Raw genomic sequence first — 43949 nt, 5'->3', positions numbered from 1 at the left:
GCGCTTCGGCCACCCGCCGATGCGCCTCAGCCTTAGAGATGCGCAACAACACCGTCAACGCCCCGGCCACGCTGGGCTCCCCCAACTCCGCCAACGGGGCCTGCTGGAGCCCGGCCACCATGCTGTGGCTGACCGCGGCTTGGCGGCGGGTGAACCTCTCCCACTGCGCGGTGACCCTCAACTGCTCAGCGGTGCTCAACGTGTCGAAGGACTCGGCGATCAACCCGGACAGCTCGCGGTCCATCGCCGCGATCCGCTGGCTGACCCGTTCCACCGACATACTCGAACACTAGTTCGACCCACCGACAACCCAACCCCATCTGTGACCACAGAAACCAAAGTGACAGAAGTTTTTTGGCTGCCGGGTTGCCTGCGACAATGGCCTCATGCAGCTGCCCGTGATGCCGCCGGTGTCGCCGATGCTGGCGAAATCGGTGGTGTCGATCCCGCCGGACGCATCGTACGAACCGAAGTGGGACGGCTTCCGGTCGATCTGCTTCCGCGACGGCGACGAGGTCGAACTCGGCAGCCGCAACGAGCGGCCGATGACCCGCTACTTTCCCGAACTGGTGAAGGCCGCCGAAGCTGAGCTACCCGAACGGTGCGTCATCGACGGCGAGATCATCGTCGCCTCCGACGGTGGGCTCGACTTCGAAGCGCTGCAGCAGCGCATCCACCCCGCCGACTCACGGGTCCGGATGCTGGCCGAGAAGACGCCTGCGTCCTTCATCGCGTTTGATCTGCTCGCACTCGACGACATCGATTACACGCAAAGGCCTTTCAGCGAACGCCGCGCCGCACTCGTGGAGGCCCTCACCAATGCCGGTCCGAAATTCCACGTCACGCCGGTGACGACGGACCTCGCGACGGCGCAGCGCTGGTTCGACGAGTTCGAGGGTGCCGGCCTCGACGGCGTCATCGCCAAGCCGTTGTCGCTGACCTATCAGCCGGACAAGCGAGTGATGTTCAAGATCAAGCACCAACGGACCGCGGACTGCGTCGTCGCCGGCTACCGCCTCCACAAGTCCGGCGACGATGCCATCGGGTCGCTGCTTCTCGGGCTGTACAAGGACGGCGGCACATTGGCCTCCGTCGGCGTGATCGGCGCCTTCCCGATGGCCCGGCGCCGCGAACTCTTCACCGAATTGCAGCCGCTGGTAACCACGTTCGACAACCATCCGTGGAATTGGGCGGCGCACATGGTCGGTGAACGGACCCCGCGACGCAACGAGGGATCGCGCTGGAATGCCGGCAAGGACCTCTCGTTCGTACCGTTGCGGCCCGAGCGGGTGGTCGAGGTGCGCTACGACCACATGGAAGGTGAACGGTTCCGCCACACCGCGCAGTTCAACCGCTGGCGCCCCGACCGCGATCCCCGGTCGTGTACGTTCGACCAACTCGAGCAGCCGGTCACCTTCAAGCTGGGCGACATCGTCCCCGGCCTCGGCTGACCGAAGAACTTTCGCCAACTCGCGGATGCCCGAACGCCTGACGTGTGATGCTGCCTGGATGGCGATCACACGCGCGACGGCCGCGGCGGTGATGCTCATCGGTGCCGCGATCGCATCCGCGGGACCCGCATGGGCCGACGGGCGGCTCGAAGGCGAGTACCGGCTCGTCAACGGGGCGACCTCGAACACATGGTCGATCACCACGCAGTGCAACGCCGAAGGTTACTGCGGCGGAACGATTTCGAGCTCGACGGGACTGATCGCGCAGATCAGCAGGCAGGGCGACGGCCCGTGGACCGTCGAACGCCACGACGTGTTCAACGCACGCCCGTGCGCCGACGGCAGCACCGGGCCGGCCGATGTGACGTATGAGTTCGATCCAGCGACGTTGGCGGGCAACCTTCGCTACACCTGGAAACCCGGGACGTGCAACGACCCCAATCCCGGTCAGAGCGAACAACCGATCAGCCTTCAACCGATCTAGCCAGTCGGCGCGTCAATCCTGCGTCGCGCGTTGGAAACTCAGGGTTTCACCGCGCACACCACCCATCCAGAGGTCCTGGCAGGCCTCCGCCATCTCGTCGAGCCCTTCGATGACCGCCCCGAACACGTTGCCCGGGACCCAGCCCTGGTCGCCGTTGATCAGCAGGTTGTTGCGGCCGTAGAACAGCGCCAGGTCGACTATCGCGCCGGTGGTGCCGGTGCCGGTGGTGTTCTCGTAGCCGTAGGCGGGGTTGCCCAGTTGATCGGAGTCGAAGGAGAACCAGCACAGGTCGCCGGGGATCGGCGTGACTGTGGTGTTCTCACTGCCCGGGTCCTTCGCCGCGAATTCCGGTAGCAGCGTGTAGATCTCGTTGCGGGCGTACTTGCCGTGGAACACCTGTGACGAAAGAACGCGCCCGTCGGATAAGGCGTCCCACACCGCCGCGCAGGTGCGTGGCGCCGCGTCGTCGAGCATGCGGGCAACGCAGCTGACGCCGCGCTTGTCGAGGGACACGGTGATCAGCCTGCTCATCGAACTCCTTGTGTCGTCAACGCCGGCGTGCGCCGGTGCCAGTCGGTGGCCATCTCGTGGGCGCGGCCCACCCGCAGCACCAGCGCATCCGCGTGCCGGGGGCCGACGATCTGCAACCCGATCGGCAGGCCCGCCGCGGTGAATCCGCACGGCACGCTCAACGCCGGCTGCTGGGTCATGTTGAACGGGTAGGTGTATGGCGTCCAACTCGCCCAGTAGTGTGACCGCCAGCCATCGGGCACGTCGCGACCGACGCTGAACGCAGGCAGCGGAAGCGTCGGCGTGACCAGCACGTCATAGGTTTCGTGGAACCGGCCCATCACCTGCCCCAGTTGCATCCGCACGGCCGTCGCGTCGAGGTAGTCCGACGCCGAGAAGGACGCACCCACCGCAGCTATCCGGCGCAACCCCGCATCCACCCGATCGTCGACCGCTTCGCCGTACGCCTCCAACACCTTTGCCGCGCCGGCGAACCACAGGACGTGGAACGCCTCGATCGGATCGGCGAACCCGGGGTCGACCTCCTCGACGCTGGCACCCGCATCGGACAGCACCGTCACCGCGGCCCGCACGGCGGCGTCGACCTCCGGATCGTTGCGCACGTAGCCGAGCCGCGGTGAGAACGCCACCCGCAGGCCCGCGATGCCGTCGTCGAGCCCGGTCAGGAACGACTCACGCGGCGTCGGCATCGCCGACCAGTCCCGGGCATCGAATCCGGTGATCACATCCATCAGCGCGGCGGTGTCGACGACCGTCCGCGTCATCGGGCCCGGGTGCGCCAGCGTGCCGAACGGGCTCGGCGGATAGTGGGGTATCAGGCCGTAGGTCGGCTTGAGCGCGACGGTTCCGGTGAACGCCGCCGGAATCCGCACCGATCCCCCCGCGTCGGTGCCGACCGACCACACCCCCATGCCGAGGCCGACCGCCGCGGCGCTGCCGCCGCTCGAACCACCCGCCGTCTTGGTGGGATCCCACGGATTGCCGGTCGCGCCGTAACGGGGCGAGTCGGTGACGCCTTTCCACGAGTACTCCGGCGTCGTGGTCTTGCCGAGCAGGACGGCTCCGGTCTCCCGAAGTCGCGCCGTGCAGGGCGCGTCCTCGTTCCACGGTCCCGGCTCGTCGATGAGCCAGCTACCCCGAAGCGTCGGCCATCCCCTGGTCCACAGCGCATCCTTGATCGACGTCGGCACGCCGTCCCCGGGCCCGAGCGGCTGCCCGGCGTGCCAGCGTGCCTCCGAGGCACGGGCCGCGGCCAACGCCCCCTCGGGGTCGACGAGAACGAAGGCGTTGACCGCACCGTCGTACGCGTCGATCGCGGCCAGCGCCTCCTGGGTGGCCTCGACCGGAGAGAGGGTTTTTGCGCGGTATCCCTGGACCAGTTCGGCGGCGGTCGGGATCATCGCGGGCCCGGTACGTAGCCGAGTTTTTTGTCCACCACGTTCACCAATGGCTCGCCGGCAAGCCAGCGCTGGGCGTTGTCCACGAATTGCTCGGCAAGGGCTTCGCGCCAACCCACCACGTCCCCGGCCATGTGTGCGGTGATCGTCACGTTAGGAGCGTCCCACAACGGATGGTCGGGCGGCAGCGGTTCGGTGTCGAACACGTCCAGCGTCGCACCGCCAATCCGGTTGTCGCGCAACGCCGAAAGCAACGCCGACTCCTCCACCACTGGACCGCGGCCGATGTTGACCAGATGCGCGTCGGGCTTCATCGCCGACAGCACCGAGGCGTCCACCATGCCGCGCGTCGCGTTTGTCAGCGGCGCGGCGAGCACCAGGTGATCGCACCAGCCGACCTCGTCGGCCAAGCTCGCACTGGCCACCACGTCACCGAAGTCGGGATCGTCCGTCGTTGCGACGCGGCCCGCCCCACGCACCTGCATGCCCACCGCGCGCAGGAGCCGCGCAATCTCGCGCCCGATGCTCCCGGTGCCGACGACGAGCGCGCGGGCCCGCGCGATGGCACGGGTCTCGCGGTGTTGCCACCGGTGCTCGCGCTGCAGGGCGAAGCTGGTGCGGCTGTCCTTGGCGTGGGCCAGCACCGCGCCGAGCACGTACTCGGCGATCGGGCGGTCGAACACGCCGCGGGCGTTGGTCACCACCACGTCGGAGTCGCGCAGTTCGTCGAACAGCAGCGTGTCGACGCCCGCCGCGGTGACGTGGATCCACTCCAACTCGCCGGCGTCGTGCCACACGTCGCGCACTGCGGTCGAGAAGAAGTCCCAGAGCAGCAGCACGCGGGCGCCGCGGACCGCATCGGCGAGGTCGTCGGCGGTGCAGTAGCGCAAGTCGACATCGAGTTCGTCGAGGCCCGGTGGGCGGTCGGTGGGCTTCTTGCACAGGACCGCGACGACGGACCGGGTGAAACCACCTCTGACCTGCGACGACGGCGCGTCTTGCACGCTCTCGCGGGGGCCTGGCACGACCCGAGGCTAGGGACACGCCGTAGGATTGTCAACAATCTGTTGCTGGTTTGGTCATCTGGCCTCACACTGTGCAAATGAGGATCGGGGAATTGGTGCCGCCCCCACCATTGCAGCAGGTAGGCATAGGCGTTGTCACACCATATGACTTCGCGCTCGACCGGGAACTGTGGCGTTGGGTGCCCGACGACGTCAGCCTGTACGTGACCCGGCTCAGATACGCCCCCTTGCCGGTGACCGTCGACATGGCGGTGCACATCTCCGACCCCGAACACGTGATCGCGGGCGCGGCGAACGTGCTGGCGGTCTCCCCGATCGTCACCGCGTACGCGTGCACCGCGGGCAGCTTCGTCAAGGGAATGGCCGGAGAAGCCGCGCTGGTCGCGGCGATGCGGGCGGCCGGCGCCCCGGCGGCGGTGACCACCAGCGGCTCGATGCTCGAAGCGCTGCGCCACCTCGGTGTGGCGCGCGTCGCGACCGTCACCCCGTACACCTCGGACCTGACGATCGGGTTGACGAGCTATCTCATGGAGGCCGGTATCGAGGTCGTGGCCACCTCGGGACTGGGCCTGACCTCGCAGATCTGGTCGGTCCCGTATGCGCGGACCGCCGACTTGGTCCGCGCCACCGACGTCGCGGACGCCGAGGCCATCGTCATCAGTTGCACGAACCTGCCCACCTACGATCTGATCGCCGATCTCGAGGCCGAATTGCAGAAGCCGGTGGTCACGGCCAACCAGGTGACGATGTGGGCCGCGCTGCGCGTGGCCGGGCGCAAAGGCGTGGGAGCGGGTCAGCGCCTGTTCGAGGCGTAGTTGCCGATGCGCCGGTTGTTAACATTGTCGACAATCTGCCGATCGAAAGGGCGTCATGGCGACCGTAGGACTGCTCTATCCGGGGCACAGCGCCGAGGACGATTTTCCCGCGCTCGAGGGCAGGGCCGACGGTGTACTGCGCCTGCCGGTGGTCATCACCTCCGTCGGTGAGGACGCCCACCGCGTCGACGCGCTGCTGGATCTCGGAGGCGACGAGCGCCTGGCCGATGGTGTGCGCCAGCTTGCCGACGCACGCCCGGAGTCGGTGATGTGGGCGTGCACATCAGGCAGCTTCGTGTTCGGTCCCGAGGGGGCCCGCCGACAAGCCGCGAAAGTTGCTGCGGCTGCGGGTGTTCCGGCGTCGTCCACCTCGATCGCGTTCGTCGACGCGCTGCGCCATCTCGGCATCGGGCGCGTCGCGATCGCCGCGTCGTACCCGCACGATGTTGCCGAGCACTTCGTACGCTTCCTGGCCGCCGACGGCATCGAGGTGGTGGCGATGGGCAGCCACGGCATCATCACCGCCGCCGAAGTCGGCACGCTGGAGCCGCGGCGGGTGGAGCAGATGGTCACCGCTGCCGATCACCCGGACGCGCAAGCGGTGTTGGTTCCCGACACCGCTATGCACACGCTGGCGATCATCGACCGTCTCGAGGCCGCGGTCGGCAAACCGGTGCTGACCGCCAATCAGGTGACGGTGTGGAAGGGCCTGCAACTCGCCGGTGCAGTGCCTGCGATCGCGGGCCTGGGCCGGCTGTTCGAGGAGCGGCTGTGACCGAGTTCCTGGCGCCGGTGGAGCAGGAATCGACGCCGAGCATCGTCGCCGACAAGCTTCGGCAGGCCATCGCGCACGGTGAGCTGGCTCCGGGCACCCAGCTGATCGAGGCCGACCTGGCCCGCAGGCTCGGCGTCAGTCGCGGACCGCTGCGCGAGGGGATGCAGCGGCTGACGCAGGAGGGTCTGCTGATCGCGATCCGCAACCGCGGGGTGTTCGTGATCGACATGACGCCAGAGGTGGCCTCCGACATGTACCTCGCGCGCGAGGCCATCGAACGCGCCGCGACCCGCCGAATCCTGCAGCGCGACTACGCGTCTGCCGGCGACGAGCTGCTGGCGATCGTCGAGGAGATGGCCGCGGCCGCCGACGTCGAGGAGGGCAGCGAGGCCGACATCCGGTTCCACGAGCGTCTTGTCGAACTCGCGGGCAGCGAGCGGCTGTCGCGGATGCACCAGACGTATCTCGTGGAGACCCGGATGTGTGTGCACGCGCTGGCGGACACCTACGACAACCCCAACGATCGGATTGCCGAGCACCATGCGCTGGCCAGCGCTATCCGGGCCGGTGATGTGCAGCTGTCCGACAAGCTGCTGATCGCGCACATGGAGGATGCGGTCGACCGGCTGGTCGTGCGGGTCTCGCGCGGCGCCTGAGCCTCACGCCAGGGCGATGCCGACGTACTTGGTCTCCAGGAACTCGTCGATGCCCACCGAACCGCCTTCGCGGCCGAGGCCGGACTGCTTGACGCCGCCGAACGGCGCTGCGGGATTGGACACCACGCCCTGATTCAGACCGACCATGCCGGTCTCCAGCGCCTCGGCGACCCGCAACGCCCGGCGCAGATCATTGGTGAAAACGTAAGCCACCAACCCGTATTCGGTGTCGTTGGCGGCGGCGACGACGTCGTCCTCGGTCTCGAACGGCGTCAGCGGAGCGACCGGGCCGAAGATCTCCTCGCCCGACATCCTCGCGTCGCGTGGGACGCCGGTCAGCACGGTCGGCGAGTAGAAGTACCCGTCACCCGAAACCGCCGTGCCGCCGGTCAACACGCGGGCACCGCGACCCACCGCGTCGTCGACCAGGGCCTGCACCTTGTGCAGTGCGGCGTCGTCGACCAGCGGGCCGACGTTGACCCCCTCCTCGGTGCCCCGGCCCACGCGCAGCGCCGCCATCCGCTCGGCCAACCGGCGCCCGAACTCGTCGATCACCGACGCGTGCACGAACATTCGGTTCGCCGCCGTGCACGCCTCTCCCATGTTGCGCATCTTGGCCGCCATCGCCCCGTCGACCGCCTCGTCGAGATCGGCGTCGGCGAACACGATGAACGGTGCGTTGCCACCGAGTTCCATCGAAGTCCGCAACACCTTCTCTGCGCACTGCTCGAGCAGAATCCGGCCCACCCTGGTCGACCCGGTGAATGACAGCTTGCGCGCCAGCCCCGAGCGGATCAGCGGTTCGGTCACCGCGTTCGCGTCCATCGCGGTGATGCAGTTGACGGCGCCGGCAGGCACACCCGCTTCGTCGAGGATGCCCATCAGCGCCAACATCGTGAGCGGGGTCTGGTGTGCCGGTTTGATCACACTGGTGCAACCGGCGGCGATCGCCGGTCCCAGCTTGCGGGTACCCATCGCCATCGGGAAGTTCCACGGCGTGATCAGCAGACAGGGCCCGACGGGCTGACGGGCGATGAGGAAACGCGCACCACCCGCTGGTGCGGTTTGATAGCCGCCGTCGATCCGGGTGGCCTCTTCGGCGAAGTGGCGGAAAAACTCGGCGGCGTAGGCGATTTCGCCTCGGGCCTCGGCGAGGGGTTTGCCCATCTCCAGCGTCATCAACAAGGCCAGGTCGTCGACGCGGGCGTGCAGTAACTCGAAGGCGGCCATCAACATGTCGGCGCGGGCCCGCGGCGGGGTCGCCGCGAACTCGCGCTGGGCCGCGACCGCCGCATCGAGTGCAGCACGCGCATCGGCGGGCGTGGCGTCGGCGACCGCGCACAGCGTCTGCCCTGTCGCCGGGTCCACGACGTCGAAGGTGCGCCCTCCGCTCGCATCGATCCACTTGCCGTCGACGAACAGTCGCTTGTCCACCGTCTCGATCACGTGCCGTTCGCGATCCACCACACCTCCCTGCGTCGGATTGTTGACAATCTACAGTGCACCGCTGACGATCGTGGCATGAACTCGGCCTCCGAAGCCCCGCAGCTCTCCTCGATCCTCAAACAGGCGACCGGCGTCGTCGCCGCCCGCGGCGAAGGGGTGCTGCTCTACGACGAACAGGACCGCCGCTACCTCGACTTCACCGCAGGCATCGGGGTGACCAGCACCGGACATTGTCATCCGCGGGTGGTGGAGGCCGCGCAGCGCCAGGTCGCCACGCTGATCCACGGTCAGTACACGACGGTCATGCACCGCCCGCTGCTCACCTTGGTGGAACGGTTGGGAGAGGTGCTGCCGCCCGGGCTCGACCGGTTGTTCTTCGCCAACTCCGGAAGCGAGGCGGTGGAAGCCGCCCTGCGACTGTCCCGTCAGGCCACCGGCCGGCCTAACGTCATCGTCTTCCACGGTGGGTTCCACGGTCGCACCGTCGCGGCGGCCTCGATGACCACCTCCGGCACCAAGTTCCGCTCCGGCTTCGCGCCGTTGATGGCCGGAGTTCACGTCGCGCCGTTTCCAGACCCCGGCCACTTCGGCTGGCCGGTCGAGCAGGCCACCGATTTCGCTCTGGCACAACTGGATTACCTCCTGCAGACGATCAGCGCACCCGCCGATACCGCCGCGTTCTTCGTCGAACCCGTGCTCGGCGAAGGCGGCTACGTGCCCGCCAATGAGCGCTTCTTCGCCGGGTTGCGCGAGCGCGCCGACGCGCACGGGATCCTGCTGGTCGTCGACGAGGTGCAGACCGGCTTCGGGCGCACCGGCCGGTTCTGGGGCAGTCAACACTTCTTCGGCGATTCTGGTGTGCGCGCAGACATCCTGATCACCGCCAAGGGTCTCGCGTCGGGCTTCCCGCTGTCGGGCATCGCGGCGCCGGCGGCGTTGATGGAGCGGGCGTGGCCGGGTTCCCAAGGCGGTACATACGGCGCCAACGCGGTGGCGTGCGCGGCGGCCGTGGCCACGCTCGACGTGATCGCCGAAGAGCGACTGGTCGACAACGCCGCCGAACGCGGGGCGCAGTTGCGCGACGCGTTGCAAACCGTTGGCGACAAGTTCGACGCGATCACCGACGTGCGCGGTCTCGGGCTGATGCTCGGTACCGAATTCCGTGACGCCGCAGGAAGACCCGACGGTGCGACGGCACTGGCCGTGCAGCAGGAGGCCGCCAGGCGCGGCCTGCTGCTGTTGACCTGCGGCGCCTGGGGACAGGTCGTCAGGTTCATCCCTGCGCTCGTCGTGACCGCCGGCCAGATCGACGAGGCGGCGGGCGTCTGGTCGGACGCGGTGAACGCCGTGCTGTGACTCAGCGACTGGGCTCGAGCTCGTAGTCCAGCTGCGGCGGCGCTTCCGGCGTGCCGGGTATCTCGGTGCCGTTGATCGGGCATCGCGCCGTCTCGGGAAGCTTTGCCAGGGCGATCGCGCCGACAATGCAGGCACCCATCATGTAGTACGCGGGTACGAGGTTGTCGCCCGTCACGCCGATCAACCAGTCGTTGACCGCCGGGGCCGTGCCGCCGAAGAGCGCCGTCGACACGTTGTAGGCGATCGCAAAACCGGCGTAGCGCACCTGTGTGGGGAACATCGCCGGGAACGTCGCCGAGATGGTCGCCAACTGCGGGACGTAGAGCAACCCCAGCACGGCAAAGCCGATGACGGCGCCGATCACCCCGGTCGACATCAGCATGAACATCGGAATGCCCGCGATGAACAGTCCGATCAAGGAGATCCACCAGACCGGTTTGCGCCCGAACCGGTCCGACGCCAGGCCCGCGAACGGCAGGAAGATCATCATCGACAGCATCCCGATGATCGGCACGACCAACGACATGTCGGTGGACAGCCCGATCGACTGCTCGAGATAGGTGGGCATGTAGGTGAGCAGCGTGTAGTTGACGACGTTGAGCGCGACCACCAGTCCGCCGAGGCGCAGGATCGGTCCCCAGTACTGGGCGAGGAGGTCCTTGAACTCAGCGCCGATGTCTTGTTCCTGCCTGCCCGACTCCTCCAGTTCCTTGAACACCGGCGTCTCGTCGAGCCGCGTACGCAGGTACAACCCGATCAGGCCGAGGGGAGCGGCGATCAGGAACGGCAGCCGCCAACCCCACACGTTCATCTGGTCGTCGGACAGGATCAGCGAGAACCCCAGCATCAGCAGCGCGCCCGTCGAGAAGCCGGCCAGGGTGCCGAACTCGAGGAAGCTGCCCATCATGCCGCGACGGCGGGCGGGAGCGTATTCGGCCATAAAGGTGGCGGCGCCGCCGTACTCTCCGCCGGTCGAGAAGCCCTGGATCATCCGCAGAATCACCATCAGCACCGGAGCCCAGATCCCGATCGTGGCGTAGGTCGGCACAAGGCCCACGCACAGCGTCGCGCCGGCCATCACCAGGATCGTGATGGCCAGGATGCGACGCCGCCCGAGGCGGTCGCCCAGTGGTCCCCAGACGAAACCGCCGAGCGGGCGGACCAGGAAGGAGACGGCGAACGTCATCAGTGCCAACAGCGTCGCGGTCGCCCCGTCACCCGGGAAGATGGCCGTCGAGATGTAGGAGACCCCATAGGCGTAGAGCCCGTAGTCGAACCATTCGGTGTAGTTGCCGACGGCCGAGGCCGCGATCGCCTTCTTCACGTCACCCGAAGAGGGTGCGTCCTTGTCGGTTTCGTCCTGCGGGCTGGTGGAACCATCCGGGTCCACGTGCGGCCTCCTAGCGTCCGTCGGGCACGGCCCTGGGACGCCTGCACGGCGAGCGCCGGCGATGGGGCCGTGTTTCTCGGTGCACAGGCAAACTACCAGCGCACGCCGAGGGATACCCGCTTTGCACGAAAGATGACCGCTGTAAAGGAGTCCGAGGGTGAGCACACCGCAGCGGCGGACGCCCGCCGGTTAGATTGCGATCATGAACGCCGGCAGGTTCGCCCCGAGCCCCTCGGCGGACCTGCACATCGGTAACCTGCGCACCGCGATCCTGGCATGGTTGTTCGCCCGCTCGACCGGCCGTCGCTTCGTCATGCGCGTGGACGACCTCGACGACCGCACGTTCGCCGACGTCGGGCGGCGCCAACTTTCCGATTTGGCGGCGATCGGGTTGACGTGGGATGTCCTGGAGTGGCAATCCGAACACCGCTCGCGCTACGACGCCGCGATCGCAGAATTGGAAGGCCGCAGTCTGCTCTACGAATGCTATTGCAGCCGAAGGGATATCGCGCAGGCTCCGCGCGCGCCGCATGCGCCACAGGGGGCGTACCCGGGCACGTGTCGCGACCTCACCGACACCGAGCGCGCCACGCGGCGCGCCGAGACGAACCGCCCGCCCGCGCTTCGGCTGCGCACCGACGCGGTCGTGCACACCGTTCACGACGTGCTGCACGGCGACTACACCGGCATCGTCGACGACTTCGTGGTGCGCCGCGGTGACGGGGTGCCGGCGTATAATCTCGCGGTCGTGGTCGACGACGCGGCCCAGCGGGTCGACCAGGTGGTGCGGGGGGATGACCTGCTGCCCTCCTCACCTCGGCAGGCGTATCTGGCGCGGATGCTCGGTTACACAGAACCGGTGTACGCCCACGTTGCGCTGGTGCTTAACGAGGACGGCGCCCGGTTGGCCAAACGCGACGGGGCAGTGACGCTGGCCGAGATCGGCGTGCCACGGGCGCTCGCCCAGATCAGCGGGTCGCTGGGCTGGCGGGCTCGCGACGTCGAGGCCATGCTCGCCGAGTTCGATCCGGCCGCGCTTCCGCGGACACCGTGGATTTATCGGCCCGACTAGATCCTGTGCGAGCGACCGCTTTTGGTACGCCGCTGCGCGGCGTGTCGGGGGCAGACACGGTCGGTCGCGGGAGGAAACGCCGTCAGACGACAGGCGAGCGTCCCTTGGACGCACGTTCGGCCGCCGCGAGAAGGCCGTCGCGGAATTGCGGATGCGCGATCGCGGCGAGCGCCTCACCGCGTTCGCGGACGGTCGCGCCCTCCAGCTCCGCGGCGCCGTACTCGGTGACGATCACGTCGACATGGTGTCGCGGCGTGGTGATCACCGCGCCAGGCCCGAACCACGGCACGATCCGCGAATGCAGTTGCCCGTCCTTCTCATACGTCGAGGGCAGACAGATCAGCGAGCGGTCCGACAACTCGAGACCGGCGCCTGCGACGAAATCCTCTGCACCGCCGACGCCGCTGAACTGGTTACCGTCGATGGTGTCGGCGACGACCTGGCCGCCGATGTCGATCGCGAGCGCGCCGTTGATGGACACCATCTCGTGGTTGGCGGCGATCACCTCGGGTGCGTTGACGATCTCCACCGGCAGGAACGCGACGTCGTGGTTGCCGTCGAGCCAGGTGTACAGATCCGCCGAGCCGAAAGCGAACGTCGTCACGCTCACACCGTCGTAGATGCCCTTGCCGCTGTTGGTGACCTTGCCCGCCCGATGCAGTTGCATACAGCCGTCAGTGAACATCTCGCTGTGCAAACCGTATTCGCCGCCGTCGCCCTCGGCCAGCAGCGCCGCGATCTGGCTGGGGATCGAACCGATTCCGGTCTGCAACGTCGCGCCGGGCCGGATGAAGGCGACGGCGTGCTGCGCGATCGCGACATCGGCCTCGGTGGGGGCCGCGCCCGGAAGTGCGAGCGGCGCCTCTGTCGAGTGCACGAGGATGTCGATCTCGTCGACGTGCAACGCATTACGGTGCTCGTCGCCGAACCCGAACGTGCGCGGGTAGGCCTCGGATGCCTCGACGATCAGTATGCGATCGGGATCGGCTCCGGCGCGGTGTAATTCGTTGACCGTGCCGCCGGCGTGCAGGGCCAGCGAGCACCAGCCGTCGGCGTCCGGCGGTGTGGCTACGGTCGTCATCACACGCGGAGACTGGCGTTCGAGCAGCGGGCCGAAGCGGCGAAAGTCGGCCGGCGCGAACTCGACATCGGCGCCTGAGTCCCGCAGGGCGCGTTCGAGCGGACCGTAGAAACCCGACAGATAGCGCACGCCGGGGCGGGCGAACAGTTCGGTGCCGACGGCGAGCAGCGCGCCGTAGACACGAAGGTTCGTCCAGTCGTCGCGTTCACCCAGCGCGCGCAGGAACGCCGGCGGTTGGCCCGGACCGAGCGGTATGCCCAAGGTGTCGTCGGTCGCGAGTCGCGCGGCGGCCTGCTCGGCGGTGAGCTCGATCGGCATGGCGAGAACCTACCGCGCCGAGTGTGGGATCGACACACGCTCCGACCACCCGACAGCGTGCGGGTAACCCACGTTCGCGCCATAAGTGTCAGGGCGTTCGTGTCGCGTAGTACCGCCCCAGGACGTCGGCGCGCAGCTCGTCGAAGTCACCCGTTTCGATGGCCGCGCGGATGCGGTCGACCAGCCGCACCACGAACCGCTCATTGTGGATGGTGCACAGCGTCGCCGACAGGATCTCCTTGGCCTTGAACAGGTGGTGGATATAGGCCTTGGTGTAGTGGGCGCAGGTATAGCAGTCGCAGTCTGCGTCGATCGGGGTGAAGTCCCGGCGAAACCGAGCGTTGGTGATGTTGAAGCGGCCGGTTGTCGAGTACACCGCGGCGTTGCGGGCGACCCGTGACGGAGACACGCAGTCGAACGTGTCGGCGCCCGCTGCGATCGCGTCGAACAGATCGTCGGGCTCGCTGATGCCCAGCAGGTGGCGCGGCTTGTCGGCGGGCAGCTCGTCGACCACCCATCCGACGATCGTGGCGAGGTTTTGCTTCTCCAGGGCGCCGCCGATGCCGTAGCCGTCGAATTCGAGGCCCTCGGCGGCCCCGGCGTGTGCACCGATCGTGACCAGGCCGCGGGCGGCCCGCCTGCGCAGGTCTTCGTACTGGGCGCCCTGCACGACCCCGAACAACGCCTGCTCGGGCTTGTCCGGCCGCGCCTCGTGCTGCCGCCGGTGCTCGGCCAGGCAGCGCACCGCCCAGTCGTGCGTCCGCTGCACCGACCGCTCCTGGTAACCGCGGGTGTTCACCAGCGTGGTCAGCTCGTCGAAGGCGAAGATGATGTCGGCGCCGAGCTGATGCTGGATCCGGATCGACACCTCGGGGGTGAACCGGTGGGTGGACCCGTCCAGGTGCGACCGGAACGTGACCCCGTCGTCGTCGACGTTGGCCAGTCGCTCCTTGCCCTCGGCGATGATGTCGTCGGCCTGGATGCGCTCGGCGTCCATCGCCAACACTTTGCGAAAGCCCGCGCCCAGCGACAACACCTGGAAGCCGCCGCTGTCGGTGAACGTCGGCCCCGGCCAGTTCATGAACGCGGACAATCCCCCAGCCTCGTCGATGATGTCCGGGCCGGGCTGCAGGTACAGGTGGTAGGCGTTCGCCAGAAGAGCCTGCGCACCAAGTTCTTTCATGGTTTCGGGCAGCACTGCCTTGACGGTCGCCTGCGTGCCGACGGGAATGAACGCGGGGGTACGGATCTCACCGTGCGGGGTGCGGATGACGCCGGTGCGGCCGGCCCGGCCGGGCATTTGGGCCGTCACGCTGAAAAACGGGGCCGACGACTCTTTCGGAGCGGGAGATTTCGGCACGGCCACGCCGTAGATTCTGCACTGTGAGAAATCGGTGGGTGCTGACGTGCTGCGCCGCCGCGATCGTGCTGACGTCGGCCGCATGTTCGAGCAGTGCCGACGACTACACACCGCCGAAAGGCGAACTGGTCGCGGGCACGGCGCAGGTCTCGGTCAACGGGAGCGACGAGCGCGCGACCGACGCGGTGCAGTGCGACACGACGGGATACCTCACCACCATCACCACGGGCGACGAGACGTCCGGAGTCACCGCGATGGTGTCGAACCAGGAAGCCCTGACCGTCGAGTCGGTCAGGATCAACAACATCGGCGGATTCACCGGCAGCTACACGGCCGGGGTGGGCGCGTCCGAGACGGCGGACATTGCCGAGGTTTCCATGACGGGCCGGACCTACGACATCTCCGGTGAAGCCGACGGCTTCAACACCGACAACCCCAGCTTCCGGGCCAACGGCACTTTCAGCATCCAGGTGTCCTGCTGAGCAGGCGCCGGAGCGGATGATCAATTTTTGCCAGAAACGCTGTTGGCCGGTTTACCGCGAACCCATACTGCTTTCGGATGATCCGATCTTGACGGGTCACACACACAAAGGAGAACAGGGTGAAGCGTGGGTTACTGGTCGCTGTCGGCGGCGCGGCGATCGTCATCGCAGGTCTATCCGGCTGTTCCTCGGGTGAGAAGAAGTCTGAAACCTCGGGTGAGACATCGACGGCCGCTTCGGCCGAGGGCAAGACCACCGTCACGATCGACGGTCAGGATCAGGCCGTCCAGGGCACCGTCGTGTGTAGCGATATGGGCGGGAACACCAACATCGCGATCGGCGACGCCACCACCGGCATCGGCGCCGTCGTCAGCTCCGGCGACGAACCGACGGTGCAGTCGGTCGGCCTGGGCAACGTCAACGGCGTGACGCTGGGCTACCAGAGTGGAGCCGGCCAGGGCGAGGCCAAGGCCGAGAAGGACGGTAAGACGTACAAGATCAGCGGCACCGCAACGGGCGTCGACATGGCCAACCCGTTGCAGCCGGTCAACAAGCCCTTCGAGATCGAAGTCACCTGCCCGTAGGGCAGATCTCGAGCGTGAGAGAAGGCGGCGTCCCGACAGGGGCGCCGCCGTTCTTCATCCGGTGTAACCGGCGGCCGATTGGCGCAACTGCCAGATCTGCGCCGGGCACAGCTCGTTGACCGCCTGGTTGATCAGGTAGGCGCCCTGATACTTGTCGGTCGTATGGAAGTCGGCGGTCACCTGGTCGACCAGCTGTCCGTAGCTCATCTTGCCCGCCACCCGGTCGCAGATCGTCCTGCCGTAGCCGAGGGCGGCGTCGGCGTTGGGGAAGTTGTATCCCGGACGCACGTGCACGTTGACCAGATATGCGACCGCATCGGCGTTGGCCGTCGGAGCGGAGATCAACGCAGCCGCACCCGCGGCGGCGACCAGGGTAACCATCACCGGCTTCATGGCTTAAGAGCCTATTCCGTGTTCACCGTCGATGCGGGGCACTTAGGCTAGCCAGCTATGAGGCTCATGGCTGCAGCTGCGCTCGCGTGCGGATTCGTCGCCGCACCGCTGATGACCGCCGCGAATGCGCCGGCATCCCCCGGCTACTGCGACGGCGCCGACTGTGTTCCCTACGTCGACCGGAGCGCGGTGGAGGGCACGCACTGCGTGCAGAACACCCGCTACAACTTCGGGATCGACGCCTCGGGCAACACGCTGGCGTGCAACTCGCGCAGCACGTGGGTCTCGTCGCCACCGCTGGTCGGCGTCCGCACCAACCGTCTACCGTGCGGGGATGCGACCGGAGTGGCCCAGACGCCCGACGGAATTCCGCTGAGCTGCAAACAGGGTGCGTGGACGCCCGACTATCAGGTGATCTTCTACGGCTGACGGCCATCGGTACGCGCGGCGCGCTCGCTTTTTCGTCGTCCGCGGGTGTGATCTGCGCCTCGCTATTGTTTTGAGACCCAAGCGTATGCGTGACATGCGTGAGGAATCGGGGCAAGCGGGGTACAACCACGGGCGTGGTGATCGACGTGCGTCTGCGGCCGGCAGACCCTCTGAGGATCGAGGTTCCGGCCACCGCGGATCGACTGGCACAGATTCGCCGCAGTTTGGTCGGGTGGATGGAACCGATCGGCGTGCCCGACGACGTGAGTGCCGACATCGTGCTCGCGGTCAACGAGGCCGCCACCAACTGCGTCGAGCATGCTTACCAGGACTCCCCCGACGGAAAGATGGTGGTCGAGGCGACCGTTGAGGACGGGCGGATAGTGGTCTGTGTCTCAGATCACGGGCAGTGGCGGACCCCGAGCACGGAGCCCACGACCCGCGGGCGCGGCCTTCCGATCATCCGCGCGGTCGGCAACGGTGTGGAGGTCATGAAATCGACGTCGGGCACGACCGTGCGCATCGACTTCGACGTGACCGATGACGAACGCGGCGGTCAGGAGTTGGGCAGCCGGACCACCTGAACGAAGAACTCGTCGATCTGGCGGACGGCGTTCATGAACTGATCGAGATCGACGGGCTTGGTGACATACGCGTTGGCGTGCAGTTTGTAGCTGCGCAGGATGTCTTCCTCCGCCGATGACGTGGTAAGTACGACGACTGGGATGTGGCTGAGCTCGGCGTCGGACTTGATCTGCTCGAGCAACTGCCTGCCGTCGTATTTCGGCAGGTTCAGGTCGAGCAGGATCAGGTCGGGCCGCGGCGCGTCGGCGTACTTGCCTCGGCGGTAGAGGAAGTCGAGTCCCTCCTCACCGTCGTGCGCGACGTGCAAGGTGTTCTTGATCTTGTTGTGCTCGAATGCTTCTCGGGTGATCAGCTCGTCACCCGGGTCGTCCTCGACGAGCAGCACGTCGATCGCCCGGCCGTCCAGTGTCATGCAGTTGATCCTTCCATCTCGGCCGCGACGGGCTCGTCGACGACGCAGGGAATGGTGAAGCGGAACCTGGTGCCCTCGGTGTGGCCGGTGTCGATCCAGATGTTACCGCCGTGGTGCTCGACGATCTTCTTGCACAGCGCCAGGCCGATACCCGTTCCGGTGTAGACCTCCCGGCCGTGCAGGCGCTGGAAGATCACGAAGACCTTCTCGGCGAACTCCTCGGGAATGCCGATCCCGTTGTCGGTGACTGTGAAGAGCCACGCGCCCTCGCGGGTGCCCTCGCCGACCGCGCAGTCGATGACGATCCGCGGCGCGGCGTCGGGCCGGCGGAATTTCACCGCGTTGCCGATCAGGTTCTGCCACAGCATCGTCAACAGCGTCGGGTCGCCCTTGACGGTGGGCAGCGGCTCTCCGGTGCGGACCACCTCGGCGCCGGATTCCTCGATCGAGGCCGACACGTTGTCGATCGCGTCGGCCAGCACGGCATCGAGGTCGACGTCGGCTTCGGTCGAGCCGAGCCTGCCGACGCGGGAGAAGGTGAGCAGGTCGTTGATCAGCACCTGCATGCGTTTGGCGCCGTCGACGGCGAAGCGGATGTATTCAACGCCGCGCTCGTCGAGCTTGTCGCCGTAGCGCTTCTCGATCAGCTGGCAGAACGAGGCCACCTTGCGCAGCGGCTCCTGCAGGTCGTGTGAAGCCACATAGGCGAACTGTTCGAGTTCGGCGTTCGACCGTTGCAGTTCCAGGGCTTGATCGCCGAGTTGCTCTCTGGCCGACCGCGACGCAGCCAGCTCGTCGACGACGCGCTGGCGCATGTCCTCCACATCCGCAGCGATCGCCTGAATGTCACGCGGGCCGCGCACCGCGATCTTCTCGTCGAAGTTGCCCTCGGTGATCCTGCGGCACGAGGCGGCGAGCTGCTCGAGGGGGCGGGTGACGGCCTTGCGCACCAGGACCGCCAGCACGATGCCGGCGACGAAGAACGCCACGAGGATCGCGATCAACAGGGTGTCTCGCCAGGTCTGCACGGCGGCGAGCTCGTCGACCGCATCCTGGCGGGCCTGCGACAGGTCGCGGTTCTGGGTGTTGAAGAGCGCGCGCAGGGCGTCGAACCCTTGTTTGCCGCGCTCGGCGGTGGCGGCGTCCAGAACCTTCGGCATTCCTGGTGTCACCGAGGCGATCAACGGGTCCGCGTACGTCGAACGCCACTCGGCCGCGGCCTTCTCGATCGCTTCCAGGTCGCCGATGAGCTTCTCCCGGTGGCCGATTCCGTCGCGGATCTGCCGCACCGACTCGTTTTCGACCTGCTGCCCCTCGAAGTAGGGGTCGAGGAACTGGAGATCGGCGGCGATCGCGTAACCGCGCACAGCGGTCTCCTGATCGCGAAGGGCCGCCTGCAGCTGATACGCCGCCACGCGGGCGGGTTGGATGCCGAGGTTCAGCTCGCGCGAGACCTCGTCGGTCCGGTTCAACAGCAGCGCACCCACGATCGCTCCGGCGATGACCACCACGCCCATCAGGGACAGCACGAGGTTCTGCCACCCCTGGACGGTGAGGCGACTCCTCATCCGGTGATCGTCCGCTCCACCCGCACCACCGCGATGTCGTCGCTGATACCGCCCACCGACTGCGCGCGGCGCTCCACGTCGTCGATCAGTGCGGTGACGAACTCGCGACCGGGCAGGTGGGCGTAGCCCCTGGCGACTTCGAGCAGGCCCGCCTCGCCGAGGCGTTCGGTTCCGCGACCGGAGCGACCCTCGAACAATCCGTCGGTCAACAGCACCAGGCCGTATCCCGGGGGCAGTTCGAAGATGTTCAGAGGCCATTCGAGGCCGTACAGGCCGAGCGCCGGGCCGACCTCCGGTTCCAGCCATTCCACGGTGTCGTCACCGTGCAGCAGCATGCCGGGATGACCGGCGGACACGACGTTGAAGCTGAGGTTGTCGGTGGACATCGCGACGCTGAGCACCGTCGCGAAGATGCTCGAACCCGGGCGTTCGGTGCTCAGGATCCGTTCCAACTGGCGCATGCGTTCGTTGCCCCGCAACCCGGCGAACGTCAGCGCCCGCCAGCCGATCCTCAACGCCACGCCCAGCGCCGCCTCGTCGGGCCCGTGACCGGCCACGTCACCGACCATGACGTGCAGGGTGCGGTCGGGGGTCTGCACGAAGTCGTAGAAGTCGCCGCCGAGCAGTGCGTGCTGACGACTGGGCCGGTATTCGGCGACGATGTCGATTCCGGGTTGATCGAGGAGCAGCGGTGACGGCAACAGGCCACGCTCGAGGCGGGCGTTCTCCATCGCGCGCAGCTCGCTGGCGTGCAGTTCCACCGACGTCAGCTCGGCGCGCTTGCGTTCCACGGCGTAGAGCAGCGCGCGGCGCAGCGTCTCCGGTTCGACGCGACCCTTGACGAGGTAATCCTGGGCGCCGGCAGCGACGGCCGAGATGCCGAAGTGCTCATCGTTGAGGCCGGTCAACACGACGATCGGCATGGTGATGTCGCGCCTGGCGACGCGGTCGAGCGCTTTGATACCGTCCGCGTCCGGGAGGTTCAGATCCAGCAGCACGCAGTCGGGGCGGGAAACCTCCAGATGCTGTTCGGCATCCTCCATGGACGGCGCCCACACGACGTTGATATTGGAGTCGGCGTCGGCGATCAACTCCTCGACCAGGATGGCGTCGCCGCGGTCGTCCTCGACGAGCAGCACCGAGAACGGGCGCAGCCCAGCACCACCCCCGGCCGAGGCCCAGGGGTTCTGGTCATGAAGCGCGCGCATATACCAATTCTCTCGGGTTGGTCACCGCGGTCGCCTCGACCTCTGCTTCAGTGACAGATCCTGACAATAGTGCCTGAATCGTTGTGGCGGTGGCGGAGGGATTTGAACCCTCGGACGGGGGTTACCCGTCACACGCTTTCGAGGCGTGCTCCTTAGGCCGCTCGGACACGCCACCGTGTGGCAGCTTACCGGGCGCACACCGGTCTACTCCAATCGCTGTTGGGAGCAGTTGTTTCTGTTCGCGAGAGCTACACCAGGGTCGTGAACCACGGGCCGACCGCGACCCTGGTGTACGTCTCGCGAGACCACAGGCGTCAACGCTGCCGGGAGAAGAACGCCTCCAGCGGCGCCGCGCATTCGTCGGCCAGCACGCCGCTGCGCACCTGCGGTCGGTGGGTCAGCCGCCGGTCGCGCACCACATCCCACAGCGACCCGACGGCCCCCGTCTTGGGCTCCCAGGCGCCGAACACCACCCGCGCCACGCGCGCCATGACCAACGCGCCCGCGCACATGGTGCAGGGTTCGACGGTGACCGCCAGCGTGGTGCCCTCCAACCGCCAGCCGTCGCCGAGCACCGCCGCGGCGGCCCGGATGGCGAGGATCTCGGCGTGCGCGGTGGGATCGCCGAGGGCTTCGCGTTGATTGGCGGCGCGCGCCAGCTCGGTGCCGTCGGCGGAGACGACGACCGCCCCGATCGGCACGTCGCGCGGACCGGCGCTGCGGGCAGCTTCGAGGGCGGCGCGGATCAGTGCCTCGTCGTCGGGCTGCGCGATCACCGGCCCATGCGGTCGAGTACTGCCGACAACTCGTCGGCGAAGCCCATCTCGCGCGCGATCCGGCCCAGCTGTTCGTCGGCGTAGAGGTCGGACTCGTCGAGGATGACGCCGAGCACCGCCTCGGGCAGGCCGATGTCCGAAAGCAGACCCAGGTCGCCCTCCTCGAACGGTTCGGCCTCCTCGAGTTCCTCGGGCTCGATGTCGGCGTCGAGCATCTCCAAGGCTTCGGCGGCGATGTCGTAGTCCAGCGCGGCGGTGGCATCCGACAGGAACAGCCGCGCGCCAGAGGGGGCGGGCCGCACGATGACGAAGAACTCGTCGTCGATGTCCAGTAGCCCGAACACCGCTCCCGCGCTGCGGATTTCGCGTAGTTCCCGCTCGGCGTCGGTGAGGCTGGTCAGGGCCGCTTCGCGCATCGGCGCGCATCGCCACTTGCCGTCCTCACGGACGACAGCAACGCCGAAGCCGTCGGGAGTGTCCGTGGACTGCTCCCGCGCCTGTGCACGCTGTGCTCCCATGTCGGCCTACGGTAGTCGCCGACCATGCCCTTTTCCATGTCCTTACCGCGTCCGCACCCCCCTTTTCCAGTGTCGACGCCGATCCTGACGTGGTCGACGGCGCTCGATATGCCAACCTTGACGGGTGACCAACACCCCGGTTTGCGTACTCGGCCTCGGGCTGATCGGAGGGTCGGTCATGCGCGCAGCGGCGGCCGCCGGACGCGAGGTGTTCGGTTACAACCGGTCCCTGGAAGGCGTCCAGGCCGCGACCGCCGACGGGTTCGACGCCAGCGAGGACCTCGACGCCGTGCTGAAGCGGGCGGCGGCCGACAACGCGCTGATCGTGCTGGCCGTGCCGGTGCCCGCCCTGGGCCAGATGCTTGGCCACATTCGCGACACCGCCCCGGACTGTCCGCTGACCGATGTGACAAGCGTGAAAACCGCTGTGCTGCAAGAGGTCCAGACATACGGTCTACGCGAGCGATTCGTCGGCGGTCACCCGATGGCGGGCACCGCGCACTCGGGTTGGGCGGCGGGCGACGCCCGGTTGTTCGTCGACGCGCCGTGGGTCGTCTGCGTCGACGATCATGTCGACCCGCAGATCTGGACGCTGGTCATGAATCTGGCGCTGGACTGCGGCGCGGTCGTGGTCCCTGCCCGCTCGGACGAACACGACGCAGCCGCCGCGACGATCTCTCATCTGCCCCACCTGCTGGCCGAGGCGCTCGCCGCCACCGCCGGGGAGGTGCCGCTGGCGTTCGCGCTGGCGGCCGGTTCGTTCCGCGACGGCACCCGCGTGGCCGCCACCGCGCCGGACCTGGTGCGGGCGATGTGCGAGGCCAACGCCGACGAATTGCTGCCGGTGTTGGACCGCGTGCTGGAACTGCTCACCGACGCCCGCGACGCGCTCGCCGCGCGCAGACCGCTGACCGAACTCATCGACTCCGGGCACGCCGCCAGAATTCGCTATGACAGCTTCGACAGGCCGGGGATCGTCACGATCGTCGTCGGCGAACAGCAGTGGCGCGAGGAACTGGCCGCGGCGAGCCGCGCAGGCGGGGTGATCAGATCCGCTCTGCCAACCCTGGATAGTCGAGGATGAACCCGTCCGAGTCGACGCTGATCGTGGTGTCGGCGACCGGCGAGAGCAGCTTGATGCCGTCTTCGGCGCTGCTGTAACTGATCACCGCCGTCTCCACCGACAGGTCCGGCAGTCGCACGTACACCACCGGGCAGCTGATCGAATCCGACCGCTGGTACAGCCCCGTGCGCCTAATCGGCAGGGCGTTGAAGAACGGGCTGAAGATGACGTCGACGTCCAGCGCGCCGTCGTATGCAGCGCGGCGCGTCTCCCCGGTGTGCTGCTGAACCAGCCACATGTTCTCTTCGTCGCGGGCGATCGACAGCTGCCGTTCGCGCTCGGCGAGTGTGACGGTCATGGACAGCCGTTTGGTACCGCCGGCCTCGTCGGTCACCAAGTCGTACGAAGCGGAGAACGCCGGGTGAAACGGTGTAGCGGCGGCCACGATCCTGCCGTAGGCCTTGATGCGCTTGCCCGACACATGCACCCGGACCGATTCCATTCGCGGGACGTCGTGCGCCCGCCACGTCAGGATCGCCGGCCATGTCTTCTCGGAGCCGCCTGCTTCACTCACCCCTATACCGTATGCGAAGGGTCCCCTCGTTCGTAACGCGCTGGGTCGTTGCTTTTTCGGCCGCGCTGTGATGTTGCGAGGGGACGGGATTCGAGAACGACTTCGTCACCGAGAAACGGCTGGGGCATGCGCCGCCGGCTTCGCAGGCGCCCGGTTCCCGGCACCGAGGCCCACACCGCGAACGCGAGCGCGGCGTCGAGCAGCAATGCCAGCGCCGTCACCATCAGCGCGCCGACCAAGGCCAGATGGAACTCGCGCACCTTGATGCCGTCGATCAGGTAGCGGCCCAGCCCGCCGAGACTGGCGTATGCGGCGACGGTCGCGGTGGCCACGATCTGCAGCGTGGCGGTCCGCAGCCCGCCCAGGATCAACGGCATCGCGATCGGCGTCTCCACCCGCAGCAGGATGCGTCGTTCGGTCATGCCCATGGAGCGGGCGGCGTCGACGACGGTGGGGTCCACGTTGGCGATGCCTGCATAGGTGCCCGCCAGCAGCGGCGGAATGCCCAGCAGCATCAGCGCAACGGTCGGCGGTACTAGCCCGAGCCCCCACAGCAGCACACCGAGCAGCAGCACACCCAGCGTCGGCAGCGCCCGCAGTGCGTTGACACCGGTGACGACGATGAACGTCCCCCGGCCGGTGTGTCCGATCAGCATCCCGACCGGAATGGCGATGAGCGCCGAGAAGAACAGCGCGAGCACCGTGTACTCGAGGTGTTCGACGGTGCGGGCGAGCAGCCCGGCGGGCCCACTCCAGTTGGCCGCGGTGAACAGGTAGGACAGCGCCTCCTGCAAAAACCCCATCGGACCCGTCACGACGCCGCCTTGAGCCTGCGCCACACCGGCACCCCACGGGTCGCGCGCGTCCACGGAGTGAGCGCCTTACCGATCAGCATGATCAGGGTGTCGATGACGATCGCGAGCACGAAGATCGCGATGATGCCCGCGATGATCTGATCGCTCTTGTTCGCCTGGTAACCCTCGGTGAACCAGGTGCCCAGCCCGCCGATGCCGATCACCGATCCGACCGCGACCATCGAGATGTTAGTGACGGCGACCACGCGCAAGCTGGCGATCAGCACCGGAACCGCCAGGGGCAGTTCGACTTTCATCATCCGCGTCAGGGGCCGGTATCCGACCGCCGTCGCGGCGTCGCGCACCGTCGGCGACACCGCGTCCAGCGCCTCCGGCACCGCCCGCACCAGCAGGGCCACGGTGTAGAGCGTCAGCGCCACGATCACGTTCGCCTCGTCGAGGATGCGCGTGGGGATGATCAGCGGCAGGACCACGAACAGCGCCAGCGACGGGATGGTGAAGACGATGCTGGCGGTGATCGTGGTCAGGCGCCGCGCCGTGGTGGTGCGCTGGATCGCGGCGCCCACCGGTACGGCGATGATCAGGCCGAGCACGATCGGAATCAGCGACAGGCGCAGATGGATCACCGTCAGCGCCCACAGATCGTCGAGGTGTGTGAGCAGATAGCGCATCCGCTAGCCCAACTCCGGGACCCGGCGTTGCCTGTCGAGTTCGGCCAGCACGTCGTCGGCCTTCACCCCGCCGATCACCCGGCCGTCGTCGTCGACGGCGACCCCCATCCCGCTCGGCGAGGACAGCGCGGCGTCGAGCGCGTTGCGCAGCGTCCCGTCCGGCCGGAACAGTGAACCGCCGGCGATCGTACTGTCGTAGAGCGACTTTCCGGTGCGGCGCAGGGCCACCCCGGCGGCGTTGATCCAGGCGAACGGTTTCCGGTCGTCGTTGGTGACCAGCCTCCAATCACCGGGCCTCAACTCCAGCGCTTCGACATCGCGTTCGTCGACGTGGCCGATGTCGTGCAGCGGCAGGCCCGACGCGTGGAAGAACTGCAGGCCGCGGTATCCACGATCGGCGCCGACGAACGCGGCCACCTCCTCGTTGGCCGGATTGGACAGGACGAACGACGGCTCGCCGTACTGCTGCAGCACCCCGCCGCGGCCGAACACCGCCACGCGGTCGCCGAGCTTGACCGCCTCGTCGATGTCGTGGGTGACGAAGACGATGGTCTTGTGCAGTTCGCTTTGCAGACGGGCGATCTCGGCCTGCAGCTCCTCTCGCACGACGGGGTCGACGGCGCTGAACGGTTCGTCCATCAGCATGATCGGCGGGTCGCCGGCCAGCGCGCGCGCCACCCCGACACGCTGTTGTTGACCACCGGACAGTCGCGCCGGATAGCGGTCGGCGAGCTTGACGTCCAGACCCACTCGTTCCATCACCTCGAGCGCGGATCGCCGTGCGCTGCGCCGTGATTCACCCCGCAACACCGGGACGGTGGCGACGTTGTCGACCACCCGTAGGTGTGGCATGAGGCCCGCGCTCTGGATCACATAGCCGATGCCGAGCCTCAGCTTGACCGGGTCCGCCTTGGTGACGTCGCGTCCGTCGACAGTCAGGGTGCCCGAGGTGGGCTCGATCATCCGGTTGATCATCCGCATGGACGTGGTCTTGCCGCAGCCCGACGGGCCGACGAAGACCGTCAACGTTCCCTCGGGCACCTCGAGGGTGAGGTCGGCGACCGCGACGGTGCCGTCCGGGTAACGCTTGGTGACGTTGGAGAACTCGATCACTTCTGCACCGGTTTGTCGAATCCGTTCTCCGCGATCCACTTCTGCGCCGCTTCGTCGGGGTCGATGCCGCGGTTTCCCTCGACCGAGGTGTTGAGCTCGATCAGAGCCTCGGTGGTCAGCTTCGCACTGACCGCGTCGAGCACCGTCTTGAGTTCGGTGGACATCTTCTGCGACGCAACCAGCGGCACGACATTGGCCGCGAGGAACACGTTCTCGGGGTCTTCGAGCACGACGAGATTGTTCTTCTCGATCGCCGGTGACGTACTGAAGATGTTGGCGGCGGTGATCGTCCCGCTGGTGAGCGCCTGCACGGTCGCCGGACCGCCACCGTCGCTGATGGCGACGAAGTTGGCCGGTGCGATGTCGAGCCCATACCGTTCCTTCAGCCCCACCAGACCGGTGATCCGCGTCTGAAACTCCGATGGCCCACCGACTTTCACTTCCGGCGAGTGCTCGGCGAGGTCGCCGATGGTCTTGAGGTTCCACCGCTGCGCGGTCGCCTCGGTCACCGCCAGGGTGTCCTTGTCCTCCGCCGGAGACGGATACAGGATGGACAGATCACCGGGCAGCACCTTGAGCAGTGCAAGCAGGACCGCGTCGGGGGTGGTGGCGGTGGTGTCCTCGTCGAAGTACTGCAGCAGGTTGCCCGTGTACTCACCGATCAGGTCGATCGAGTGGTCCTGCACGGCGGGGATGTAGGTCTCGCGGCTGCCGATCCCGAACTGCCGTCGCACGGTGAAGCCGTTGGCCTCCAGGGTCTGAGCGTAGATCTCGGCGATGATCTTGGACTCCGTGAAGTCCGCGGACCCCACCGCGATCGTCTTGAGGTCACCGGAGATCTCGCCGCCGCCGAGGGGGTTCGAGCTGCCGCAAGCCGTGCTCATCAGGAGCGCGAGAACCATCACCGCCGCGACGAACCGCAGGCGCCGGCGTCGCGGCATCGAGGTCATGAATTCGACAGTATCGGCATCGCCGCAGCTACGCGCGGTTTGTCCGGCCCGCGATTCGACCGTCCACGTCAAATGCCGTTTGTCGGGGCCGGGAAGGGGCAAACTTGGACCCATGAGCACCGATCCGTACGGTCCGTCAGCGCAGAACGAACCGGAACCTTACGGTCCACCCAATCCCGGGCCGCCGGTTCCGCCGACGGACGGCGAGATCGCCGATCGCACCGCACCCTCGGTCAAGAAAGTCCATTTCACCCGCGCGGCCGCGCTCTGGTCGGCAGTGATCGCAGGCTTCCTCATCCTCATCCTGCTGCTGATATTCATCGCGCAGAACACCGAATCGACCGAGTTCGCCTTCCTCGGTTGGAACTGGTCCATGCCGAGGGGTGTGGCGATTCTGTTCGCCGCGGTGTGCGGCGGCCTGATCACGGCGTTGGCGGGGGCAGCACGCATGGTCCAGCTGCGTCGCGCCGCCAAGAAGAACTACAAAGCCGCGCTCCGCTAGCGCAACGACTCGAGTCCGGCGTCGATCAACGGAGCGACCGCGTCGTCGACCATCGTGACGAAGTCCGGCGGCGCACCGCCCACCCGGCCGCGGTAGGCGATGCCGGCCGCGATGATCGCGAGCTTGAAATACGCAAGGCCCATGTAGAACTCCCAATGGTCCAGCGGCTGACCCGATGCCACCGAATACCGTTGCGCGAGTTGATCTGCCGGTGGGATCAGCGGTGACGCCCACGCCGCGTCGGCGTGCACCAGGTTGAACATGGGGTGGCGGTACACGCACATCAGGGCCGCGTCGCTGATCGGGTCGCCCAGGGTCGACATCTCCCAGTCCAGCACCGCGAGCACCTTGCTGCCGTCGGTGGCGTCGAGCATCGTGTTGTCGATGCGGTAGTCGCCGTGCACGATCGCGCTGCGGCTCTGCGCCGGGATCGTCTCCCCGAGCGCGGTGTGCAGCCGCTTGACGTCGTCGTCGCGTTCGTCGTCCTCTCGGCGCACCAGCTCCCACTGCCCACCCCAGCGCTTCACCTGGCGCTCGAGGTATCCGGTGGGCTTGCCGAAGTCGCCGAGGCCCACCTCCTCGGGGTCCAGGGCGTGCAGGTCGGCGAGCACCTTGATCAACGCGTCGACACAGGCCTCGATGTCGGACTTGTCGCCGAGGGCCTCGAGTTCGGATGTGTGCCGGACGACCCGCCCTTCGACGTAGTCGACCATCTGGAACGGTGCGCCGAGCACCGAGTCGTCGTTGCGCATGGTCACCGCGCGAGGGACGGGCACGGCGGTGTTCTGCAACGCCGAGATCACCTTGTACTCGCGGGCCATATCGTGTGCCGACGGCGTCAAACCGTGCAGCGGCGGCCTGCGCAGCACCCACTTCGACTGGTCGTCGAACACCAGGAAAGTCAGGTTGGAGCGGCCGCCGGAGATCAACTCGGCGCGCAGGTCACCGGAGCGGGCGATGCCCTCCGAACGCAGATGACGGTCGAGGGCGTCGAGGTCGAGCCCTTCCGGTGAGGTCGGCGGTGGAGTCACGGGACTTGTCTACCACTGCTGATTTCTGGGCAGCAGGTCCCATACGTGCTCGGTGGAGTTGACTCCCGCGACGAAGAACGCCTCGCGCGACGACGACCACAACACCCGGGTGATACCGGCGTAGTCGACCTGCACGCACAGCAGGCGCTCGGTGCGCATCACGTCGTGGACCACGGCGTTGATGACGCCGCCGTGGCTGAACAGCGCGACGGTGTCCTCCCGGTCGGCGGCCTTGACGATGTCGTCGACCCCGGCCTTGACCCGGGCGATGAACGCCGACTGATCGACGCCGCTGGGCAGCTCACCGTTGGCCAGGCGTCGCATGTCCTCCTCGGAGATCTCCTCGACCGGCGTGTAGTGCGAGAGGTCTCGGTCGTACTCGGCGAGCCGGTCGTCGATGTCGATCGAGAGGCCGAGAGCCTCAGCGACCGGCTCGGCGGTCTGGATCGCCCGCTTCTGCGGACTGCTGACCAACCGTGAGATGGGAAAGCGCGCCAACGCGTCGGGCAGGCGTTTTGCCTGTTCGATGCCTTCCTCGGACAGGTCGGGGTCGGAGCCCTGCCCCGGTTCGCTGCGAAGCGGCAACGCATGTCGAATGATGAGCAACTGCACCGTGCCACCATATGGCCATGAGTGCCGACAAGGATTTCGCGACCGAGCTCTTCGACCTCTCCGACCGCGTCGTGCTGGTCACCGGCGGAAGCCGGGGGCTTGGCAAGGAGATGGCTTTCGCCGCTGCGCGGTGCGGCGCGGACGTGGTGATCGCCAGCCGCAAGTACGACTCGTGTGTGGCGACGGCCGAAGAGATCGCCTCGGCGACCGGCCGCGCCGCGCTGCCCTACCAGGTGCACGTCGGGCGCTGGGATGAGCTCGACGGATTGGTCGACGCGGCCTACGAGCGGTTCGGCAAGGTGGATGTGCTTGTGAACAACGCCGGGATGTCGCCGCTGTACGAGTCGCTCCCCTCGGTCACGGAGAAGCTGTTCGACTCGGTGGTCAACCTGAACCTCAAGGGCCCGTTCCGGTTGTCGACGCTGGTCGGTGAGCGCATGGTCGCCGATGGCGGCGGCTCGATCATCAACGTGAGTTCGAGCGGTTCGCGCCGACCCCGCCCCGAGCAGCTCCCCTACTCGGCGGCCAAGGCGGGGCTCAATGCGCTGACCGAGGGACTGGCGCTGGCGTACGGCCCGACGGTACGGGTCAACACGCTGATGCCGGGCCCGTTCCTCACCGACATCAGCAAGGCCTGGGACATCCCCGCGACGCAGAAGGGTGCGCAGCATTTCGCGTTGCGGCGGCTGGGTGAGCCACCCGAGATCGTCGGCGCCGCACTATATCTGATGTCGGACGCGTCGAGCTACACGTCGGGTTCGATCATCCGCGTCGACGGCGGTATGCCCTAACCGTCTTCCGCCGAACGTGGGTTACCCGCACGCCCTGACGCTGGCAAGCGTGCATCGACCCAACACTCGGCGGGGCTGCGGTTACGGCGTGACGATGTTGAACGCCGGGTCGGGGCGGTCCAGCGCGCCGATCAGCGACTGCAGGGCGCCGGTGTCGCCGGAGATGTCGAGGCCGGGTGAGCTGTCGTCGCCCGCCGCGAGCGCGAGCAGACGGAGCTTGGTGGCCACTTTGACGGTCGCCTGAGCCGAGGTCGCATCGGCGGCAACCTTGCGGTGCACCAGCACACCGTTGCGCAGCGTCAACCGGTAATTGGTGTCGGTGTCGAGGAAGGTGACGTCGATGGCGATATCGAGATCCCATGCCCGCGGGCCGTTCACGGTGATCGCGAGTGCGTCAAAGATCTGTTCGGGTGCCAGTTGCATCACCATCGACGTCGATGCGGTCTGGGTCGGGGTGCCGAAGTTGCCCTCACGCAGTTCGGTGGCTCCGGAGAGAAAGAAGTTGCGCCACACCGCGTTCTCCGCGCCGTAGGCCAACTGTTCGAGTGTGTCGGCGTAGAGTTCGCGGGCAGCGGCGTGCTGCTCGTCGGTGAACATTGCATGGTCTAAGAGCGTTGCTGCCCAACGGTAGTCACCTTGCTCGAAGGCCCCTCGCGCAATCTCGACCACTCGATCCAGACCACCCATCGCCTCGACATAGCGAGGGCCTGCGGCTTGTGGCGGATGCGCCCACAACCGCCCCGGGTTGCCGTCGAACCAGCCCATGTAGCGCTGATAGACCGCCTTGACGTTGTGGCTGACCGAGCCGTAGTAGCCGTGTGCGTGCCACGCGTTCTGCAACGCAGGCGGCAGCGCGAAGTCCTCGGCGATCTCGATGCCGGTGAACCCCTGGTTGAGTTGGCGCAGCGTCTGGTCGTGTAAGTAGGCGTACAGATCCCGTTGCAACGAAAGGTATTCGACGATGCGGTCGCGTCCCCACGTCGGCCAGTGGTGGGATGCGAACACGACGTCGGTGCGGTCGGCGAACGCGTCGATCGCCTCGGTGAGGTAACCGGCCCATCCGTGCGGGTCACGCACCAGCGCGCCGCGCAGCGTCAGCAGGTTGTGCAGGTTGTGGGTGGCGTTCTCGGCCATGCACAGCGCACGGAACTTCGGGAAGTAGAAGTGCATCTCGGCGGGCGCCTCGGTGCCCGGCGCCATTTGGAACTCGATCTCGACGCCGTCGACGGTGTGCGTCTCGCCGGTCTGCCGGATGTCGACCGTCGGAACGATCAGCGCCACTTCACCCGTCGACGTCACCTGTCCCAGCCCGCATCCCACCTGCCCCTGCGGTCCACGCGCCAGCAATGCGCCGTACATGTAGCTCGCTCGACGGCCCATCGCGGTGCCCGCGTACACGTTCTCCTGCACGGCATGTTCGGTGAAGTGCTCGGGCGCGATGATCGCGACGCGGCCCGCGTCCACGTCGGCCTGAGAGGTGACACCCAGAACGCCGCCGAAATGGTCGACGTGGCTGTGGGTATATATGACGGCGCTGACCGCACGATTTCCGCGGTGTTCGCGGTAGAGCGCCAGCGCCGCAGCGGCGGTCTCCGTGGAGATCAACGGGTCGATGACGATCACGCCAGTGTCGCCCTCGACGAAGGTGATGTTGGACAGGTCGAATCCGCGCACCTGATAGATGCCCTCGACTACTTCGTAAAGACCCTGTTTGGCGCACAGCCGGCTCTGCCGCCACAAGCTGGGATGCACCGACGGCGGGGCGTCCGCATCGAGGAACGAGTACGTGTCGTTGTCCCAGACCACCCGACCGTCAGCCGCCTTGATCACACAGGGATCCGAGGCGGCGATGAACCCGCGGTCGGCGTTGTCGAAGTCCGCGGTGTCGTCGAACGGCAGGGCCGTGAGGTGCTCGCGGTGTGCGGACTCGATGACCTCGGTGGGGGGTTTCTGCTGCATGGCGACACGATATTCATCCCCACGTCGGCGCGGGGCTGGTTCACTGACCCCATGCAGATACGCCGAGTGGTGACCGGTCACGATTCGTCCGGAAAGTCCGTCTTCGTCAGCGACGACAGCCTCGCTCCGATTCAGACGAAGTTGATGCCTGGCTTCGAGAACCATCTGCTGTGGGGCAGCGACCAGACGTGCCGATTTCCCGACGACGGTTCGATGCCCCAGTGGCACAACTACTTTCCGCCGATCGGTGGTTTCCGGTTTGCGATGCTGACGCTGCCGCAGTCGCACGGCACCCAAGCCCCGGAGGCCCTCGACATCAACGAGGCGATGGCCGAGATGGAGGAGAAGCTGCCGGGAATGCTCGGCTACATGGACTACACGGACCCGGGCATGCACACCACGGACACCGTCGACTTCGAGGTGGTGCTCGAGGGCACCGTCGTGCTCGAACTTGACGATGGAGCCGAAGTGACCCTGCAACCGGGCGACACCGTCGTGCAAAACGGGACGCGGCACCGCTGGAAGAACCCCGGCGACACACCGGCCCGGATGGCCGTGTTCATCTGCGGCGCCGAGCACGCGAACGTCCCGCCGAAGTAGCTTCTCGTCAGTCCTGGTGCTCGGCCAACCACCGATCGGCCCGGCGTTTCGAAGCGCGCGAGAGCCACGCGTCCTGGACGAGTTCGGTCAGTTCGACCTTCCCGATCTCCCGTAACCTGCTGGCGCGCACCAGAACCGAGGGATGGCCCTCGAAACGGTCGGTGGTGAAGAACGGCGAGTCGGGATCTTGGACGAGCGCCAGCTTGTCCATCTCCGATTCCACCCAGATCATGATCACGTCGGTGTAGCGTTCGCCGGTCTCCGGATCCTCGGCGTCGGGCTGAGGAGTGCGGAAGAACACGAACGACTTGCCGCCAACCTGGTAGATCGGGTTGCCCTTGGGGCCCTCGATGCGCTTGACGTACGGCATCGAAGCAGCGAGCTCGTGGACGTCGGCGACCCGCGCCGACCGGTCACGCACGGCGTTCCAAGGCGTGCAGGATGACGTTGGTGAGCGAGCCGTTGCGCACGGTGGCCGTCATGTACGTGCAGTGGGGCTGGCGCCGCCGGTCGGTCGGCGAACCCGGGTTCAGCAGTCGCAGACCGGTTTTCGTCGTCGTATCCCAAGGGATGTGACTGTGGCCGAATATCAGCACGTCGGTGTCCGGATAGGCCTTGGCCATGCGGGCCTCGCGCCCGGTCGCGGCGCCGGTCTCGTGGACGACGGTGAAGCGCAGGCCGCCGAGTGTGACATCGGCGCGTTCGGGCAGTCTGCGGCGCAGTTCGGCGCCGTCGTTGTTGCCCCAACACGCGACCAGGCGCTTGGCGCGAGCCTCGAGCGCGTCGAGCAACGACGGCTCCACCCAGTCGCCTGCGTGCACGACGACGTCTGCCCTCGTCACTTCGTCCCACACCCGCGCGGGCAGGTCCTTGGCGCGCTTGGGAACGTGAGTATCGGCGATCAACAACAGCCGCATGGCTGCCAATCTAGTGGCGGCCCCCGGGATCAACCCTCTGGGTCGGGTGACAGTTCCGCCTCCGATTGCTCGCGTTTTCGCTGCGCCATGTCGCGGTCCTCCTCGGCGGCCGGGGCGGTGGCGAGCCGATGACTGCTCGTTGGCTTCGGGGGCGGGTATGCCGCGTCTAATTGGCGTCCTGCTGCGCGGAGGCGAGCACCGTGTCGCTCAGCGGATCGCTCGAAGCTCTGGGCTGAGAGAGTTCTTCGTGCGCCGCGCGCTCTCGGGCCTCGGCGGCCCGCCACTATTGCATCCGGATCGACGCTCTGCGGCGGTTCACGATGGGTGGCCATGGGCAGTGATACCCGTCCAGCCACTGTTAACCGGTGTCGCCAAACACGAGAGCGCGCCCGAAGGGATTCGAACCGTTGCTGCGATTGCGGATAAAGGCCGCAAGCCGCTGGCAGTCGGGTGATTTCTCACGCGACGTTGCCCTCAAGGGGCTTCCCGTGGCAGTACCCACGGCCACGACGGCCGTCTTCCCGTGGGTTTCCAGCGGGCTCGTTTTTCGTCGCCCCGCAACTCGGGGAGGACGCTCCACCAGCGACCCGGTGCGCCAGTGCGGCCAGGTTGCGGGCAGCGTTTCGATCGCGATCCATCGACATCCCACATGCATCGCAGGAGAACGTCCGCTGGGACAGACGCAGGTTGGCTCTCACCGCGCCGCACCCCGAACAGGTCTTGGAACTGGGGTAGAACCGGTCAGCGACCAGCAAGGTTCCTCCCCTCCAGCAAGTCTTGTATTCCAACTGTCGTCGCAGTTCACCCCAACCCGCAGCAGAAATCCGGCGCGCCAGCTGCCGGTTGCGCAGCATGCCCGCGACGTTGAGGTCTTCGATCACGACAGCCTCGAAGCGTTCCGCAAGAGCGGTCGTCAACCGATGCAAAGTGGCGGCCCGATGATTTGCGATCCGAGCATGCTGGCGCTCAACATCTGACATGGCCCGTGCCCACCGGCGAGACGGAGCTCTTCCAGTACGACGCTCCGGCCCGATGCGCCTAGCGGCCTTGCGCTGCAACCGACGCAGTTTCTTCAGCGAGCCCTCGTATAGAACCGGGTTCGGGATCACTCCGTGGGTATCGGAGATGCCCGGAACAGGGGTTGACAGCACCGCGAGATTGCAGAGACCGAAATCCACGCCGACGACGGGACGCGAACGTGTTCCAGGCGCGGGAGAGTCGTATACCTCGACGGAAAAGGCGACGAACCATCGGCCGCGGGCATAGGTGACAGTAGCCGACCTGATCCGCGCCGATCCTCTGTCGACGCGTCGGGCGAGTTTTCGAGTCGATTCGTGCGTGCGAACCCGCCCGATACGGGGCAGCTTGACGTGCCTCCGATCTGTATCGACGAGACCAAAAGCGCCAGTAGTGAATCGGCACGACAGTTGACTCTTCTTGGTCTTGAACCGAGGGAATCGCATCGGTCTTCCCTGGCGATCGCCTGATTGAGAGACAGCCCAGTTATTCAACGCTGTCGCCAGGTTGGCCAGACCGGAGGAGTACGCCTCCTTCGAGTTCTCCCGCCACCATGGCGCGACGTCGTCCTTGATGGTGTTCCACGTTCTACGCAGGCTATATGCCGACCAGTTCAGCGCTGGGGTCAGTTCACTGTCAGCGATTCCGTACGTGCGCTCCGCTGACCGCTGCTCCAGATTTGCTTTGACTAGGCGCAAAGCCCAGTTGTACGCGAACCGCTGTGCACCACAGTGTGATCGCAGCTGCTCTTCTTGCAGCGGTCCGGGATCGAGCGCGAATCGGTACGCCCGGATTACTGACCCGCTTGCATAAGGGTCGGTGCCGCAGTGCTCGCTTGCTGTTTCCCCACGAACCATGAGCGGAGCGTTTCACGAGGGTCCGACATGCCCCCAGTTACCGGCGGATGGAACCGATTCAATGGGCGCGCCCGGAGAGACTCGAACTCCCAACCTTCTGATCCGTAGTCAGATGCTCTATCCGTTGAGCTACGGGCGCATGATCTTTCTTCAGTGTTCAGTTGTGCGGCTGACGGGTCAGCCGTGGCGGAGGCGAGAGGATTTGAACCTCCGGTCGCCTTTGAGGGCGACAACTCATTAGCAGTGAGCCCCATTCGGCCGCTCTGGCACGCCTCCCGACGATTACCGCCGATCCGACAGCGTACACATGGGCTACCGCGCGAGGCAAAGCGCATTCGGCCGACCCATAAACTGGTGCAGTGACCGTCCGGCTGCGCCCCGAACTGGCTGATCTGCCCGCCTACACCCCCGGCCGGACCGTTCCCGGCGCAATCAAGATCGCCAGCAACGAGACCGTTGGTCCCCCGCTTCCGAGCGTGCGGGCCGCGATCTCCGGCGCCGTCGACAACATCAACCGCTACCCGGACAACGGCTACGTCGAGCTTCGCGAGCGGCTCGCCAAACACGTCAACTTCGCCCCCGAGCACATCTCGGTGGGCTGCGGGTCGGTCAGCCTGTGTCAGCAGTTGATCCAGATCACCTCGACCGTCGGCGACGAGGTGGTGTTCGGTTGGCGCAGCTTCGAGATTTACCCGCTGCAGGTGCGAACGGCGGGGGCCACACCGGTGCCGGTGCCGCTGACCGACCACACGCACGACCTCGACGCCATGCTGGCCGCGATCACCGACCGCACCCGGCTGATCTTCGTGTGCAATCCGAACAACCCGACGGGCACCGTCGTGACGCCCGACGCGCTCGCCCGCTTCGTCGCCGCGGTGCCGCCGCATATCGCGATCGCGCTGGACGAGGCCTACGTCGAGTACATCCGCGAGCCGATGGTGCCCGACAGCCTGGGTCTGGTTCGTGCCCATCCCAACCTCGTTGTGTTACGAACGTTTTCGAAGGCCTACGGCCTGGCCGGTCTGCGGGTAGGTTACGCCGTAGGCGACCCGGACCTCATCACCGCGATCGGGAAGGTGTACGTGCCGTTCACCGCGACCAGCGTCTCGCAGGCCGCCGCGATCGCATCCCTCGACGCCGCCGACGAACTGCTCGAGCGCACCGACACCGTCGTCGCCGAACGCGCCCGGGTCACCGCGGAACTGCGCGCAACCGGCTACACCGTGCCCGACTCGCAGGCCAACTTCGTCTGGCTCCCCTTGCCCGGGCAGGCCCAGCAGTTCGCCGAGGCGTCGGCGGACAGCCGCATCATCGTGCGGCCCTACGGCGACGACGGAGTGCGCGTCACCGTCGCCGCGACCCACGAGAACGATGCGTTCCTCGATTTCGCCCGCCGATGGATTGGACAGTCATGATCGACGCCCGCGAGACCTTCGCCGAGCTCAAGGAGCGCACCGGCACCATCTCCGATGCCGAACTCGACGAGTTCTGGGCGACGCTGCAGCCCGCCACCATCGACTTCATGATCGGCGAGTGGAAGGGCGGCGAATTCCACACCGGCCACAAGGCCAACGGGTTCATGGAGCGGCTCAACTGGTTCGGCAAGACCTTCCACTCCGCCACCGACGCCAAACCTCTGGTGTGCCTGGACGCCGACGGCAACAAGTTCTCCAACACCGAGGCGATGAAGGGTGAGGCCAGCCTGTGGATGGAGGAGTTCCGCGGCGAGGTGACGGCCTCGATGGTCTACGACGGCGCACCCGTGCACGACCACTTCAAGGTCGTCGACGAGAACGCCGTCGTCGGCATTATGAACGGCAAGGGCGCGCTCGACACCAGCTCCGGTACACCCAGGCACCTGTACTTCTACCTCGAGCGGGTATAGCGCTCGCGAGACGAACATCAGGGTCGTGAGGGGCGGGCGATCTACAGCCCTGGTGTACGTCTCGCGAAACGGCTAGGGCTGCCGACCGGTATAGGCAAGCAACCGGGTCAGCGCCCCGGCGTCGGCGGGCACGTCGATCGGATCGTCGAAACCGGCGTTGACCCGACCCTCCGGCGTGATGATCTTGCGGGCCAGCCCCAGCACGTAATCTGACAACGACTCGGGGGCGTTGACGTCGCGCCCGATCGCTGCCGAGTAATCCCACGCGTGCACCAGAAACTCGATCGACAGCACGCCGACCATCATCCGGGCCGGCACGTCGTTCCCGCCGAAGTCCACGGTGCCGTCCAGCCCCCGCCGCCGCCAGGCGTCCAGCGCTGACCGCGCCGAGAACACCACCTGCTGCTCGATCGGCGCGTCGCGGTCGCGCTCAGTGAACTGCGCGCCCGCCATCGCGCCGAGCATGGTGATCGAATTCAGCAGGTGGTCAGTCAACGCTGCGACGTCGAACTCTCGGCACGGCGTCTGCTTGTGCAGATCGTCGGCGGCGATGCCGTGCAGCACGTGCTGCAACACGGCGAACGACTTCTCCGCGCTGCGCAGTTCGTCGGTCGGCGGCGAATCGGGTCCGGCACGCAAGTCGTCGGGCATGACGCCACGCTACGTCGCCGATGGGCATATCGTTGCCGTGATGAAAACGCACGTGCGAGTGGCGGCAGTGGCGCTGGTTCTCGTCGGGGTCGCGACGGGATGCCAGCGCACCACGGAGGGCTCCGTCGCGATGACCACCGAGCCGGGGCCGCCGTTGACCTCCCCGGCGAGGCCGACGTCGCCGTCGATTCCTGGGCTGCCCGATATCGGGCTTCCCGACATTCCCCTGCCCACGCGTAACACCGACGTCCCGGTCGTCCCCGCGCCGCCGAACGCCTTGTCCATGCAGTGCTCGGAGTACAACGGGCTCGACGAGGCGACCCAGGTCGCGGTGATCCGCGAGATCCTCAACCAGGAGGGCAACCCGCTCGGTCCCGACGGGGAGGGCATCGGTCAGATGCTGGTCGACGCCGCCTGCCAGTTCCTGCCCAGCGCCACCGTGAACGAGGTGCTCCTGGGCAAGCCGCCGCCGTGACGAACTAGCGTGTTGCCCCATGGGCGAGACCTACGAATCCGTCACCGTTGACATCTCCGATCACGTCGCGCGGGTGACGCTGATCGGGCCAGGCAAGGGCAACGCCATGGGCCCGGCGTTCTGGGCCGAGTTGCCCGAGGTGTTCGGGACGCTCGACGCCGATCCGGAGGTGCGCGCGATCGTGCTGACCGGCTCGGGCCGCAACTTCAGCTACGGGCTCGACCTGGCCGCGATGGGCGCCACCATGCCCGGCCGCGATGCCGGCGCCAAGGGCCGCCTCGGATTCCACACCACGCTGACGAAGATGCAGGGCGCGATCAACGCGGTCGCCGACTGCCGCACCCCCACCATCGCCTCGGTGCACGGCTGGTGCATCGGCGGCGGCGTGGACCTGATCAGCGCCGTGGACATCCGCTACGCCAGTGCCGACGCGAAGTTCTCCGTCCGCGAGGTGAAGCTGGCGATCGTCGCCGACGTGGGTTCGCTGGCGCGGCTCCCGCTGATCCTGTCCGACGGGCACCTTCGCGAACTGACGCTGACGGGCAAGGACATCGACGCCGCCCGCGCCGAGAAGATCGGTCTGGTCAACGACGTCTACGACGACGCCGACGCCTCGCTTGCGGGGGCGCACGCCACGGCCGCCGAGATCGCCGCCAACCCGCCGCTGACGGTGTACGGCATCAAGGATGTGCTCGATCAGCAGCGCATCGCCCGGGTGTCGGAGAGCTTGCGCTATGTGGCCGCGTGGAATTCGGCATTCCTGCCATCGAAGGATCTGGGCGAGGCGGTGACCGCGATGTTCGAGAAGCGCCCGCCGAAGTTCACCGGCGAATAGCGTTGACTCCCAGCACATTCCCACCGCGTTCCCGGCTCGCTTTCAGGAATCGGTAGTACCGAATCCCTTCTAGCGCAATCGATTTCAGCGATATCGCTGTGCGATGCGTCACCTTGGGCACCATTCCTGGCTGCAGCGGCGTTCTGCACGACATGACAGATACAACAGATTTCGCGTCGCTCGATCGCAGCGCGATCCAACGAATCAGTGCACCCCGAATCGAGGGCACCGCGGTGGCGTTCACCTCAAATCGCTACGAACAAAGTGACGTCGCTTCGATGCTCACCGGCATCGGCGGCCCGGAGTTCCTCCGGTTCGCGCAGAGCAGTGGTGTGCAGAGCCGCAGTCTCTCGCTTCCGCTATCTCGCTACCCGAAGTTGTCGGGCTTCACCGAGGCGAACAACGCCTACATCGAGGTGGCCGTCGACCTCGGGGAGCGGGCCGTGCGGTCCGCGCTCGAGGCGGCACACGTCACGCCGGATGAAGTCGACGCCATCGTGTTCGTATCGAGCACCGGCGTCGCCGTGCCCACCGTCGACGCTCGGGTGGCATCCCGGATCGGGTTGCGACCAGACGTCAAGCGGATACCGTTGTTCGGATTGGGTTGTGTCGCAGGCGCAGCCGGCATGTCACGCGTGCACGACTACCTGCGGGGCTTTCCCTCCGACGTCGCGGTCCTGCTGTCCGTCGAACTGTGCTCACTGACGTTGCAACGCGACGACACGTCGATCCCCGCCCTGATCGGTGCCTGCCTGTTCGGCGACGGCGCGGCGGCGGTCGTGGTCTCGGGCGCCGACCGCATTCCACCGACGATCGCGCACGCGCCCGCGCTGCTCGCGACCAGGAGCCGGCTGTTTCCGGACACGGTCGACGTCATGGGGTGGAACGTCACCTCAAATGGCTTCGGGCTGGTGATGTCTCGCGAAGTCCCGCACATGGCCGCGAACTACCTCGACGAGGAGGTCACCCGGTTCCTCGGTGACCACGGCCTCACGGTGGGCGACATCGCCGCGTGGGTCTGCCATCCCGGCGGTCCCAAGGTGCTGGATGCGATCGACAACGCGATCGGCCTGCCGCCGGAGGCCAACACCCACAGCCGAAACTCGATGCGGGAGAACGGGAACTTCTCGTCGGCGTCGGTGCTTGATGTGCTGCACCGCACGCTCGCCTCGCCACCTGCCCCAGGATCGTTCGGTGTGTTGCTGGCGATGGGTCCGGGCTTCAGCTTCGAGCTGCTCCTGCTGAAGTGGTGAGGAATCGACATGGCGTACTACCTGTTCATCCTCGCGATCGGACTGGAACGACTGGTCGAGTTGGTGGTGTCATGGCGCAACACGCGGTGGTCTCTTGCCAACGGCGGCAGGGAATTCGGCCAAGGCCACTATCCGGTGATGGTCGGCATGCACACGCTGCTGCTCGCGTCGTGTATCGCCGAGGTGGCGGTCCTGCACAGACCGTTCATCCCCCTGCTCGGATGGCCGATGGTGGCCATCGTCTGCGCGAGCACAGCGCTGCGGTGGTGGTGCGTCGCGGTGTTGGGCAGACGGTGGAACCCCCGGCTCATCGTGATCCCGGGAGCGCCGCTCGTGCACCGCGGCCCGTATCGGTGGCTGCACCACCCGAACTACACCGCAGTGGTGGTCGAGGTCGCGGCCCTGCCGCTGGTCCACTCGGCGTGGCTGACCGCGGTCGTTTTCACCGCCGCCAACGCCCTGGTGCTCAACGTCCGCATCCGGGCCGAGAACGCCGCGCTGGGGTACGGGTGAGCCGGGGCCGAGGAGTCAGACCCGAGGAACGGGCGTCCACCCAAGTTCGGCCTTGGCCTTGGCGTTCGACAGCGGAAGCCAGATGTCGCCGAACGCGGTGACGCCGTAGGGCGCGGCGAGTCTGACCGCCGCTCGCGGGATGCGCAGCTGTCGAGGCCGCCCGAGCTTCTCGCCGAGCTCCCGGATGTAGCCGTTGAACGACTGCGGTCGGTCGTCGACGATGTTGTAGATCTCGCCGCCCCGTCCACGGTCGAGTGCGGCCGCCGTAGCACTCACGACGTCGTCGATGTGGATCCAGGACACGATGCCGCTACCACCCATGTCCAGCGCCACGCGGAATCGCGCCATCCGCGCGAACAACTCGTCGTGCGGCACGCCCGGGCCGTAGAAAGCGCCGTAGCGCAACACGATTCCCTCGGTGTCACTGTGTCCACCGGACGCCAGGACCTTCTGCTCCATCCCGCGCAGCGCGGCCAGCATCGCCTCTCCGCCACGCGGGGCCGGTCCGGGGTAGGGATCGCTCTCGTCCAGCAACGCCGGACCGGTGGTCGGATAACCGTAGGCGTACATCACGGATTCGGCGACGACGCGTCGGACGCCGGCACGTTGCGCCGCGGCCAGCAGGTTCGGTGCACCGGTACCCCACAGTCTTCTCGCGGGCTCAAAGTCGCTGACCCGCATCGGTCCCCGCTTCGGCAGCGTGGTCAGCAGCGAAACCACCACCTCCGGACCGAAGTCGGCGACCGCCTTGTCGATATCGTCGCCGTCGAACACGTCGGCGACGACGGGCCTGGCGCCCGCAGCCGTGATCGCGCCCGCCTTGTTCGGTGACCGCGTCAGCCCGACGACCTCGTGGCCGCAGGTGACGAGTTCACGCAGCAGCGGGACACCAGGCACACTCGTCGCGCCGGCAACCAGGACTCGCATCACGGCCTCCTATCGGCGATGACGCTGGCGCGCAATGCGATCGCCAGGATCACGGTGGTGAACACCAGACCGCCGGCCTCCAGCCACCCGATCCAGTCACCCGCTCCGTGGTGCGGGTCGATGATGTGGCTGAGCGAGTGCAGCGCCCAGTGCAGCGTCGCGAATGCCAGTGCGGGAGTGCGCCACCGCGGCCACCGGACCGCGGCGAGCAGCATGAGCCCCTGCGGGATCTCGAAGGTGGCGTTGTCGAAGATGTAGTGGTCATTGCGCGTGCCGAAGTTGCCGAGCGTGTCGAAGAACGCGCCAGGGGCGAACATCATGAACAGCCCCACGGACAAGGCGTAGAGCCCGAACACGATGAGCGTCACCTCGACGAACCCCGCCCTTGTGCGCGTCGGTGTCGATGTCATACGGTCACGCTAGTTCGCCACTGGCCTCAAGATAGGCACCACTTTGACAGCGAAATCGGGTACCACTTCGGGTCCGGAGCTGCTGCTGGAACTCGACCGCGACGCCACCGATCCGTTACACCGCCAACTGGCTGACGGACTGCGGACGGCCATCCGAACGGGCCGCCTCACGCCGGGCACCCGCCTGCCGTCCAGTCGCCTGCTCGCCACCGACCTGGGAGTGTCCCGTCGGCTCGTGGTCGATGCCTACAGTCAACTCGTCGCCGAAGGGTTCCTGCACAGCAGGCACGGGTCGGGCACCGTGGTCGCCACGGTCGACACCGTCGACCGGCCCTCCCGCGGTGAGCCCGGGCCGACGGCACGCTACGACATCGACTTCCTGCCGGGGTCGCCGGATCTGCACAGCTTTCCTCGCGACGCCTGGCTGCGGGCGCTGAAGCAGGGCCTGGCCGAGATCGGCGCGGATGCATTCGGTTACGTGGCGCCTCAGGGGCTGTTCACCACGCGCGTTGCGGTGGCCGACTATTTGCGACGCGTCCGCGGTGTGCTCGCCGAACCGCAACACATTGTGCTGTGCTCCGGAGCGACACAGGCCATCGCGCTGCTCGCCCGGTCATTGCCGACATCCTCACTGGCCATGGAGGACCCGGGATTCTGGCTGCACCGAATGGTGCTGCGTAACAACGGTATTGAACCGGTTCCTGTTCCGGTCGACGAAGATGGGCTCGATGTCGGCGCGCTGGCGGCCAGCGGTGCCGACGCAGTCCTGACCACCCCCGCGCACCAGTCCCCGACCGGGGTCGCGCTGTCGGCCCCGCGGCGCACTGAGCTGATGGAGTGGGTCCGAGCCGGACATCTGGTGATCGAGGACGACTACGACGCCGAATACCGCTACGACCGGGCACCCGTCGGCGCGTTGCAGGGAATCGCGCCCGACCGCGTCATCTACGTCGGCTCGACCAGCAAGACCCTGGCGCCCGGCCTCCGCATCGGCTGGATGGTGCTGCCCGCACATCTCGTCGGCGCGGTCAAAGTGGCCAAAGGTCTTGCGGACACCGGGAGTTCGGTGATGGACCAGTTGGCGTTCGCGCAGCTGCTGAGATCAGGCGGATACGACAGGCATCTGCGCCAGATGCGGCGCCGGTACCTGATCCGCCGCAATGCCCTGCTGGGGGCACTCGGCCGGCACCTGCCGCAAGCAACCGTCCTCGGCGCCGCGGCTGGCGTCCACCTGACGGTGCGCTTCCCCGACGGGTTCCCGATCGACGGCCTCGTACGGCTGGCCGCCGAACAACGTGTGCGGGTCGAACCGCTCGCACCGTGCTACGCCAACCCCGCCTCGGCGCCGCCTGGCCTGCTCCTCGGCTACGCCAATCTCACTGAGTCCCAGATCGATTTGGGCGTGCGAGTGTTGGC

50 protein-coding genes and 3 tRNA genes (1 of these 53 only partly in view) are annotated in these 43949 nt (G+C 67.1%); 22 read left to right on the top strand and 31 right to left on the bottom strand.

The window, feature by feature from the left end; genetic code table 11:
* On the bottom strand, positions 1 to 280 hold a 280-nt coding region (locus CEX87_RS20435; RefSeq protein WP_094288862.1), incomplete at its 3' end, for a DUF222 domain-containing protein.
* Positions 281 to 386: 106 nt separating this feature from the next.
* Between CEX87_RS20435 and CEX87_RS20430 the strand changes: the two genes are divergently transcribed.
* Complete coding sequence (locus CEX87_RS20430) at positions 387 to 1451, top strand: ATP-dependent DNA ligase (protein WP_064425887.1); 1065 nt, start codon at positions 387 to 389, stop codon at positions 1449 to 1451.
* Positions 1452 to 1509: 58 nt separating this feature from the next.
* Positions 1510 to 1935, top strand: a complete 426-nt coding sequence (locus CEX87_RS20425; protein ID WP_064425895.1) for a hypothetical protein — start codon at positions 1510 to 1512, stop codon at positions 1933 to 1935.
* Positions 1936 to 1947: 12 nt separating this feature from the next.
* Here CEX87_RS20425 and CEX87_RS20420 read toward each other — a convergent pair whose 3' ends face one another.
* From CEX87_RS20420 to CEX87_RS20410, 3 genes are read right to left on the bottom strand one after another with little or no spacing between them, the layout of a single operon-like run.
* Complete coding sequence (locus CEX87_RS20420; RefSeq protein ID WP_064394822.1) at positions 1948 to 2466, bottom strand: DUF3830 family protein; 519 nt, start codon at positions 2464 to 2466, stop codon at positions 1948 to 1950.
* Positions 2463 to 3866: an amidase gene (locus tag CEX87_RS20415; RefSeq protein WP_066811737.1), complete on the bottom strand. Its 1404-nt coding sequence runs from the start codon at positions 3864 to 3866 to the stop codon at positions 2463 to 2465. Before CEX87_RS20415 ends, CEX87_RS20420 begins: the two co-directional genes overlap by 4 nt.
* Positions 3863 to 4867: a D-2-hydroxyacid dehydrogenase gene (locus tag CEX87_RS20410; RefSeq protein ID WP_198957271.1), complete on the bottom strand. Its 1005-nt coding sequence runs from the start codon at positions 4865 to 4867 to the stop codon at positions 3863 to 3865. Before CEX87_RS20410 ends, CEX87_RS20415 begins: the two co-directional genes overlap by 4 nt.
* 98 nt (positions 4868 to 4965) lie before the next feature.
* Here CEX87_RS20410 and CEX87_RS20405 point away from each other — a divergent pair, with 98 nt between their 5' ends.
* Genes CEX87_RS20405 through CEX87_RS20395 form a run of 3 tightly spaced genes read left to right on the top strand, consistent with a single transcriptional unit; the run spans position 4966 to position 7134 of the window.
* The gene (locus CEX87_RS20405) at positions 4966 to 5703 is read left to right on the top strand and encodes a maleate cis-trans isomerase family protein (RefSeq protein ID WP_198957268.1); all 738 of its coding nucleotides are present in this window, start codon (positions 4966 to 4968) and stop codon (positions 5701 to 5703) included.
* 55 nt (positions 5704 to 5758) lie between these two features.
* Entirely contained in the window at positions 5759 to 6478 is a 720-nt protein-coding gene (locus tag CEX87_RS20400) for a maleate cis-trans isomerase family protein (protein WP_198957267.1), read from the top strand.
* Positions 6475 to 7134, top strand: coding sequence for a GntR family transcriptional regulator (locus CEX87_RS20395; protein WP_064394825.1), 660 nt, complete (start codon positions 6475 to 6477; stop codon positions 7132 to 7134). The genes CEX87_RS20400 and CEX87_RS20395 overlap by 4 nt, the downstream gene beginning before the upstream one ends.
* A 3-nt stretch (positions 7135 to 7137) precedes the next feature.
* Here the strand turns inward: CEX87_RS20395 and CEX87_RS20390 are convergent, their stop codons facing one another.
* Positions 7138 to 8598: an NAD-dependent succinate-semialdehyde dehydrogenase gene (locus tag CEX87_RS20390; protein ID WP_233151454.1), complete on the bottom strand. Its 1461-nt coding sequence runs from the start codon at positions 8596 to 8598 to the stop codon at positions 7138 to 7140.
* 57 nt (positions 8599 to 8655) lie between these two features.
* Here CEX87_RS20390 and CEX87_RS20385 point away from each other — a divergent pair, with 57 nt between their 5' ends.
* Positions 8656 to 9936 (top strand): aspartate aminotransferase family protein, encoded by a 1281-nt coding sequence (locus CEX87_RS20385; protein WP_094288856.1) that lies wholly within the window; start codon positions 8656 to 8658, stop codon positions 9934 to 9936.
* A 1-nt stretch (position 9937) separates the two neighbouring features.
* On the opposite strand, the gene CEX87_RS20380 is transcribed toward CEX87_RS20385, so the two are convergent.
* The gene (locus tag CEX87_RS20380) at positions 9938 to 11260 is read right to left on the bottom strand and encodes an MFS transporter (RefSeq protein ID WP_233151456.1); all 1323 of its coding nucleotides are present in this window, start codon (positions 11258 to 11260) and stop codon (positions 9938 to 9940) included.
* 268 nt (positions 11261 to 11528) lie between these two features.
* Here CEX87_RS20380 and gluQRS point away from each other — a divergent pair, with 268 nt between their 5' ends.
* Positions 11529 to 12398 carry a tRNA glutamyl-Q(34) synthetase GluQRS gene (gene gluQRS, locus CEX87_RS20375; RefSeq protein ID WP_165595807.1) on the top strand — a complete coding sequence of 290 codons (870 nt, stop codon included), beginning with the start codon at positions 11529 to 11531 and terminating at the stop codon, positions 12396 to 12398.
* Positions 12399 to 12480: 82 nt separating this feature from the next.
* Here gluQRS and CEX87_RS20370 read toward each other — a convergent pair whose 3' ends face one another.
* Together CEX87_RS20370 and tgt are read right to left on the bottom strand one after the other, a co-directional pair.
* The gene (locus CEX87_RS20370; RefSeq protein WP_094288852.1) at positions 12481 to 13797 is read right to left on the bottom strand and encodes an acetyl-CoA hydrolase/transferase family protein; all 1317 of its coding nucleotides are present in this window, start codon (positions 13795 to 13797) and stop codon (positions 12481 to 12483) included.
* An 88-nt stretch (positions 13798 to 13885) separates the two neighbouring features.
* Positions 13886 to 15163: a tRNA guanosine(34) transglycosylase Tgt gene (tgt, locus tag CEX87_RS20365; RefSeq protein WP_233151453.1), complete on the bottom strand. Its 1278-nt coding sequence runs from the start codon at positions 15161 to 15163 to the stop codon at positions 13886 to 13888.
* Between the two features lie 17 nt (positions 15164 to 15180).
* Between tgt and CEX87_RS20360 the strand changes: the two genes are divergently transcribed.
* Both CEX87_RS20360 and CEX87_RS20355 read left to right on the top strand, forming a co-directional pair.
* Positions 15181 to 15639, top strand: coding sequence for a lipoprotein LpqH (locus tag CEX87_RS20360; RefSeq protein ID WP_064427462.1), 459 nt, complete (start codon positions 15181 to 15183; stop codon positions 15637 to 15639).
* A gap of 119 nt (positions 15640 to 15758) precedes the next feature.
* On the top strand, positions 15759 to 16223 hold the full coding sequence (locus CEX87_RS20355) for a lipoprotein LpqH (RefSeq protein WP_064394832.1): 465 nt from the start codon (positions 15759 to 15761) through the stop codon (positions 16221 to 16223).
* Positions 16224 to 16277: 54 nt separating this feature from the next.
* Here CEX87_RS20355 and CEX87_RS20350 read toward each other — a convergent pair whose 3' ends face one another.
* Positions 16278 to 16616 carry a DUF732 domain-containing protein gene (locus CEX87_RS20350; protein WP_064394833.1) on the bottom strand — a complete coding sequence of 113 codons (339 nt, stop codon included), beginning with the start codon at positions 16614 to 16616 and terminating at the stop codon, positions 16278 to 16280.
* Positions 16617 to 16673: 57 nt separating this feature from the next.
* Between CEX87_RS20350 and CEX87_RS20345 the strand changes: the two genes are divergently transcribed.
* Together CEX87_RS20345 and CEX87_RS20340 are read left to right on the top strand one after the other, a co-directional pair.
* Positions 16674 to 17045, top strand: coding sequence for a hypothetical protein (locus CEX87_RS20345; protein WP_064394834.1), 372 nt, complete (start codon positions 16674 to 16676; stop codon positions 17043 to 17045).
* A gap of 134 nt (positions 17046 to 17179) precedes the next feature.
* On the top strand, positions 17180 to 17629 hold the full coding sequence (locus tag CEX87_RS20340) for an ATP-binding protein (RefSeq protein ID WP_064394835.1): 450 nt from the start codon (positions 17180 to 17182) through the stop codon (positions 17627 to 17629).
* Here the strand turns inward: CEX87_RS20340 and CEX87_RS20335 are convergent.
* The 6 genes from CEX87_RS20335 to CEX87_RS20310 all read right to left on the bottom strand — a co-directional run bounded on the left by CEX87_RS20335 (position 17602) and on the right by CEX87_RS20310 (position 22112).
* The gene (locus CEX87_RS20335) at positions 17602 to 18042 is read right to left on the bottom strand and encodes a response regulator (protein WP_064394836.1); all 441 of its coding nucleotides are present in this window, start codon (positions 18040 to 18042) and stop codon (positions 17602 to 17604) included. The genes CEX87_RS20340 and CEX87_RS20335 overlap by 28 nt on opposite strands.
* Positions 18039 to 19610, bottom strand: a complete 1572-nt coding sequence (locus CEX87_RS20330) for a sensor histidine kinase (protein WP_064394837.1) — start codon at positions 19608 to 19610, stop codon at positions 18039 to 18041. The genes CEX87_RS20335 and CEX87_RS20330 overlap by 4 nt, the downstream gene beginning before the upstream one ends.
* Entirely contained in the window at positions 19607 to 20818 is a 1212-nt protein-coding gene (locus tag CEX87_RS20325; protein ID WP_174523492.1) for a PP2C family protein-serine/threonine phosphatase, read from the bottom strand. Before CEX87_RS20325 ends, CEX87_RS20330 begins: the two co-directional genes overlap by 4 nt.
* Before the next feature lie 84 nt (positions 20819 to 20902).
* Positions 20903 to 20993: transfer RNA gene (locus tag CEX87_RS20320), tRNA-Ser, on the bottom strand.
* 139 nt (positions 20994 to 21132) lie between these two features.
* Positions 21133 to 21591: a nucleoside deaminase gene (locus CEX87_RS20315; RefSeq protein WP_094288876.1), complete on the bottom strand. Its 459-nt coding sequence runs from the start codon at positions 21589 to 21591 to the stop codon at positions 21133 to 21135.
* Positions 21591 to 22112 carry a tRNA adenosine deaminase-associated protein gene (locus CEX87_RS20310; protein WP_064418473.1) on the bottom strand — a complete coding sequence of 174 codons (522 nt, stop codon included), beginning with the start codon at positions 22110 to 22112 and terminating at the stop codon, positions 21591 to 21593. The genes CEX87_RS20315 and CEX87_RS20310 overlap by 1 nt, the downstream gene beginning before the upstream one ends.
* 124 nt (positions 22113 to 22236) lie before the next feature.
* Between CEX87_RS20310 and CEX87_RS20305 the strand changes: the two genes are divergently transcribed.
* A complete protein-coding gene (locus tag CEX87_RS20305; RefSeq protein ID WP_094288848.1) occupies positions 22237 to 23196 on the top strand; it encodes a prephenate dehydrogenase in 960 nt (319 codons plus the stop codon).
* Here CEX87_RS20305 and CEX87_RS20300 read toward each other — a convergent pair.
* Genes CEX87_RS20300 through CEX87_RS20280 form a run of 5 tightly spaced genes read right to left on the bottom strand, consistent with a single transcriptional unit; the run spans position 23159 to position 27298 of the window.
* Positions 23159 to 23749: a putative glycolipid-binding domain-containing protein gene (locus tag CEX87_RS20300; protein ID WP_064394841.1), complete on the bottom strand. Its 591-nt coding sequence runs from the start codon at positions 23747 to 23749 to the stop codon at positions 23159 to 23161. The two genes, CEX87_RS20305 and CEX87_RS20300, sit on opposite strands and share 38 nt — an antisense overlap.
* Positions 23750 to 23751: 2 nt before the next feature.
* Positions 23752 to 24552, bottom strand: coding sequence for an ABC transporter permease (locus CEX87_RS20295; RefSeq protein ID WP_094288874.1), 801 nt, complete (start codon positions 24550 to 24552; stop codon positions 23752 to 23754).
* 8 nt (positions 24553 to 24560) lie between these two features.
* Entirely contained in the window at positions 24561 to 25235 is a 675-nt protein-coding gene (locus tag CEX87_RS20290; RefSeq protein ID WP_064394842.1) for an ABC transporter permease, read from the bottom strand.
* Between the two features lie 3 nt (positions 25236 to 25238).
* A complete protein-coding gene (locus CEX87_RS20285) occupies positions 25239 to 26348 on the bottom strand; it encodes an ABC transporter ATP-binding protein (RefSeq protein ID WP_094288846.1) in 1110 nt (369 codons plus the stop codon).
* Positions 26345 to 27298: an ABC transporter substrate-binding protein gene (locus CEX87_RS20280; RefSeq protein ID WP_064418492.1), complete on the bottom strand. Its 954-nt coding sequence runs from the start codon at positions 27296 to 27298 to the stop codon at positions 26345 to 26347. Before CEX87_RS20280 ends, CEX87_RS20285 begins: the two co-directional genes overlap by 4 nt.
* Before the next feature lie 112 nt (positions 27299 to 27410).
* On the opposite strand from CEX87_RS20280, the gene CEX87_RS20275 reads away from it, so the two are divergent.
* The gene (locus tag CEX87_RS20275) at positions 27411 to 27800 is read left to right on the top strand and encodes a LapA family protein (RefSeq protein WP_094288844.1); all 390 of its coding nucleotides are present in this window, start codon (positions 27411 to 27413) and stop codon (positions 27798 to 27800) included.
* On the opposite strand, the gene CEX87_RS20270 is transcribed toward CEX87_RS20275, so the two are convergent.
* Positions 27797 to 28831 carry a phosphotransferase family protein gene (locus CEX87_RS20270; protein WP_064418470.1) on the bottom strand — a complete coding sequence of 345 codons (1035 nt, stop codon included), beginning with the start codon at positions 28829 to 28831 and terminating at the stop codon, positions 27797 to 27799. The genes CEX87_RS20275 and CEX87_RS20270 overlap by 4 nt on opposite strands.
* A 9-nt stretch (positions 28832 to 28840) precedes the next feature.
* Positions 28841 to 29443, bottom strand: a complete 603-nt coding sequence (locus CEX87_RS20265) for a histidine phosphatase family protein (protein WP_064394846.1) — start codon at positions 29441 to 29443, stop codon at positions 28841 to 28843.
* Positions 29444 to 29460: 17 nt separating this feature from the next.
* On the opposite strand from CEX87_RS20265, the gene CEX87_RS20260 reads away from it, so the two are divergent.
* Entirely contained in the window at positions 29461 to 30234 is a 774-nt protein-coding gene (locus CEX87_RS20260; protein WP_094288870.1) for an SDR family NAD(P)-dependent oxidoreductase, read from the top strand.
* A gap of 81 nt (positions 30235 to 30315) precedes the next feature.
* On the opposite strand, the gene CEX87_RS20255 is transcribed toward CEX87_RS20260, so the two are convergent.
* Positions 30316 to 32193 (bottom strand): alkyl/aryl-sulfatase, encoded by a 1878-nt coding sequence (locus CEX87_RS20255; RefSeq protein ID WP_094288842.1) that lies wholly within the window; start codon positions 32191 to 32193, stop codon positions 30316 to 30318.
* 51 nt (positions 32194 to 32244) lie between these two features.
* Between CEX87_RS20255 and CEX87_RS20250 the strand changes: the two genes are divergently transcribed.
* Positions 32245 to 32793, top strand: coding sequence for a cupin domain-containing protein (locus CEX87_RS20250; protein ID WP_064394902.1), 549 nt, complete (start codon positions 32245 to 32247; stop codon positions 32791 to 32793).
* 7 nt (positions 32794 to 32800) lie between these two features.
* On the opposite strand, the gene CEX87_RS20245 is transcribed toward CEX87_RS20250, so the two are convergent.
* The 5 genes from CEX87_RS20245 to CEX87_RS20225 form a co-directional block, all read right to left on the bottom strand.
* Complete coding sequence (locus CEX87_RS20245; RefSeq protein WP_094288840.1) at positions 32801 to 33214, bottom strand: MmcQ/YjbR family DNA-binding protein; 414 nt, start codon at positions 33212 to 33214, stop codon at positions 32801 to 32803.
* Positions 33207 to 33710, bottom strand: a complete 504-nt coding sequence (locus CEX87_RS20240; RefSeq protein WP_064394849.1) for a metallophosphoesterase family protein — start codon at positions 33708 to 33710, stop codon at positions 33207 to 33209. Before CEX87_RS20240 ends, CEX87_RS20245 begins: the two co-directional genes overlap by 8 nt.
* Before the next feature lie 458 nt (positions 33711 to 34168).
* On the bottom strand, positions 34169 to 35584 hold the full coding sequence (tnpB, locus tag CEX87_RS20235; RefSeq protein ID WP_094288838.1) for an IS607 family element RNA-guided endonuclease TnpB: 1416 nt from the start codon (positions 35582 to 35584) through the stop codon (positions 34169 to 34171).
* Between the two features lie 66 nt (positions 35585 to 35650).
* Positions 35651 to 35723: transfer RNA gene (locus CEX87_RS20230), tRNA-Arg, on the bottom strand.
* 45 nt (positions 35724 to 35768) lie between these two features.
* Positions 35769 to 35860: transfer RNA gene (locus CEX87_RS20225), tRNA-Ser, on the bottom strand.
* A gap of 83 nt (positions 35861 to 35943) precedes the next feature.
* On the opposite strand from CEX87_RS20225, the gene hisC reads away from it, so the two are divergent.
* Complete coding sequence (gene hisC / locus CEX87_RS20220) at positions 35944 to 36999, top strand: histidinol-phosphate transaminase (protein WP_094288836.1); 1056 nt, start codon at positions 35944 to 35946, stop codon at positions 36997 to 36999.
* Positions 36996 to 37469 (top strand): DUF4334 domain-containing protein, encoded by a 474-nt coding sequence (locus CEX87_RS20215; protein WP_094288834.1) that lies wholly within the window; start codon positions 36996 to 36998, stop codon positions 37467 to 37469. The genes hisC and CEX87_RS20215 overlap by 4 nt, the downstream gene beginning before the upstream one ends.
* Positions 37470 to 37541: 72 nt before the next feature.
* Here the strand turns inward: CEX87_RS20215 and CEX87_RS20210 are convergent, their stop codons facing one another.
* On the bottom strand, positions 37542 to 38120 hold the full coding sequence (locus tag CEX87_RS20210; protein ID WP_068196229.1) for a TIGR03086 family metal-binding protein: 579 nt from the start codon (positions 38118 to 38120) through the stop codon (positions 37542 to 37544).
* A 40-nt stretch (positions 38121 to 38160) separates the two neighbouring features.
* On the opposite strand from CEX87_RS20210, the gene CEX87_RS20205 reads away from it, so the two are divergent.
* The 4 genes from CEX87_RS20205 to CEX87_RS20190 all read left to right on the top strand — a co-directional run bounded on the left by CEX87_RS20205 (position 38161) and on the right by CEX87_RS20190 (position 41196).
* The gene (locus CEX87_RS20205) at positions 38161 to 38595 is read left to right on the top strand and encodes a hypothetical protein (RefSeq protein WP_064394903.1); all 435 of its coding nucleotides are present in this window, start codon (positions 38161 to 38163) and stop codon (positions 38593 to 38595) included.
* Between the two features lie 19 nt (positions 38596 to 38614).
* Positions 38615 to 39430 carry a crotonase/enoyl-CoA hydratase family protein gene (locus CEX87_RS20200; protein ID WP_068196226.1) on the top strand — a complete coding sequence of 272 codons (816 nt, stop codon included), beginning with the start codon at positions 38615 to 38617 and terminating at the stop codon, positions 39428 to 39430.
* Positions 39431 to 39582: 152 nt separating this feature from the next.
* Entirely contained in the window at positions 39583 to 40683 is a 1101-nt protein-coding gene (locus CEX87_RS20195; protein ID WP_197506003.1) for a type III polyketide synthase, read from the top strand.
* 9 nt (positions 40684 to 40692) lie between these two features.
* Entirely contained in the window at positions 40693 to 41196 is a 504-nt protein-coding gene (locus CEX87_RS20190; protein WP_068196222.1) for an isoprenylcysteine carboxyl methyltransferase family protein, read from the top strand.
* Positions 41197 to 41211: 15 nt separating this feature from the next.
* On the opposite strand, the gene CEX87_RS20185 is transcribed toward CEX87_RS20190, so the two are convergent.
* On the bottom strand, positions 41212 to 42123 hold the full coding sequence (locus CEX87_RS20185) for an NAD-dependent epimerase/dehydratase family protein (protein WP_068196218.1): 912 nt from the start codon (positions 42121 to 42123) through the stop codon (positions 41212 to 41214).
* Positions 42123 to 42533 carry a hypothetical protein gene (locus tag CEX87_RS20180; protein WP_064394856.1) on the bottom strand — a complete coding sequence of 137 codons (411 nt, stop codon included), beginning with the start codon at positions 42531 to 42533 and terminating at the stop codon, positions 42123 to 42125. The genes CEX87_RS20185 and CEX87_RS20180 overlap by 1 nt, the downstream gene beginning before the upstream one ends.
* 43 nt (positions 42534 to 42576) lie before the next feature.
* Between CEX87_RS20180 and pdxR the strand changes: the two genes are divergently transcribed.
* Positions 42577 to 43949 carry the 5' portion of a MocR-like pyridoxine biosynthesis transcription factor PdxR gene (gene pdxR / locus CEX87_RS20175; RefSeq protein ID WP_255392418.1) on the top strand. 16 nt of this gene lie beyond the right edge of the window, so 1373 of the gene's 1389 nt are visible here — the first part of the coding sequence; it begins with the start codon at positions 42577 to 42579; the stop codon falls past the right edge of the window.

Source organism: Mycobacterium lehmannii (assembly GCF_002245535.1).
GTDB classification, from domain to species: Bacteria; Actinomycetota; Actinomycetes; order Mycobacteriales; family Mycobacteriaceae; genus Mycobacterium; species Mycobacterium lehmannii.
This window is presented reverse-complemented; position numbering and strand designations above follow the sequence as displayed.

What these genes read in the sequence shown, in the direction of transcription:
- CEX87_RS20330 (WP_064394837.1), bottom strand. Translation starts at nt 19,610, where the DNA reads ATGAGGAGTCGCCTCACCGTCCAGGGGTGGCAGAACCTCGTGCTGTCC.
- CEX87_RS20325 (WP_174523492.1), bottom strand. Translation starts at nt 20,818, where the DNA reads ATGCGCGCGCTTCATGACCAGAACCCCTGGGCCTCGGCCGGGGGTGGT.
- CEX87_RS20405 (WP_198957268.1), top strand. Translation starts at nt 4,966, where the DNA reads ATGAGGATCGGGGAATTGGTGCCGCCCCCACCATTGCAGCAGGTAGGC.
- CEX87_RS20290 (WP_064394842.1), bottom strand. Translation starts at nt 25,235, where the DNA reads ATGCGCTATCTGCTCACACACCTCGACGATCTGTGGGCGCTGACGGTG.
- CEX87_RS20185 (WP_068196218.1), bottom strand. Translation starts at nt 42,123, where the DNA reads ATGCGAGTCCTGGTTGCCGGCGCGACGAGTGTGCCTGGTGTCCCGCTG.
- CEX87_RS20190 (WP_068196222.1), top strand. Translation starts at nt 40,693, where the DNA reads ATGGCGTACTACCTGTTCATCCTCGCGATCGGACTGGAACGACTGGTC.
- CEX87_RS20430 (WP_064425887.1), top strand. Translation starts at nt 387, where the DNA reads ATGCAGCTGCCCGTGATGCCGCCGGTGTCGCCGATGCTGGCGAAATCG.
- CEX87_RS20310 (WP_064418473.1), bottom strand. Translation starts at nt 22,112, where the DNA reads ATGGGAGCACAGCGTGCACAGGCGCGGGAGCAGTCCACGGACACTCCC.
- CEX87_RS20210 (WP_068196229.1), bottom strand. Translation starts at nt 38,120, where the DNA reads ATGCCCGACGACTTGCGTGCCGGACCCGATTCGCCGCCGACCGACGAA.
- CEX87_RS20215 (WP_094288834.1), top strand. Translation starts at nt 36,996, where the DNA reads ATGATCGACGCCCGCGAGACCTTCGCCGAGCTCAAGGAGCGCACCGGC.
- CEX87_RS20420 (WP_064394822.1), bottom strand. Translation starts at nt 2,466, where the DNA reads ATGAGCAGGCTGATCACCGTGTCCCTCGACAAGCGCGGCGTCAGCTGC.
- CEX87_RS20250 (WP_064394902.1), top strand. Translation starts at nt 32,245, where the DNA reads ATGCAGATACGCCGAGTGGTGACCGGTCACGATTCGTCCGGAAAGTCC.
- CEX87_RS20205 (WP_064394903.1), top strand. Translation starts at nt 38,161, where the DNA reads ATGAAAACGCACGTGCGAGTGGCGGCAGTGGCGCTGGTTCTCGTCGGG.
- CEX87_RS20255 (WP_094288842.1), bottom strand. Translation starts at nt 32,193, where the DNA reads ATGCAGCAGAAACCCCCCACCGAGGTCATCGAGTCCGCACACCGCGAG.
- CEX87_RS20200 (WP_068196226.1), top strand. Translation starts at nt 38,615, where the DNA reads ATGGGCGAGACCTACGAATCCGTCACCGTTGACATCTCCGATCACGTC.
- CEX87_RS20195 (WP_197506003.1), top strand. Translation starts at nt 39,583, where the DNA reads ATGACAGATACAACAGATTTCGCGTCGCTCGATCGCAGCGCGATCCAA.
- CEX87_RS20425 (WP_064425895.1), top strand. Translation starts at nt 1,510, where the DNA reads ATGGCGATCACACGCGCGACGGCCGCGGCGGTGATGCTCATCGGTGCC.
- CEX87_RS20180 (WP_064394856.1), bottom strand. Translation starts at nt 42,533, where the DNA reads ATGACATCGACACCGACGCGCACAAGGGCGGGGTTCGTCGAGGTGACG.
- CEX87_RS20335 (WP_064394836.1), bottom strand. Translation starts at nt 18,042, where the DNA reads ATGACACTGGACGGCCGGGCGATCGACGTGCTGCTCGTCGAGGACGAC.
- CEX87_RS20280 (WP_064418492.1), bottom strand. Translation starts at nt 27,298, where the DNA reads ATGACCTCGATGCCGCGACGCCGGCGCCTGCGGTTCGTCGCGGCGGTG.
- CEX87_RS20415 (WP_066811737.1), bottom strand. Translation starts at nt 3,866, where the DNA reads ATGATCCCGACCGCCGCCGAACTGGTCCAGGGATACCGCGCAAAAACC.
- CEX87_RS20345 (WP_064394834.1), top strand. Translation starts at nt 16,674, where the DNA reads ATGAGGCTCATGGCTGCAGCTGCGCTCGCGTGCGGATTCGTCGCCGCA.
- gluQRS (WP_165595807.1), top strand. Translation starts at nt 11,529, where the DNA reads ATGAACGCCGGCAGGTTCGCCCCGAGCCCCTCGGCGGACCTGCACATC.
- CEX87_RS20400 (WP_198957267.1), top strand. Translation starts at nt 5,759, where the DNA reads ATGGCGACCGTAGGACTGCTCTATCCGGGGCACAGCGCCGAGGACGAT.
- CEX87_RS20370 (WP_094288852.1), bottom strand. Translation starts at nt 13,797, where the DNA reads ATGCCGATCGAGCTCACCGCCGAGCAGGCCGCCGCGCGACTCGCGACC.
- CEX87_RS20350 (WP_064394833.1), bottom strand. Translation starts at nt 16,616, where the DNA reads ATGAAGCCGGTGATGGTTACCCTGGTCGCCGCCGCGGGTGCGGCTGCG.
- CEX87_RS20240 (WP_064394849.1), bottom strand. Translation starts at nt 33,710, where the DNA reads ATGCGGCTGTTGTTGATCGCCGATACTCACGTTCCCAAGCGCGCCAAG.
- CEX87_RS20385 (WP_094288856.1), top strand. Translation starts at nt 8,656, where the DNA reads ATGAACTCGGCCTCCGAAGCCCCGCAGCTCTCCTCGATCCTCAAACAG.
- CEX87_RS20260 (WP_094288870.1), top strand. Translation starts at nt 29,461, where the DNA reads ATGAGTGCCGACAAGGATTTCGCGACCGAGCTCTTCGACCTCTCCGAC.
- CEX87_RS20275 (WP_094288844.1), top strand. Translation starts at nt 27,411, where the DNA reads ATGAGCACCGATCCGTACGGTCCGTCAGCGCAGAACGAACCGGAACCT.
- CEX87_RS20295 (WP_094288874.1), bottom strand. Translation starts at nt 24,552, where the DNA reads ATGGGGTTTTTGCAGGAGGCGCTGTCCTACCTGTTCACCGCGGCCAAC.
- tnpB (WP_094288838.1), bottom strand. Translation starts at nt 35,584, where the DNA reads ATGGTTCGTGGGGAAACAGCAAGCGAGCACTGCGGCACCGACCCTTAT.